Raw genomic sequence first — 57,671 nt, 5'->3', positions numbered from 1 at the left:
CGTCGCGCGATCGCCTCGGCGGGATCTAGCCAATCGACCGGCCAAGGTGCCGTCTTGCGCATGCGGTTGGCCAGAAAGGGATAGTGGGTGCAGGCAAGCACGACGATGTCGGTCCGCAGTTCATCATGTTCGACGAAGCACGGCGCGATCTCGGCACGCACCGCTTCTTCATCGACAAAGCCATCTCGCATATAAACCTCGGCCAGCCCCGCCAGATTGTCGCTGCCAACCAGGCGGACATGGCATTTTTGCGCCCATTTGCCGATCAGGTCGCGCGTATACTGGCGTTTGACCGTGCCTGGGGTCGCCAACACCGAAACCAACCCAGAGCGTGTGCGTTCCGCCGCCGGCTTGATCGCCGGCACCGTGCCGACGAAAGGGTGGCCGGGAAATCTTTCACGCAACGCATCGATGACCAGCGTCGAAGCAGTATTGCAGGCGATGACCGAGATGGCCGGCGAAAAACTGGCGAGCAGCTTGCCGAACAACTCCAGTACGTGTGCCCTCAGTGCCGGTTCCTCCCAAGCGCCATAAGGGAAAGCCGCATCGTCGGCGACATAGACGAAGCGGCGGTCGGGCATCAGCACGCGCGCTTCGCGCAGCACCGTCAGGCCGCCGATGCCGGAATCGAACATCAGGATCGGGCGGGCGCTTGCAGGATCGGTCATTGTCATTTGAGTCGCGAGGGAAGGCTGGGATTACGATAGAAGGCTGGGATTGCGAGAGAGGCTGGGGACCACGTCAGGAAGATGGTCACATTCGAAGGTCCATCATCCTAAAATGATGGACCACACCAAATAACATTCGGTTACTCGTGTTTAAGCCTGGTCTTTGTCTGTCGCCTTCGCGGCGCGTGCGGCCGCCGCCGGAAGCCGCCTTGGATCATCGCCCGGCGATCCGTCGCCGCGCGGCATGGCCGGCGAAAACCTGTCCAGCGATGATATTATGCCGCGCAGCACCTTGAGTTCCGGCTCGGCGAAGCCGGCGCGCGTCAGCACCGCGCGCAGATTGTCGACCATCTTCGGCTTCTTCGGCGCCGGGCGGAAATAGCCGCGCGCTTCGAGCGCGCCTTCCAGATACGCGAACAGGCCGTGCAATTGTTCCTTGGTCGCCGGCATCATGTCGGGGCTGGAAAAATTGGTTTTCGTCTCATCTTCCAGGCCGGACTTCATCCATTCATAGGACATCAGCAGGGCCGCTTGGGCGATATTGAGCGAGGAGAAGGCGGGATCGACCGGGAAGGTGACGATCTCGTCGGCCAGGCCAACCTCGTCGTTGTAGAGCCCGAACCGCTCGCGGCCGAACAGTATGCCGGTGCGCTGTCCGGCTTGCTGGCGCGCCCTTAGCGCCCTGCCCGCCTCGACCGGTCCGCGCACCGGCTTGAAATTATCGCGTGCGCGCGCCGTGGTGGCGAAGACGAAATTCAGGTCGGCGACCGCCGAGGCCAAATCGTCAAATACCCTAGCGGCATCTATCACATGGTCGGCCCGGCTCGCGGCAGCGCGCGCCTTTTCGCTCGGCCAGCCGTCGCGCGGATTGACGAGGCGCAGCTCGGACAGACCGAAATTCGCCATGGCGCGCGCGACCATGCCGATATTCTCGCCGAGCTGCGGCTCGACCAGGATGATCGCCGGGCCCGCGGCAGGAGGGATGTCGTTGCTGGCTTGCATAGCTGTCAATGAACTGCTGTTTGCGGCATTTCAGCGTCCCCTGCCATATCCGGCCGCGAAAATGAAGCTTTCACAAAGAGTGGCCGATGGCGATGGTGAAGCACGCCCGCGCGGATCGCCGTTTGCGCGGCCAAAAATGCTTTGATATACGGGCCCCATCCCGGCCGAAAGCCATGCGGGCAAGGCCGTTCCGATCCCAACAATGAGGCATTCTTTCCATGGCGAAGATCAAGGTGGCGAACCCGGTCGTCGAACTCGACGGCGACGAGATGACCCGCATCATCTGGCAGTTCATCAAGGACAAGCTGATCCACCCCTATCTCGATCTGAAGCTTGAATATTACGACCTCGGCGTCGAGCACCGCGACGCCACCAACGACCAGGTGACCATCGAGGCGGCCAATGCCATCAAGAAACACGGCGTCGGCGTGAAATGCGCGACGATCACGCCAGACGAGCAGCGCGTCGAAGAATTCAAGCTGAAGAAGATGTGGAAGTCGCCGAACGGCACGATCCGCAACATCCTCGGCGGCACCATCTTTCGCGAGCCGATCATCATGAAGAACGTGCCGCGGCTGGTGCCCGGCTGGACCAAGCCGATCATCGTCGGCCGTCATGCTTTCGGCGACCAGTACCGCGCCACCGACTTCCGCTTTCCCGGCAAGGGCAAGCTGACGATCAAGTTCGTCGGCGAGGACGGCAAGGTGATCGAGCATGACGTGTTCGATGCGCCGGCCGCCGGCGTCGCCATGGCAATGTACAACCTCGACGAGTCGATCCGCGAATTCGCCCGCGCCTCGCTGAATTACGGCCTGCTGCGCAACTATCCGGTCTACCTCTCGACCAAGAACACCATCCTCAAGGCCTATGACGGTCGGTTCAAGGACATTTTCCAGGAAGTCTACGAGGCTGAGTTCGAAGCCGAATTCAAGGCGAAAAAGATCTGGTACGAGCACCGGCTGATCGACGACATGGTCGCCTCCAGCCTGAAATGGTCGGGCGGCTATGTCTGGGCCTGCAAGAACTATGATGGCGACGTGCAGTCGGACACTGTGGCGCAAGGCTTCGGTTCGCTCGGCCTGATGACATCGGTGCTGATGACGCCGGATGGCAAGACGGTGGAGGCGGAGGCCGCACATGGCACCGTCACCCGTCACTATCGCCAGCATCAGAAGGGCGAGGAAACCTCGACCAATTCGATCGCGTCGATCTTCGCCTGGACACGCGGCCTCGCCCATCGCGCCAAGCTCGACGACAATGCCGAGTTGAAGCGTTTTGCCGAGACGCTGGAAAGGGTCTGCATCCAGACCGTCGAGGCCGGCTTCATGACCAAGGATCTGTCGCTGCTGATCGGTCCCGACCAGCCATGGCTTTCGACCACCGGCTTCCTCGACAAGATCGACGAGAACCTGCAGAAGGCGATGGCCTGACGCATGACCCTGAAAACCGGAATAATTTTCGGACAGGATCATGCGCAAAATCAAAGTGCTACAGCGTCCTTTGCGCGTATGAAAAGACGCGCGGCGCTGTAGTGAGCATCATGAGCAAACCGGTCGTCTACGGGGCGGACTATAGCGTCTACGTGCGCATCGTCCGCCTCGTGCTCGCGGAAAAAGGCATCGACTACGAACTTGTGCCGGTCGACATCTTTGCGGCGGACGGCATTTCGGGCTGGTATTTCGACCATCACCCGTTCGGCCGCATCCCTGCCTTCGAGCATGACGGGTTCCGCCTATACGAGACCAGCGCGAATGCCCGTTATGTCGACGAGGCCTTTGATGGCCCAGCGTTGCAACCGATCGAAGTTCGGCCTCGCGCAACCCATGAACCAGATCATCGGCCTGCTCGACGCCTATGCCTATCGGGCCATGGTCTGGGATGTCGCTGTCGAGCGGCTGGAGAAGACGGCGCCTGACGAGGCTTTGATCGCCGCCGGACTTCGGCAGGCGAGAACGACACTACGGGCGCTCTCATCGCTGAAAGCCGAGGGCCCATGGCTGTTGGGCGAGCAACTGACGCTCGCCGACCTGCATGCCGTGCCAATCATCGGCTATTTCGTCAAGGTCGCCGAAGGGCGGAAGTTGCTGGCCGAGTTTCCCGATATTCGGGCCTGGTGGGACCGCATCGCTCAGCGTCCAAGCTTTTCCGGAACTAAAAAGGCAGGGTGAGGCGAATGGCAGCTGCTCATTCGGGAAGGTAGATTTCCGCCTTCATGAAGGTCTTCGCACGACCTGCGATCAGCACGCGATCTCCAGCCAGGTCACACAGCAAATGCCCGCCGCGCTGTGAACATTGGAATGCCGACAGATGCGTCTTGCCGAGTTTTTCAGACCAGTAAGGCACCAGTGTCGCATGAGTGGAGCCAGTCACCGGATCCTCGGGAATGCCCGCTCCGGGCACGAAATAACGCGAGACGAAATCATGGGCTCGCCCAGGCGCGGTAATGACCAGGCCAAGAGGATGAAGGGTTCCGATCCTAAGCAGATCGGGAACGAATGACCGTACGGATGCCTCGTCGACAATCTCGACAAACAGGTTTTCGAAATTGCGGAAGCTCGAAACGGACCCCAGAGGAAATATCTCTTGCAGTGCCTGCATTAACTTCCCGCCGAGCGGCTGCGGCGGAAAACACGGCAGTTCGAGCTGGTAGGCACCTTCCCGTTGGGAAACCCGTAGCTCACCCACCCGCGTGGCAAAGGCCATGTCACCGGGCACATTGTGTTCCGCGGCCAACACATGGGCGGTCGCAAGAGTTGCATGGCCACAGAAGTCGGCTTCATGAACCGGCGTGAACCAGCGCAAATCCCAACTCTCGCCATTCGGCCGCGCAAACGCGGTTTCAGCAAGGTTGTTCTCGTTTGCGATAGCCTGCATCACATCGTCCGATAGCCAGTCCTCCAAAATGAGAACGGCAGCAGGGTTGCCCTGGAAAGCCCGTTCGGCAAACGCGTCGACTTGATACATCGTCAACGTGGTCACATCATCCCCGCCGCCATTTCGGCCCCGCCTTACTGGTACATGTTCACGCCGCTTCCAGCGCCGCTTTCACTGCAGCGATCGCGTTCTCGGCCTTCGAGGCATCCGGGCCGCCGGCCTGGGCCATATCGGGTCGACCGCCGCCGCCCTGCCCGCCCAATGCCGCGGATGCCACGCGGACCAGATCGACGGCGCTGAAGCGGCCGGTCAGGTCGTCGGTGACGCCGACCACGACGCTCGCCTTGTTGTCCTCGCCGGCGCCAACGAAGACGACGACGCCGGAGCCGAGCGACTTCTTGCCGGCATCGGCCAACGGCTTCAAATCCTTTGGCGCGACGCCCGATACCGCCTTGCCGAGAAAACCGACACCGGCAATGGTTTCGTTTTCCGCAGGCACGCCGGCTGGCGAGCGGTCGCCCAGCGCCAGCTTCTTGCGCGCCTCGGTCAGCTCCTTCTCAAGCTTCTTGCGCTCGTCAAGCAGCGCCTCGACGCGGGCCGGCACGTCGGCCGGCGAACTCTTCAGCGTGGCAGCGACCGCCTTCAGCCGCCTGTCCTGTTCGTCGAGATGCTTTCTGGCCGCCTCTCCGGTCAGCGCCTCGATGCGGCGTACGCCAGCGGCGACAGCGCCCTCCGACACCAGCCGGACCAGGCCGATATCGCCGGTGGCGCCGACATGGGTGCCGCCGCAGAGCTCGACCGAATAGGGCTTGCCGGCCTTGTCACCGGCAACCCCGGTGCCCATCGACACGACGCGGACCTCGTCGCCATATTTTTCGCCGAACAGCGCCATGGCGCCCTCGGCAATCGCGTCATCGACGCTCATCAGCCTCGTCGTCACCGGGCCGTTCTGCACGACGATCTCGTTGGCCATCGCCTCGACGCGTTCCAGTTCCTCGGCCGAAATCGGCTTGGGATGGGAAAAGTCGAAGCGCAGCCGTTCCGGCGCGACCAGCGAGCCCTTTTGCGCGACATGGGTGCCGAGCACCTCGCGCAGCGCCTCGTGGACAAGGTGGGTCGCCGAATGGTTTGAGCGTAGTCGCGTGCGCCTGATATGGTCGACCTTCAACTCGACCGCTTCACCCGTCCTGACGGTGCCCTTGGTGACCTTGCCGAAATGCACGAACAGGCCGTCGCCCTTCTTCTGCGTGTCGGTGACGTCGATAGCAAAACCTTCGCCCGAAATCACGCCGGTGTCGCCCATCTGGCCGCCGGACTCGCCATAGAACGGCGTCTGGTTGACGACGACGCCGACGGTTTCGCCGACGACGGCGCTCTCCACCGCGGCGCCATCCCTGACTAGCGCCTGAACGATGCCTTCTGCTTGCTCGGTGTCGTAGCCTAGAAACTCGGTCGCGCCCGCCTTCTCGCGCACCGCGAACCAGACGGTTTCAGTGGCCGCGTCGCCGGAGCCGGCCCAGCTCTTGCGCGCCTCCGCCTTCTGGCGCTCCATCGCTGCATTAAAGCCGTCGAGGTCGACCGAAACGCCGCGCGGGCGCAGGGCGTCCTGGGTGAGGTCGAGCGGGAAGCCATAGGTGTCGTAGAGCTTGAACGCGGTCTCGCCGTCCAGCCGGTCGCCGCTGCCGAGCGTCTCGGTTGCGTCGGCAAGCAGGCCGAGGCCGCGCGCCAGCGTCTTGCGGAAGCGCGTTTCCTCGAGCTTCAGCGTCTCTGATATCAGCGGCTGGCCGCGCACCAGTTCGGGATAGGCCTGGCCCATCTCACGCACCAGCGCCGGCACCAGCCGCCACATCAGCGGATCACGGGCGCCTAAAAGCTGCGCATGGCGCATGGCGCGGCGCATGATGCGACGCAGCACGTAGCCGCGGCCTTCGTTCGACGGCAGCACGCCGTCAGCGATGAGGAAGCTCGATGCGCGCAAATGATCGGCAATGACGCGGTGGCTCGCCCGGTTCTTGCCTTCCGCCTTGACGCCGGTCGCCTCTTCCGAGGCACGGATCAGCGCCTTGAACAGGTCGATGTCGTAATTGTCGTGCTCACCCTGCAGGACGGCTGCGATGCGCTCCAGCCCCATGCCGGTGTCGATCGACGGGCGCGGCAGTTCGATCCGCTCCGCCTTCGTCACCTGCTCGAATTGCATGAAGACGAGGTTCCAGATCTCGATGAAACGGTCGCCGTCCTCATCCGCGCTGCCGGGCGGGCCGCCCGGAATGTCGGCGCCATGGTCGTAGAAGATTTCCGAGCACGGGCCGCAGGGACCGGTATCGCCCATCGCCCAGAAATTGTCGCTGGTGGCGATCCGGATGATCCTGTCCTCCGGCAGCCCGGCGATCTTCTTCCAGAAGCCCGCGGCCGCGTCGTCGGTATGGTAGACGGTCACCAGAAGCCGGTCCTTGGCGATGCCGAACTCGCGGGTGATCAGGTTCCAGGCAAGCTCGATGGCGCGCTCCTTGAAATAATCGCCGAAGGAGAAATTGCCGAGCATCTCGAAGAAGGTGTGGTGACGGGCAGTGTAGCCGACATTGTCGAGATCGTTGTGCTTGCCGCCGGCGCGCACGCATTTCTGCGAGGTGGTGGCGCGCGAATAGGGACGGCTTTCCAACCCGGTGAAGACGTTCTTGAACTGCACCATGCCAGCGTTGGTGAACATCAGCGTCGGGTCGTTGCGCGGCACCAGCGGGCTCGACGCCACGACCTCGTGACCCTCTTTGCGGAAATAGTCGAGAAATGCCGACCTGATCTCGTTGACGCCACTCATGAATACTGCCTTTTCGAGAGATCCGCCGATTGCCGGCGGAAAACAGACATGGCCTTTTAGCGGTCGCACCGCACCCTGTCCAGAAACACGGAATTGCTCCAAACCGTAGCGCTTGCCGGCTGTTCACAATGACCAGAGCTATCGGCAAAAACGCAAACCGCCGGCCCAAGGCCGGCGGCATAAACACATCGATACACCAACTCAATTCGGAATATGCGAACTCAAACGGGTAACTTTGACTGGCACAGCCTGTATCTTACATCGCGCCCGCTTCGTCCTCGAAACCATCGTCTCCGCCTTCGGAACCGCCATTTTCGAGGAATTTCTCGGCGATCAGCCCGGCATTCTGCCTCAGCGCCAGCTCGATCTCGCGTGCCGTGTCGGGATTGTCGCGCAGGAACAGTTTTGCGTTCTCGCGGCCCTGGCCGAGACGCTGCGAATTATAGGAGAACCAGGCGCCCGACTTCTCGACCACGCCGGCCTTGACGCCGAGGTCGACCAACTCACCGGTCTTGGACACGCCCTCGCCATACATGATGTCGAACTCCACCACCTTGAAGGGCGGCGCCAGCTTGTTCTTGACCACCTTGACGCGGGTCTGGTTGCCGACGACCTCGTCGCGGTCCTTGACCGAGCCGATGCGGCGAATGTCGAGGCGCACCGAAGCATAGAATTTCAGCGCGTTGCCGCCGGTCGTGGTCTCGGGCGAACCGAACATCACGCCGATCTTCATGCGGATCTGGTTGATGAAGATGACCATGGTGTTGGAGCGCGAGATCGAGGCGGTCAGCTTGCGCAGCGCCTGGCTCATCAGGCGGGCCTGCAGGCCGGGCAGTGAATCGCCCATTTCGCCCTCGATTTCGGCGCGCGGCGTCAGCGCTGCGACCGAATCGACCACCAGCACGTCGATGGCGCCGGAACGCACCAGCGTGTCGCAGATCTCCAGCGCCTGTTCGCCGGTATCGGGCTGCGAGATCAGCAGGTTTTCGAGGTCGACGCCGAGCTTGCGCGCATAGACCGGGTCGAGCGCGTGCTCAGCATCGACGAAGGCGCAGATGCCGCCCTTCTTCTGGGCTTCCGCCACCGTGTGCAGCGCCAGCGTCGTCTTGCCCGAGCTTTCCGGCCCGTAGATCTCGACGATGCGGCCGCGCGGCAGGCCGCCGACGCCAAGCGCGATGTCGAGGCCAAGCGAACCAGTCGGCACCGTTTCGATCTCGACGACCTGCTCGTTTGCGCCGAGCCGCATGATCGAGCCCTTGCCGAAGGCACGCTCGATTTGCGACAGCGCCGCATCCAGAGCCTTTGATTTATCCACTGCTTTGTCCTCTACAAGCCGCAAAGAATTCTGAGCCATGATACATCACCCCTTGGTCGTCAATGAAGGCCGGACAATCCGTAATCCTTATTAATTTGTACCTTTTTTGTTCTCGTCTGGCAAGGGGAGACAAACGTTTGAAAAACAAACAATATCCGGATTTGTTCTTTTTTTGTTTCGTGTTTTCACTCCAGGATGTATCCCGCTTCACCCGCAGGATCGTGCTGGCATCTTTCGAATCGCGCCTTCGGTTGCCGGGCTCCGCCGGACACCCTAGTCTTTGCCCGGCAACAGCAAAGGTCTCCTCCCAGGCATGATGAAGTCGCCGACAATCCTGGCGGTAGGCGGTGCCTATATAGATCGGCGCGGCCAGGTTTCGGGCGCCTTTGTGCCGGCGGCGTCGAATCCCGGCACGATGCGCGAGGCTGTCGGCGGCGCCGTCTTCAATGCGCTGCGCGGCGCCGTGCGGCGCGGCGTCTCCGGCTCGCTGCTTTCGGTGCGCGGCGGCGATGTTCTGGCCGACACGGTCTCGCGCGCCATCGCTGCGGCCGGCATTGCCGATCTATCCGTGGTGTTCCTCGATCGCACGACGCCGAGCAACACGACGATAATCGACGGCGACGGCGCGCTGATCGTCGGCCTTTCCGACATGGCGCTCTACGAGCTGGCGCTTCCCAAGCAGATCCGCCGTGCCAAGGTGCGTGAGGCGATCAGCACCGCCGATGCGGTCCTGTGCGACGCCAACCTGCCGTCGACGGCGCTGGAGCGGCTGGTGGCGCTTGCCGCCGGCAAGCCGGTCTTCGCCCTCGCCGTCTCACCAGACAAGGCGGTGCGGCTCGCGCCGGTGCTTGGCAGCCTGGCGATGGTCTTCATGGACCGGCGCGAGGCGATCGCACTCGCCGATGTCGGTATCGACACGGCGGAGCGTGATATCATCGACCGCCTGAGGCGCGCCGGCCTCAAATATGGCGTGGTGAGGTCGGATGACGGTCCGGTGCTGGGTTTCGACGAGGCCGGCGCCTTCTCGATCCCGCCGCCAAGAAAAGTCACTGGCGTCGCCGCCGATGCGCTGGCGGGCGCAACGGTCGCCGCCCTGCTGCGCGGCCTGACGCTGCGCGCGGCGCTGCGTGACGGCGTTGCCGCGGCAATGCTTGCGATCGAAAGTGCCGAACTTGTGCCGGTCTTTACGCCGGCAGACTTTGCCGACGCGCTGGCCCTTGTGCCCGAGCCGCAGAAAATCGGCATGAGCTGATGACCAGTGGAGAGGCGGCCTATTTGCCGGCACGCAGCCCCGCCTCATAGGCCCGGCGCGCCCAGACCGCCATCTCGTCCGGATCGTCGAAGGCGCTGTCGGGAATGCTCCAATACGGCATGGACACGAGCTTGCCGTGCCGCGAGCCGGTGTAGGTCCATTGCCGGCAGCCGGCCGCTTCGAATTCGGGCGCGCTTTCCGAGTCGGCCTTCAGCATCAATTCGCCACGGATGACGATGGCGACGATGACGCCGTCAAAGTAGATGCCCTTGCCGCCGAACATCTTGCGAATGCTGACTGGGCCGAGGCCTTCGAAAAGTTCGGCAATGCGTTCATTGTCCATGCCGCGATCATGTCACCCGGATTTCCCCTTGTCATCGCCGCAACCAAAACCATCCTGACAAGTTGAGAGCCAAATTCTTCGGAGTCCCTCATCATGCCGCTTCTGCTCAAAGGGTCCTGCCGGTGCGATGCCGTCCGCTTCGAGGTGGAAAGCCACACGCCGGTGCCGTTCATGCTTTGCTACTGCTCGATCTGCCGCAAGCAGCAGGGCGGCGGCGGCTTTGCCATCAATCTCGGTGCCGATTTCGATACGCTGAAAATCAAGGGCAAGCGCAACCTTGGCGTCTATCAAGCCGAGATCGAGGACGACGAGCATCCACAATGCGAGATCTCGTCAGGCGAGCGGAATTTCTGCAGGAAATGCGGATCGGCACTCTGGCTCTACGATCCGACGTGGCCGGAGCTGGTCCACCCATTTGCATCGGCGATCGACACAGACCTGCCGAAACCGCCTGAAAAGGTGCACCTCATGCTGAAATACAAGGCGAACTGGGTCGAGCCCGACATCGGCGAGGACGACAGGGCCTACGATGTCTATCCGGAAGAATCGATCGCCGGATGGCACAAACGAACGGGAATGTGGGTGGACTGAGGAGCCCGATCAGGCCGAAGCGCGCGCCTCGGCCAGTGCCTTCAGATCGGCCGGTTTCAACTCGACCGATTCGCCGCAGCCGCAGGCAGAACTCTGGTTCGGGTTGCGGAAGGTGAAGCCGGTGCGCAGCGTCGTCTGCTCGAAATCCATCTCGGTGCCGAACAGGAAAAGTGCGGCCTCGGGGGCAACGTAAACATGGGCGCCGTCGCGCTCGATATGGTCATCCTTGGTGTTAGGCTCGGTCACCAGGTCGACCGTATATTCCATGCCGGCGCAGCCGCCCTTCTTGATGCCAAGGCGAATGCCGTACGCATTCTCACGGGTCGCAACGATCTCGCGAACCCGGTCGGCGGCCTTTTCGGTCATCGTGATGACGGCAAAGCGTCCCATCTTTTCTTTCTCCATTGCGCCAGGTTCAAGGCCTGCCGAATGATTCCTCACCTAAAATGGTGAAATTCTCTGCCTGGCGCAAGGGCACCAATCTTTGTCATATCCGGTGCTAGTACCAACCCACCGCGACCTGTGCCTCTTCCGACATGCGGTCGGGTGACCAGGGCGGATCGAAGGTCATGGTGACCTCGACGCCTGAAACGCCCTCCACGGCGCCGACGGCATTTTCCACCCAGCCCGGCATTTCGCCGGCCACCGGACAGCCAGGCGCGGTCAGCGTCATGTCGATCTTGACCGAGCGGTCGTCCTCGATGTCGATCTTGTAGATCAGGCCAAGCTCGTAGATGTCGGCCGGGATTTCCGGGTCGTAGACCGTCTTCAGCGCCGAGACGATGTCGTCTGTCAGCCGCGCCAGTTCGTCGGCGGGAATGGCCGAGGCGGAAACCAGACCGTTGGCAGTCGTTTCCGAAGTGGTCTCAGCGGTCCGGCCTGCATCATCCATCATCGTCACCCAAAGAATTTTCGCGCTTTTTCGAGCGCATCGGCCAAAGCGTCGACTTCGGCCCTGGTATTATACATGCCGAACGATGCCCTGCATGTGGAAGTTACGCCGAAGCGTTTCAACAGCGGCTGGGCGCAATGCGTGCCGGCGCGGACAGCAATACCCTGCCGGTCGATCACCATCGATACGTCATGCGCATGAATACCCTGCAGTTCGAAGGAGATGATGGCGCCCTTATCAGGCGCATCGCCGAAGATGCGCAGCGAATTGATGGCGCGCAGCCGCTCATGCGCATAGTCCTTCAAATCCGCCTCATGGGCGGCGATGCGCTCGCGGCCGATCTTTTCCATGTATGCCAGCGCAGCGCCCAGCCCGATCGCCTGCACGATCGGCGGCGTGCCAGCCTCGAAACGGTGCGGCGGATCGTTGTAGGTGACGATGTCTTGCGTCACCTCCTCGATCATTTCGCCGCCGCCCATGAACGGGCGCATGCGCTCCAGCATGTCCTTCTTGCCATAGAGCACGCCGATGCCCGAGGGACCGTAGACCTTGTGGCCGGTGAAGACGAAGAAATCGCAATCGAGATCCTGGACGTCGATCGGCATATGCACGGCGCTCTGGCTGCCGTCGACCAGCACCGGAATGCCGCGTGCGTGCGCAATGCGGACGATCTCCTTGATCGGCGTCACCGTGCCCAGTGCATTCGACATGTGCGTGATGGCGACCAGTTTTGTGCGATCAGTCAGCCGCTTCTCGAACTCCTCGATGTGGAAGACGCCGAGATCGTCGACCGGCACCCAGACCAGCTTGGCGCCCTGCCGCTCGCGGATGAAATGCCACGGCACGATATTGGAATGGTGCTCCATGATCGAAAGCACGATCTCGTCGCCCTCGCCGATATTCGGCATGCCGAAGCCGTAGGCGACGGTGTTGATCGCCGCGGTGGTGTTCGAGGTGAAGACGATGTTGTCGGTGCTCGGCGCGTTGAGAAACCTCTGCACTATCTTCCGCGCGTTCTCATAGGCGTCGGTCGCGGCATTCGACAGGAAATGCAGCCCGCGATGAACGTTGGCGTATTCCTGGGAATAAGCGCGCTGGATGGTGTCGAGCACGACCTGCGGCTTCTGCGCCGAGGCGCCATTGTCGAGATAGACCAGTGGCTTACCGTAAACTTGTCGAGACAGGATCGGAAAGTCGCGGCGGATCGCCTCGACGTCGTAGGGGATGTTTTCGACTTTCTGGTCCATCACAACTTCATCGCCTCATTCCGTCCAACACCCTCGTCCGTCTCGGCGCTACGCGCCGATCCACCTTCTCCCACAAGGGAGAAGGGAAGGCGCTAGCCGTGCGCCACGAACCAGCCGTCGAGCCTTGCTTCCAGCGCCTCGACAATCGCCTCGTCGTCCAGCTCCTCAATTACTTCGGCAACGAAAGCCTTGACCAGAAGGCCGCGCGCGGTCTTCTCGTCGATGCCGCGGGCCATCAAGTAGAACAGGTGGCTATGGTCGATCTCGGTGACGGTCGCGCCATGGCCGCAGACGACATCGTCGGCGAAGATTTCGAGCTCAGGCTTGGTCGAGAACTCGCCGTCATCCGACAGAAGCAGCGTGTTGCAGGCCATCTTGGCGTTGGTCTTCTGCGCATATTGGTGGACGTTGATGCGCCCCTGGAAGATGCCGCGCGCCTTGCCGGTAACCACATTGCGGATTACTTCCGTCGAAGCCGTGTGCGGCACGGCATGGTCGAGCACCATGGTCACGTCCGTATGAGTGTCACCGGCAAGCAGGTTGATGCCGCGCAGCGTGAAATCGGCGCCTTCGCCTGTCGTCTTGACCACGATCTCCTGGCGCACCAGCTTGCCGCCGGCATTCATCACGAACAGCGTCAGCTTCGCATTCTTGCCGAGATGCGCCTTGAACTGGGCAAGATGCGTGGCCGTATCCGGCTGCTCCTGCGCGATCAGCCACGTCACGTCGGCGCCCTCGTCAAGCAGAAGCTGGCTGACCGAGCTGACGAGTGCGGCGCCCTCGCCCGCCTGGCGCTCGACGATAACAGCCTTGGCGCCGGCGCCGACGCGGACGCCCAAGCGCACATGCGTCTGGCCGCCGGCCTGCAGGTTCTGCAGTTCGATCGGCTTGTCCAGTTCGGTGCCGTCGGAGATGTCGACAAAATAGCCGTCTGCAACGAAAGCGGTGTTCAGAGCGCCGATTGCATCGTCGGTGCCATACGGATCGAGCCCAGGTGCTGCGCTGCCGTCGGTCAGCTTCTCCGACAGGCGCTGCACCGCAACGCCATCAACCGTCGGCAGCTTCGTGCTCGAGACGCCGTTCAGGACTGGCAGAACGGCAGAGCCTTCAACGATCGGTGCGATCGCCTTGGCGGCAGCCGCGGGATCGAAGTCCGGCACCGAAGCCAGCAGGCGACGCAGGTCGGTGTAGTGCCAGGATTCGATGCGCCGCGTCGGCAGGCCGCTCTTGATCGCCTCGATGGCGTCGTCGCGCTTCAGCATCACCGTGCCGTCGCCGGGCAGCAGCGAGAGCCGGTCGCTGAAGGCGTCGATCAGCGCCGTTTCGGCTGGCGTTCGCTGGGGTGTCGTATGTATATTCATCAGTTTCGCCTTGCCTATCTTTGTCTCGCCTTCTGGCATCTCACGCGGCTTGGCCGATCACGCCGGCATAGCCATTGGCCTCGAGATCGAGCGCCAGCGACTTGTCGCCCGATTTGATCACCTGGCCCCTGTAGAGCACGTGCACAGTATCCGGCTCGATGTGTTGGAGCAGGCGCTGGTAGTGGGTGATGATGACGATGGCGCGGTCGGGCGAGCGCAGCGCGTTGACGCCGTCCGAGACGATCTTCAGCGCATCTATATCGAGGCCTGAATCGGTCTCGTCGAGCACGCAGAGTTTTGGCTCCAGGAGCTTCATCTGCAAGATCTCGGCGCGCTTCTTCTCGCCGCCGGAAAAGCCGACATTGAGCGGCCGCTTCAGCATCGCCATGTCCATGTTGAGCGAGGCGGCGGCGTCCTTCACGCGCTTCAGGAATTCGGGGATCTTCAGCGGCTCCTCGCCGCGCGCCTTGCGCTGCTCGTTCATCGCCACCTTCAGGAATTCCATCGTCGCCACGCCCGGTATCTCCATTGGATACTGGAAGGCGAGAAAGATGCCTGATGTGGCGCGCTCGGCCGGATCCATTTCGAGGATCGACTGGCCGTTGTAGAGGATGTCGCCTTCGGTGACCTCATAATCCTCGCGCCCGGCGAGGATGTAGGACAGCGTCGACTTTCCAGAGCCGTTCGGGCCCATGATCGCGGCGACCTCGCCGGCCTTCACCGTCAGGTTGAGGCCGCGGATAATCTCGGTGCCGTCGTCGACAATGCGGGCATGCAGGTTATTGATCTCAAGCATCATTTTCTACTTTCGTGTTCTTGTTGTTCTCGACGCTCGGTCCTTGACGGGATCTCCCTAAAAGCGCGCCCGCAAGATCGCCAGTAACGAACATCCAGCCAAAAAACCCAACCGCGCCTAGGCCCGCAATCGAACCACCAATATTCTTCACCGAACTCAAGCCAAACATTGCGCCTATCAGAGCCACCACGGCACCTCCAATAGCGAGCGTCAACGAGAGTGTCAGAACGATGACTATCAAGCTCTCGATACGCTCGAAGAATTTCCAAGAGCGCCGTTCCATCTAATCAACCCACGCTGCCTTCCAGCGAGATCCCAATCAGCTTCTGCGCCTCGACGGCGAACTCCATCGGCAGCTGCTGGATGACGTCCTTGACGAAGCCGTTGACGATCAGCGCGATCGCCTCTTCTTCCGGGATGCCGCGCTGCATGACGTAGAATTTCTGGTCTTCGGAAATTTTCGACGTCGTCGCCTCATGCTCGAACTTCGCCGTCGCGTTCTTGGCTTCCATGTAGGGCACGGTGTGCGCGCCGCACTGGTCGCCGATCAGCAGCGAGTCACAGTTGGTGAAGTTGCGGGCGTTGGTCGCCTTGCGGTGCGCCGAAACCTGTCCGCGATAGGTGTTCTGCGAAAGGCCGGCGGCGATGCCCTTGGAGATGATGCGGCTCGACGTGTTCTTGCCGAGATGAATCATCTTGGTGCCGCTATCGACCTGCTGGTACCCGTTTGACACGGCGATCGAATAGAACTCGCCGCTGGAATCGTCGCCGCGCAGGATGCAGCTCGGATATTTCCAGGTGATGGCCGAGCCGGTCTCGACCTGCGTCCACGATATCTTCGAACGATGGCCACGGCAGTCGCCGCGTTTGGTGACGAAATTGTAGATGCCGCCCTTGCCCTCGGCGTCGCCGGGGTACCAGTTCTGCACCGTCGAATATTTGATCTCGGCATCGTCGAGCGCGATCAATTCGACCACGGCGGCGTGAAGCTGGTTCTCGTCGCGCTGCGGCGCCGTGCAGCCTTCGAGATAGGAGACGTAAGCCCCCTTCTCGGCGATGATCAGCGTACGCTCGAACTGGCCGGTATTCTTCTCGTTCATGCGGAAATAGGTCGACAGTTCCATCGGGCAGCGCACGCCCTTGGGCACGAAGACGAAGGAGCCGTCTGTGAACACCGCCGAATTCAGTGTCGCGTAGAAATTGTCGGAGGTCGGCACAACCGAACCGAGATATTTCTTCACCAGTTCCGGGTGCTCGCGGATTGCTTCCGAGATCGAACAGAAAATGACGCCGGCCTGCGCCAGCTCCTTCTTGAAGGTGGTGACGACGGACACCGAATCGAACACCGCGTCGACGGCGACGCGGCCCGACTTGTAGACATTGTCGCTGGGTTCCTCGAGTTCCGCCGCGTCGGTCTTCTGCACGCCGGCGAGGATTTCCTGTTCCTTCAGCGGAATGCCGAGCTTTTCGTAGACCCTCAAGAGCTCAGGATCGACGTCGCTCAGCGATGTCGGTCCCGGCGTGCTCTTGGGCGCCGCATAGTAGTAGAGGTCCTGGAAATCGATCTTCGGATAATGGACGCGCGCCCACTTCGGCTCGTCCAGCGTCAACCAGCGCCGATAGGCTTCCAGACGCCATTCCAGCATCCAGGACGGCTCGTCCTTCTTCGCCGAAATGAAGCGGATAATGTCTTCGCTCAGGCCCTTTGGGGCCTTGTCCATCGCGATTTCGGTCTGGAATCCGTATTTATACTGGTCGACGTCGATCTTTCGGACCCGATCGATCGTGTCCTGCACAGCAGGCATATGCGTTCTCCATCCACGCCGGGGTCAAGGCCCGACAGTTTTCAAACTATGGCACCGCGAAACGAGTGCCCATGGGCAACCAAGGCGGCGTAAGTTCCATATAGTGCGTCCCTGCCGGAAATTCACCCGGCCACCATGAAACGCACGGCTCTACCAGGCCCGAAGGCCTGCATCATTCTGCCGCACTCAGGCAGCTTTTTCCCTGCCCGCCGCTTCCTTCCCAGCTTGCCGCGTGGCGATACCTGACAGTGCCTTGCCGAACAACTCGACATCCTCGGCACTCGTTGCGTGGCCGATGGACACGCGCAAAGCGCCAAGGCTATCACTGTGTCCCATGGCTTTCAGGACATGGCTCGGGCCAACCTTGCCCGACGAACAGGCGGAACCGGCCGACAGCGCCACGCCGGCGAGGTCGAAGGCGATCTGCGCCGTCTCGGCCTTGGTGCCCGCAATAGCGAAGAATGTCGTATTAGCAAGCCTCGGCGCGCCGGTTCCGAAGATTTCCGCATCCGGCACCAGCGTTTTCACGATGGCCTCGATCTCGTCGCGGCGGCGACCGACCGCATCGATGCTCTTCAATCCGATCAGGGCTTCCCGCGCCGCCGCGCCAAAACCGGCGATCGCGGCTTGGTTTTCGGTGCCGCCACGATGACCCTTTTCCTGGCCACCGCCGACGATCAAGGGTCTTGGCATCATCAGGTCCGAGGCGGCGATGATGGCGCCAACGCCCTTGGGACCGCCGATCTTGTGCGAAGACAGAATCAGGTAATCGGCGTAACCCGCTGACAAATCGAGCGGAATGCGGCCGGCTGCCTGCACGGCGTCGATGATCAGAATGCCGCCCGCCGCCTTGACGATTTCGGCGATGCGCTCGACCGGCTGGATGATGCCGGTCTCGTTGTTGGCGGCATGGATCGCTACCAACGGCAGGCCGTCTGCCTTGTCATGACGTCCAAGCGCCACCGCCAACGCGTCCAGCCTGACAATGGCGTCGGTGTCGACGCCGATGCGTGTCACCTGGGCTGCCGGAAAGCGCCCGCCATTCAGCACACAAGGGTGATCGGCTTCGCAGACATAGAGCCGGCTCATGCGGATAGTGCCGCGCCCCATCTGCCAATCCGGCGTCAGCAGCGTCGAGGCGGCTTCCGTCGCACCGGAGGTGAACACGACATGCTCGGCGCTGGCGTTGACCAGCGTCGCCACATCGCGCCTTGCATTCTCGATCAGCCGCCGTGCGGCGCGACCCTCGGCATGGACCGATGACGGGTTGGCGGCAGTATCGAGCGCGGCAATCATAGCCGTGCGCGCCGCGGCAAGCAGCGGCGCACTGGCATTGTAGTCGAGATAGGCGCGTCTTCCGGCCATTTTCGTTTCGATCGGTCCCTTCAAGAGCCATTCCGCGAGGATAGCGCGTTATTTCCTTGAAATTGCAAGGCAAGCCGTCCTATTTACGCGACTTGCGGCGCGGATGGCCAAACCATGACGTTTTGGCCACCCAGTTTTGAACAATTCTAAACTAGCTTCTAGAAAGACGCTCGCCCTGCGTCAAGGCCTGGGAAGACTGGGGGCCAGAGGAAGAGTTGTTCCGGGCGCCGCGCATTCATATGCCATGTGGAGTATTTTATGCCTGAGGTCATTTTCGCCGGTCCGGCCGGCCGCCTGGAGGGTCGCTACCAGCCTTCCAAGGAAAAGAGCGCGCCGATTGCCATCATCCTGCACCCGCACCCCCAGTTCGGCGGCACGATGAACAACAAGATCGTCTACGACCTCTTCTACATGTTCCAGAAGCGGGATTTCACCACGCTTCGCTTCAATTTCCGCGGCATCGGCCGCAGCCAGGGCGAATTCGACCACGGCACCGGCGAATTGTCGGATGCGGCCGCGGCACTTGACTGGGTGCAGTCGCTGCATCCTGATTCCAAGAGCTGCTGGGTCGCCGGCTATTCGTTCGGCTCCTGGATCGGCATGCAGCTTCTGATGCGCCGGCCGGAGATCGAAGGCTTCATCTCGATCGCGCCGCAGCCCAACACCTATGATTTCTCGTTCCTGGCGCCCTGCCCGTCGTCCGGCCTCATCATCCATGGCGACGCCGACAAGGTCGCGCCGCCAAAGGACGTGCAGGGGCTGGTCGACAAATTGCACACACAAAAGGGCATCACCATCACCCAGAAGACCTTGCCCGGGGCCAACCATTTCTTCTCCAACGACGCGGACCTCCTGCTCCAGGAATGCGCGGACTATCTCGATCGCCGGCTGGCCGGCGAGTTATCCGACCCGCGGCCGAAACGGTTGCGATAACAGCGATGTACCAGCCCCCGCATTTCCAGGAAACGCGGCAGGACGTGCTGCACGGGCTGATCCGGGCGCATCCGCTTGGCCTGCTGATTTCAAATGGAGCCGAGGGGCCGGTCGCGAACGCGATCCCGTTCCTGCTCGACGCCCCCTCCCTGCGCAACGCAGAGGCGCCACCGAACGGCAGGCTGCGCGCCCACCTGGCGAGAGCCAATCCGCAATGGCGCCTGCTGGCCGACAGCACGGCAGCGCCCGTGCTGGTCGTCTTCCAGGGTACCGATGCCTATGTGACGCCGTCCTGGTACGAGACCAAGCGCGAAACCGGGAAGGTCGTGCCGACCTGGAACTACGCCATTGTCCAGGTGCGCGGTGCAGTTAGAGTGATCGAGGACCAGGACTGGCTGGCCCAGCAGATTTCCGATCTGACGATATCACAGGAAGCCGCTCGCGAAGCACCTTGGGCGGTGACCGACGCACCAGCCAGCTTCATCCAGTCGCAGATCAAGGGCATTGTCGGGCTGGAAATCGAGATCACGGACATGCAAGGCAAGTGGAAGGTCAGCCAGAACCGGCCCATAGCCGACCGTAGCGGTGTCGCCGAGGGGCTCGAGAGCGAGGGCTCGAACTCGCCCGACATGGTCCGGCTTGTACGATCCTACGGCGGACTGGACGACAGGTAGCACCGACCTTGTGCAAGGTCGCAGCCCGGGGACTCCCAGGGATTTGCTGCGGCCAGGAAGGTATCGGTGTCGACCTTACCGGCTTGCGCCACGTCGCGCTGAGAGGCAGGTCGCTCAATCGACCTTCGTCATCGCCGCCTTGCGCTCGTTGGCGATCAGCCACAGGTTGCGGATGTAGATGAACAGGCCCAGGGCCTGGCCGGCGATGAACACCGGATCCTGCCGCTGGATGGCGTAGATCAGCAGCAGGCTGCCGCCGAACAGCGAAAAGAACCAGAAAGCGATCGGCACGACGCTGCGCTTGGCTTTTTCCGATGCGACCCACTGCACGACAAAGCGCATGCTGAAAAAGAACTGGGCGACAAAGCCGAGCAGGATCCACGTATCGAACTGCTTGACGAAGACGTCGTGAAGCCAGGTCGCCAGTTCTTGAAGCACGTTAGGCACGCCGGATTTCCTCTGTTTTTGGCATTCTGCGGCGCCGGCGGCGCAGCCACCAGACACCGGCGAGATCAAGCACCCCTTGCAGGCCGCGATCGAAAATTCCGTAATTGGACTTGCCGTGACGGCGAGAGCGGTCGACGACGTCGCAATGCACGACGCGATACCCCTCCTGGATGACGAGGGCCGGGACAAAGCGGTGCGTGCCATCGAAGAACGGCAATTTCCTGAGGATGTCGGTATGGATCGCCTTCAGGCCGCAGCCCGTGTCGCGGGTCTCGTCATGCAGGACGGCCTTTCTCAGCCAGTTGGCAAAACGGGACGCCAGTTGCTTGATCTTGCTGTCGCGACGCTTCAGGCGCTGCCCTTGCGCAACACCGAAACCGGAACCGGCCTGCCGCAGCGCATCGACCAGCACCGGAATGTATTTGGGATCGTTCTGGCCGTCGCCGTCGATCGTGGCGACGATATCGCCGCGGGCCGCCCATGCGCCCGAACGCACAGAGAAAGACTGGCCGGCGGATTTCTCATGCCGGAGGTGGCGAAGCGGAAACGGGCGAAGCACTGCCTGGGCGGCTAGCACCGAGCTGGTCTCGTCGGTCGAACCATCATTGACGACGATCACCTCGAAGTCGCGCCCGGCCATCGCCGCCCCGATCTCATCGAGCAGAAGCGGCAGGTTCGCCGCCTCGTTCCGGCAAGGAATGACGATGGATATCTCCGGCATTTCGCGTCGGGCTCTGTCACAGGGTATCGGCATTCGATTCGATGCCGTGCGGTGCCGTTCCAGCGGGTCATGTGCGGCAAGAATCCGCTGGCGCGGCGCCTCATTACGCCAGCCCAAACGATGAAGCAAGCATGCAGCCGGAAGGCGAGCTTGCGCCGTTTCACGACCCCGTGATTGCGTTCGCACCGAACCGATCATGTAAACGCGATCGGATGCAAAACCGGATTCCCCTTTTGCTGACCGCGCTTGGATGCTAAACGCCCGCGTTCACGCATACCACGCCCGATCCGCTTCGGTTGGGCCCTTCGGGAAAGAAAAAATGTCCGCCTTTAAATCCGATTTCCTGCGCATTATGAGCGAGCGCGGTTTCATCCACCAGATTTCGGATGATGCCGGCCTCGACCAGCTTTTCGCCAAGGAAACGGTGACCGCCTATGTCGGTTACGACGCCACGGCGACCAGCCTGCATATCGGCAATCTGATTTCCGCGACCATGCTCTACTGGCTGCAGGAAACCGGCCATCGGCCGATCGCGCTGATGGGCGGCGGCACCTCGATGATCGGCGACCCTTCCTTCCGCGACGACCAGCGCAAGCTTTTGACGCCTGAGGCCATCGCGACCAACATCGATGGTATCAAGCGCATCTTCGGCCGCATTCTGCGTTTCGGGGACGGTGCGGGCGACGCGATCATGGTCAACAATGCGGACTGGCTGATGAAGCTCAACTATGTCGAATTCCTGCGCGATGTCGGCCGGCATTTTTCGGTCAACCGCATGCTGACCTTCGACAGCGTCAAGCTGAGGCTCGAGCGCGAACAATCGCTGTCGTTCCTCGAATTCAACTATATGATCCTGCAGGGCTACGATTTCGTCGAGCTCAGCCGGCGATATGGCTGCCGTCTGCAGATGGGCGGATCGGACCAGTGGGGCAACATCATCAACGGCGTCGATCTCGGGCACCGCATGGGTACGCCGCAGCTTTATGCCCTGACCACACCGCTGCTGACGACGTCGTCAGGCGCCAAGATGGGCAAATCGGCCAAAGGCGCGGTCTGGCTGAACGGCGATCTCTATTCGCCCTATGATTTCTGGCAGTACTGGCGCAACACCGAGGACGCCGACGTCACGCGCTTCCTGAAAATTTTCACCCGCCTGCCGCTCACCGAGATCGCGCGGCTCGCCGCGCTTGGCGGCTCGGAGATCAACGAGGCCAAGAAGGTCCTGGCCACGGAAACCACGGCCATCGTGCACGGCCGCGAGGCAGCCGAAGAAGCCGAGGAAACCGCGCGCAAGACGTTCGAAGAAGGCGCGCTGGCCGAAACGCTGCCGACCGTGGAGGTCGGCAAGGCCGATCTGCAAAGCGGAGTCGGCATATTGTCGCTGTTCGTCACCGCCGGGCTTGCCGCGTCCAACGGCGAGGCGCGGCGACATATCCAGGGCGGCGCCGTGCGGCTGAACGACCAATCAGTGTCCGACGATCGCCGGTTGGTCACACTTCAGGATCTCGGCCCGGAACAAGTCGTAAAACTGTCGCTCGGCAAGAAAAAACACGTTCTGGTGCGGCCGGTCTGACCAGCCGGCCGCCTCACCGGTACTCGAAGATCGACCTGAATATTCCGGGCGCGATCACCGACAGCGGGTTGACGTCCAGTTTCGGCTTGTTGGCATCGCCCCTGAGCCGGTAGGTCACGCCGATCAGGCCGCGATCGCGGCCATTGCCGAGCAGCGCGCCGAAGAGCGGCAATTCGCCGAAGATGCGGTTGAGGCCATAGACCGGCATGAACGTGCCGGTCATGTCCATGTTATTGTTCTGGTCATAGAGCGTGCCCTGGAAAGTGGTGCCGATACGCGGGCCGCGCAGCACGCCATTGGCCAGCTTGAGATAACCGGCGCCCTTTTCGATCTCGGAAAAGCCGCGCTCGAACTTCACTCTCGACGTGTCGATATTGGCTTTGACAGCTTCGTTGAGGCTGCGGCTGTCGCCCGCCGGCGTCGTCGATACGAGCGAGGCGAGTTTCGGCTCGTTGACCACGAAGAAGTTGTGCGAGTCGACCTGGCCCCTCATCGGCCCATCGCTTGCCCCGGTGAGCGCCAGCGTGATCGAACCGCCCTCCATATGCTCGTAGATGTTGAGGAACCGCAGGATGGCGCCGGCATCGGCCGACGTCACGTTGAGGGCGCGCCTGCCGGCGCCGGTCGTATTGCTGATGCTTATGGCAGCACCCGAACTTGCCGTGGCGCTCACCTTGAGCCCGTTCACCCTGGAGCCGGCGGCGCTGTAGTCGAGCTTGAGGTTCGACAGTCTCTCGTTGTGGAAGCCGGTCAGGGAATTGACATCGGCACTCACCGAAATCGCGTCGGACCCCGTGGCCTTGGTGGCGGTGTCGACATCGGACGTGAATTGCTTGATCAGCGAGCGCGCGTCCAGCGCGTTGCCGCTGATGTCGACCGCGTAGCCCTTGCCCGATCGTTTCACTGACACGGCAACGTTGTCTCCCCGGTTCAACGTGACCTTGCTGAACCGCGCCGAGGACAGGGCGCCGTTGACCAGCACCACGCCGCCGTCGATTGAAAAAGTCTTTCCATCCAGGTCGAAGTCGGACAGCGTCGTGGTGTCGCCGGACTTGGCCATGGCAAATGTGACATTGGCTGGAATGCCGGGTCCCTTGCTCCAGCCTGCCCAGGGAATATCCAGCCTGGCATTGGTCAGATCCGCCGAAACAGTCTGGTTGCCCGTGCCGCTCTTGTCGATCGCAACCTTGATGGTTCCGGAAAGCAGCGGCGACAGGCCAGGCATGGCGGCTGCACGCATCTTGTCGTCGAGCACCAGCGCCACTTTCCGGCTGCGTGGCGGTCCGCCATCCCTAAGCGGCTCGATCAGGTCGAGTTCGGCTGGAATGCCGTTGAGCAGCGCCTTGGCTGATATCACGGCCTTCTCGGGTTCGACCGTGATCGAACCATCGGCGTCCGTCACCGTCTGGTCTTCGAACGGCTTGCCCAGCGACAGGTCTTTGTAATCGAGCGTCACCAGCCAATCGAGTTTCGAGCTGTCGACGCCGGACTGCAGCGGAATGTCCGCCTTGACGTGGCCGGTCACCGTGCCGGACAGTTCGTCCGGCAGCAGGCCGACATGGCGCATGGCGTTGATCGGCTCGTAGGAGGCGAGTTCGGCGATTGCCGACGCCTCCCCGGCGACGTCGATATCGAGCGCGCCGATCACCGGCGGGCGGTTCGCCGCTTTGATCTTCAACGTGCCGTTGCTTGCCGCCACCGTGCGGCCGCTGGCCATATAAACGTTGCCCGAGGACAAAGCGACGTCGACGTCATTGCCGTGGAATTCGACAACACCGACGGCATCGCGTATCGGCGGAATGTGACCGGCCGTATCGAAGCGCGATCCTTCGATCTGGAAACGGCCGAACACTTCATCTGATGAAAGCGGTATCCCGTTGCCCATGCGCCCGGGCACGACCTGGAACTGCAGGCTCGCGTCGACGACGCGGCCGCCGAACAGGTTCTTCAGCACCCAAAGGCGAGCATTTCGCGCGGAAAACCAGGGCCACAACTGCTTGACATGCGAGACCGGCATGTCGTGGACATTGAAGGCAACAGATATGCCAGGCACCTTTCCCTCGACGAACTCGACCGAAGCCGTGCCCAGCGCCTCGCTGGCGGCTCCGGACCTGATCCCGATCTGCTCGGCCACGAGCTTGCGGCTCCTGGTCTGGTAGACGCCGGCGACGCGGGCGATGAAATCGAGCGCGGGTTCGGACGATTCCGAAGGCGACAGCGTCGAGCCGTCGCTGGTCAGGTCGTAGCGGTAGGATGGCTCCTCGCCCGCTGTCCCTGTCGCAGGCTTCGGTCCGATCGAACCGGCGAAATTGAAAATCGAGCGACCGGTTTTCAACAGCAGCTTGTCGACCTGGATCTTGTTCGAACCGGCGACAAGCGTGGCATTGAGATCGATGTCTGCTGGAAGCGAGCCGCGGGAGCCAAAATCTAGCACGGAACCGGCGAACGACAACGAGGCCGCCAGCCGCGACGCATTCTCGCCGGATCCTTCCGATCCCGCCAGCTTCAAGGCAATCGCGCCCAGCGTCCCGCCTGGCGCTGCCGCAGCCCCGTTAACCTCCGCTATCTCGACGCTGGCATCCAAAGCCGTCACGCGCCGCGTCGTCGTATCGCGGGTCGCTGAGGCGGTGATGGTGAGTGCCCTGCCGTCGACCTCCGCGTCGGACGAAAACTCCATGCCGCCCGGCCCCGACTGCCCAACGGTGGCATCTGTGATCCTGACCAGTTTGACCGACCCGGCCTCGGGCAGAACGACGTCGACATTGCGGAGGTCGATCCGGCGCATCGAATCCTCGCGCACCGCATCGAGCGCGTGGCTGACGCTGGCAAAGACCGTGCCGGCCAGTCTTTCCGGGTCGATGAGGCCGTCGTCATTGCGCAGCGCCGCCGTCCAGTCGCCACCCGACGGCAGCGCCGCCATAACGATGCGCGCATCGGAAATCCTGGCGCTGGTAAGCCGCACCTCGCCCGAAAGCAGCGGTATCAGCCTTATGCCGAAGCGGACACGCCCAGCATCGGCCATCGGTTTGCCGTCGGCGGTCTTGAGGCTGACGTCGCTGACCTGCAGCGCGATGAAGCTCGATCCGTCGATCGTAAGACGGGCCGGCCCGACCGCAACATCGACATCGACGCCGGCCAATTTCTCGATGGCCGTTTCCGCTTCGGCCCGCAGCCGCTCGGCGCCGAAACCGGACATGCCGATCGCATACACAGCGGCGGTGGCCAGCAGCACAAGCACCACAAGGCCGGCAAACAGGCGCGCAAGAATACGAAGGCCGCGGCCGATCGACGCCTGGCCGAGCGGCGGTACGCGGCACGCGGACGGGAAGGCACCCAGGTCGGTGATCTCATCACGCCTGAATCTGATCTTCTCGTGCTGCGGCTGCTCCTGATCCACACAATTTTCCGTTGAACGAACTCGACCGTGGACGAATCCCGGTGCGACAATATATCGATGAGGCTTCGCGCGTAACCACAAACAAGGGCATCGATATGGCTGATCTCGACCTCGGCGACCTTGCGCCGCAGTTCGACCTTCCCCGCGACGGCGGCGGCTCGCTCAGCCTCGCGTCATTGCTGGGAAAGCCGGTCGTGCTTTACTTCTATCCGCAAGACGACACCACAGGCTGTACCAATGAGGCGATCGGCTTTTCGCAGTTGAAGCCGGAGTTCGAAAAGCTCGGCGCCGCCGTCATCGGCCTGTCGCCGGACAGCGTCCGAAAACACGACAAATTCAAATCAAAATACGACCTGACCGTCGACCTCGTCGCCGACGAGGAGCGCAAGGTGATCGAAGCCTATCATCTGTGGGTCGAGAAGAAGCTCTATGGCCGCCGCTATATGGGCGTAGAGCGCGCAACGTTCCTGATCGGCAGCGACGGACGGATTGCCAAGATATGGCGGAACGTACGAGTCAAAGGCCATGCCGAGGCGGTGCTGGAGGCCGTCCGCGCGCTCTGATAGCGACGTTGGCTGTGGGCTGAGAGCCCCATGTGAGGCATGAAGCGCCGAAGCCTGCGCCTCATGCCCTCATGCCAATCCAGCTGCAACCCATGGGCTGCAAGGAGCTGGGCGCCAGCAACCGACCGTTAACCTTAATGATGTGTAATCAGGCTTGTCGTTGGTATCGTAACGAAAGCTTGGTCCCGTGAACGTAGCCAGTCAGTCAACGGTCTTCGGCAGGCGCAAGGAGCCCCACACGGTCATTATCGCCCGGGGCAACGAGGTCAGGCATTTCACGATACGTCCATGGGTTGCCGCATTTTGCGGCTCCGCGCTGGCGGCGATGGCCATAGGCTACCTGCTGGCGACCTCCTATCTCGTGCTGCGCGACGACCTGATCGGCGCGACCACGGCACGGCAGGCGCGCATGCAGCAGGCCTATGAGGACCGCATCTCCGCACTGCGCGCCCAGGTCGACCGGATCACCAGCCGTCAGCTTCTCGACCAGCAGCTCATGGAAACCAAAGTTGGCGAACTGCTGGAACGACAGACCCAGCTCAGCCTGCGCCACGGCCGCCTCGGCCCGCTCCTCGAACGCGGCGAGAGCGAAGTCGGAACGCCACCTGCCGCAGGCACTGCTGCGTCCGCAAAGCCGGAAAAACGCGCCGACGTAACCGACGCCCAGCCGCAGTCGTATTCGGTTGCCAGCGTCGGCGCCAACCTTGGCGCCGGCGATACCAGGCCGTTCTCCCTGTGGTCGACCCGCTCCGATCCGCTGCCGAGCGATACGGCGGCCGATCGTGCCGACAGGCTGTTCGTATCGATCAGCGAGTCGCTCAAGGCCATAGAGAGCCAGCAGCTCACCCGCATCACCACGCTTGCCGACAACGCCTACAGAAACGCCGATGCAATCTCTCAGGCGCTCGAGGCGGCTGGCCTGCCGGTCGACAGCGATTTTGGCAAGAGCGATACCGGCGGTCCGCTGATACCAATTGACAGTTCGATGACGTTCGACAGCAAGGTACGGGAACTCGACGAGGCGCTGGACGCGCTCGACCGTCTGAAGACGGAAGCGCGACGGCTGCCGCTCGCCAATCCCGCCCCCGGTCGCTCGGTCACCAGCCCGTTCGGCGTGCGCACCGATCCGCTCCTCGGCACCGCCGCGCTGCATTCGGGGATGGATTTCAGGGCGCCGACCGGAATGCCTGCCAAGGTGACGGCGCCCGGCGTCGTCGTCAAGGCCGGCTGGAACGGCGGCTATGGCCGCATGGTCGAGGTCGATCATGGCAACGGCTTTGCGACGCGCTATGGGCATCTCAGCAAAATCAACGTGACCGTCGGCAAGAGACTCAATGCCGGCGACGTCGTCGGTAAGACCGGCAGCAGCGGCCGCTCGACCGGCCCGCATCTGCATTACGAGATCCGCCACAATGGCGAAGCCATCGACCCGCTGCGCTTCCTAAGGGTCGGCAAGAAGGTCGCGCAGTATCTCTGAAGCTCGCATCTTCTTCATTAAGACAGATCTGGCCGTTTTCCATCTGATAGCGGCCTCTGCTCCTGCTCCGTGTCGCTGGTGAACCCGGGACCGACGCCTGATGCGCGGAAGTCATTTATTATTTTTGAATTCCATTTGACTGAATAAATATTCGGTGCGAACCTCATGTCTCCTAGGGACGCAAGACATGGCACTGCGGGGGACCAATCAGGAATTCGGGAGGCCTTACAACAGGCGCATCGTCCTCGAATCCATCCGCCTTCACGGTCCGATCGCCCGCGGCGACATTGCCCGGCGGGTCGGGCTCACCGTGCAAACGGTATCGACCATCGTTCGCGAGCTGGAAGAACACGCCTACGTTCTGTCCCTGCGCGAAGAGCCGCGGGGGCGCGGGCTGCCTCCGGCGACCCTGCGGATCAACCCGGAGGGCGGCTATGCCGTCGGCATCCACGTCACTCCGCTGGGAATCAATGCGGCGCTGATCAATTTGAGCGGAGACGTGATCGAGAGCGCCTACCGCGAGGCCCCCAACGCAACGCCCGACCATGCCTTCGATCTGATCGGCGCGATGGTGCTTGAATTGACCCGACTGCGGCCTGGCGGTCGCGTTCTCGGCATCGGCATGGCGCTGCCCGGCCCTTTTGGGGTGGAGTCAATGAGCTTTATCGGCCCGACGACGATGACCGGCTGGAAGGACGTGGCGCTTCGGGAACGGCTGGAGGCCTCGACCGGGCTGCCCGCGTTTTTTGAGACCGACATGGCGGCCGCGGCAATGGGCGAGCGCCTGTATGGCCTCGGGACGGGGTATTCCGAATACTACTATCTCTATTTCGGAGTCGGTCTTGGCGGCGTCATGGTGCATGACGGAAGCGCGTTGCGCGGCGCCTGGGGAAATGCCGGCGAAATCGGACACATCCCTGTCGTGCCTGGTGGCGAGCCGTGCCCCTGCGGCAACCGCGGCTGCCTCGAAAGATACCTCTCGCTCGAGGCGCTGCGGCGCCGGAACATCAGCGACACCGATTGGGTTGATGAAGTCGGGCCGATCTTTCGCAACGCCATCACTATCATCGAGAACCTGTTCGATCCCGAAACCATCATCCTCGGCGGACTGGCGTCCACCGATTTACTTGAACGGCTGGCCGGTTCGGTTGCGAACCTTCCCAACTCGATCTCGGCGCGAAAGGACCGCACGGCGCCGCGTGTCACCGTCGCACGCGGCGGCCAGCATGCGGTGTTGCGCGGTGCCGCAGCGCTTGCCGTCTCAGGGGTGCTTTCGCCGCGCTTCGGCCAGATATTCACCGCCGAGCGCGAACGCGGGCGAGATATCCTGCAAGGCAAGGGGATCGCGGCATGAGTGAACCTCTGCTGGTGCTCGACAACGTCGCCAAGAACTATGGCGCGATCGAAGCGCTCAAGGGCATCAGCTTCTCGATCGGCAAGGGCGAGGTGGTGGCGCTTTTGGGTGACAATGGCGCCGGCAAATCGACACTGGTCAAGATCATCGCCGGCGGGCTGGAGCCGACCTCCGGTCGCATGCTGTTCGAGGGCAAGGAATTCCTGGCCAAATCTCCCGCCGAGGCCAAGGCGGCAGGGATCGAGACCGTCTACCAGGACCTCTCGCTTTGCACCAATGTCGACGTGGTGGCCAATTTCTTCATGGGCCGCGAGATCACCAGGAAATTTCTTGGCGTTGCCGTGCTCGACGAACCCGCCATGGAGCGGGTGGTCGAAAAGGCGCTGGCCAGCGCCGGCACGCGCATCCCTTCGCTCAGAACCAATGTCGAGCACCTCTCAGGCGGCCAGCGGCAGGCCATCGAGCTCAACCGATTCGTGCATTTTGGCGGCAAGCTCGTGCTTCTCGACGAGCCGTTCGCAGCACTCGGTGTCGAGCAGACGCGGCGCGGTCTCGACATGATCCGCCAGGTGGCGAGCCAAGGTATCGGCGTCGTCATCATCACCCATATCATGCAACAGGCCTTCCAGGTCGCCGACCGGATCGTGGTGATCCGGCAAGGCGTCGTGGCTGGCGATGTCGCGCGCAACAAAACAAGTCCCGACGCGGTGGTCAACATGATCACCGGAGAGACGCTCGCCGGTGCCGGACCGGCAGGCTGAGGGACAAACGAGGGGTCCGGCGCAAAAGGAGCGAACGACATGAAGAAAATACTTCTTGCTGTCTTCGGTATCCTGGCACTGGCCTTTGCCACGCTCACGCCGGCATTCGCCCAGTCCAAGGGCACCGTCTACTATCTGGTGCCGACATTGCTCGATGAATTCCAGACCGGCTCGGTGAGCGCTCTGGAGATGTTCCTGAAGCAGGTCGGCTACGAGATGAAGACGCTGAACGCCGATAACAAGACCGACGCTCAGCAATCGCAAATGAACGACGTCATCGCGCTCAAGCCGTCGGCGATCATTCTCGCTGCCGTCGATTTCAATGCGTTGAAGCCGTCTATCGAGGCCGCCCGCGCCGCCGGCATCGCGGTGGTCGAGTTCGATCGCCAGATCACCTCGACACCGTCCGACTTCACGTCGGTGGCGGGAACGGTCGAGATCGGCCAGATTGCCGCCGATCAGGCCGAGAAGCTCTTGAAGGCGAAGCACGGATCGGTGAAAGGCAAGATCCTCCAGGTGCTCGGCGATCCCGGCGACCCTTACACGCTCGACATCCAGAAGGGTTTCGAGGAGAAGATGAAGGCGTTCCCGGACGTCAAGATCATCTCGGTTCCGGCCATGCAATGGGCGGCGGATGCAGCCGGGACCATCGTCAACGACCAGTTGCTCGCCAACCCTGATATGGACCTGATCTTCAGCCATGCGGCGCACCTCTCGGTCGCCGCCGTCGCCTCGCTCGAGGCCGCTGGCAAGAAGCCGGGCGACGTCATGCTGATGAGCTCGAACGGTGCCCCGGTCGGCCTCGACCTCATCCGCAAAGGCTGGCTCAATGTCGAAGTCGAGCAGCCGCTCTACGCTCAGGCCGCCGCCGTCGCCATGTTCATGGACAAGGTCGTCAACAAGCAGGAGATCAAGCCGGGCGAGTACGACGTGCTCGGCCTGAAGTCCACCGTGACCATTGAAGCCTGGGGACCGAACATCAAGATCCCCGGCGCTGCGATCACCAAGGAAAACGTCGACAACCCGGCCTTCTGGGGCAATCTGAAGCCGCCCTCGGGCACCGTGAAGCCGGTTGAATAGCAAAGTCGCCTAGGGCTTCGGGCCACGCTGGCCCGAGCCCAGCCCCTGCAGCTCGGCGCGTCCGAACGGGCGCGCAAGGGACCTGCAACAAATTGAACCGCGCATGATCCTTTCCGAGAATCGATGCGCCAGCTGGATCAGCACATGAATCCCCGCACGCGCCACGCCCTCGAGTTCGCCCTCGACAACCTCGTCTGGTTCATGCTGGTCTTCGTGCTGGTGGTCTTCTCCATCTCCATTCCGAACTACTTCCAGCTGGGCATCTTCGCCAACATCATCGAGGCGTCGAGCGTGCTTGGCGTCATGTCGATCGGCCTGGCGCTGGTCATCATCACCGGACACATGGACCTGTCGGTCGAATCCGTGGCGGCACTCGGCGCCATGGCGGTCGGTATCCTGTTCTGCTCGGCGGGCATCGGCCTTGGCGTTCAATTGCAGCCGCAATGGCTGATGGTTCCGGTTTCGCTGCTGCTTGCCCTAGTTGTCGGCGGCATCATAGGCTCCATCAACGGCTATTTGGTCGTGAAGGTGAAGATGAGTGCCTTCATCATTACGCTCGCGTCCTACATCTGGGTGCGCGGCCTTGTGCTGGTCATTTCCGGCGGCCGCTCTGCGCAAGACCTTGCGCCGGCGATCCGCTGGTTCGGCATTCAGCGCCTCCTTGGCCTGCCCCTCACCGCCTGGATCGCCATTTCGTGTTTCGTAGTCTTCTCGCTAATCATGGCCAAGACACCCTTTGGAAGGCATCTCGTCATGATCGGCGGCAACGAGACTGCAACCTTCCGAGCCGGCATCCGCGTCAACCGCAACCTTGTTGTTGCCTTTGTTCTCGCTGGCGCCATCGCCGGCCTTGCCGGCTGGCTGCTGGCGATCCGCACCTCGGGCGCCACCGCCAATCTCGGCGTCGGCCTGCTGTTCAACGCATTTGCCGCCGTCGTCATCGGCGGTGTCAGCCTGAAGGGCGGCGTCGGCACCCTACCCGGCGTCTATGCCGGCGTGCTTTTGCTGTCGGCCATCAACACGGCGATCAACCTGATGGGCCTTCCGGCCAACTTCACCCAGGTGATCCACGGCCTGCTCGTGCTTGCCGCCGTGCTGCTCGACGCTTTCAAGCAAACCATTCGCCAGAGGCTGGCATGACCGGGCGTCTCAAAGACAAGGTCGCGCTGATCGTCGGCAGTGCGCGCGGCATCGGTAAGGGCATCGCACAGCGCTTTGCCGAAGAGGACGCGAAGCTGGTCCTGGCCGATACCGAGGTCGAGGCCGGGCAAGCGGCCGCGGACGAGTTCGGCGCTGTCTTCATCCGCACCGACATCTCGCAGCTGGCCGATGCGGAGGCCGCCGTTGCGCTGGCGCTCGACCATCACGGCCGTCTCGACATCATGGTCCAGAATGCCGGCATCTATCCCTGGCAGTTGCTGGAGAACACCAGTCCGGAGGACTGGGACCGCGTCATGGCGGTCAATTTGCGCGGCACCTTCAATGCCGCCCGTGCCGCACTCGTTCCGATGAAAGCGCAGCACTTTGGCCGCATGCTGTTCACCTCCTCCATCACCGGCCCGCACGTCACCAGCCCTGGTCACGGCCACTATTCGGCGACCAAGGCCGGCATCAACGGCCTGATCCGTTCGGCCGCTCTCGAATTCTCGGGCTATGGCATCACCGTCAACGGCGTCGAGCCCGGCAATATCCTCACCGAAGCAATCCAGCTGCATCGCGGCGCCGCCTATATAAAGAACATGGAGGACTCCATACCGCTCGGCCGCCTCGGCAGCCCGCGCGACGTGGCCAATGCTTTCCTGTTCCTAGCCTCCGACGACGCCAGCTACATCACCGGCACGACTATAATCGTCGACGGCGGGCAGCTGCTGCCCGAAGGCAAGGATTTCCGGCTCCTTCCGCCATGATCCTCGATTTCGGCGCCGGTTTTTTTCCTGCACCGGGCAACAGCGGCAGATCAAGCAGCACTTGCCATGGTTCGTCTCAAGAACGGCGACGAGGGCAAGGATCGTAGCCAAGCGACTTGGCTTCGCGCCGGAAGCTGCAGGCTGAGGCCTCGCCAGACGTGCCGCGGCGCCGAGGAAACAAGGCGTGAGTCGCGTTGATAAAACTCGATTCGCTACCAATACTTTAACATCGGTTTACCCGAAGTTGGTAACAGCAACGACGCTCGTTTTCATGATCAAGCAAAGGGCCTACCTTGCCGCAGCATTTCAGCTCTCCTTTCGGCCATCGGAGCGATTGCAACTGGGCGAGATCGCACCGCCACGAACACCTGACGGTCGCCGCGATGGCCGATGGGAAGCCTGGCGTCGACATGGTCCGGACACGCGGTGGACGGGACTCCGGTGGCGGGAGCCGGGCTTGAGCGTCATTCGCGCCCTGGAAGGTGCCGATCTTCCGGCAGTCGCAGGCATGTTTCAACGCGTGCTGCGCAAAGAGCGGACCGAAGCGCCGGCCTCGCTCATCGAATATATGAGACGGTTTTATCTGGAGGCGCCCGGTTGCGGAGGCGACCTCCGGTCGCTAGTCCATGTCAACGACGCCGGCCGCGTCTCCGGGTTTGTCGGCGTTCACGCATTGCCGATGCAGTTCAACGGCCGGCAATTACACGCCGCCATTTGCAGCTCGCTCATGGTCGAGGATCATGGGCGCGACCCGATGGCCGGAGCCCGCTTGTTGAAAGCTTACCTGGATGGTCCGCAGGACATCTCTTTCAGCGAGACGGCCAACGACATCTCCGCAAGGTTGTGGACACGGCTGCGTGGCGTGGTCCTGCCGCAATACAGTCTCGACTGGGTACGCGTGATGCGGCCGTCGAGCTTTGTGCTCAACCTTTCCGCCAGTCGCTTGAAGCTTGCCCGAATGCTCAATCCGTTTGCGCATGCCATCGACCGATTTTATTGCACGCGAATGAAGTCCAGCGAACGACGCTGGTCCGGTGTGGCGGCGGACGGGGCAGGCCATGGCGCCCTCCGGACGTCGGAAATCGACAGCGGCACATTTGCCAAGCTCGTCGAACCGTTGACGGCCCAGTTCGTCCTGCGCCCGGAGTGGGCGGAAGGCCAGCTCGATCATATCCTGGCCGATGCGGCACAAAAGCCGGATATGGGCGAGCTTGTCTTCGTTTCCGTGACATCGCCAGTCGGCACCAATGTCGGCGCATTCGCCTATCACGCGCGGAAAGATGAAATCGGTCGCGTGCTGCAGATTCTCGCCCTTCCCGGCCAGGCGGGTTCTGTGATCGACTGCCTGATCGATCATGCCGCCGTACGCGGCGTCAGCGGCCTGCGCGGACGGATTCAACCCGCACTTCTGGAAGCAATGCTTGGGCGACGCATAGCTTTCCTAACTGTTGCCTCGACCGTGGTGCATTCACGCGATCCAGAGCTTTTGGATGCCATGAAGAACTCGCAAGCTTTCCTGAACGGGCTTGCGGGTGAGCAGTGGAGCCGGCTGATCGGCGGCCGCTTCACCTGAAGCATTCAGTCGTGCGGGAGCGAAGTCATTGGCTGATCGTCGAAGTCCTTTGCCTTCGCTCAGTGGGAACGTCGCTAAGCGGCGAGACGTGACCCTGGTGGCGGCGCAAGGCGGTGACTGACGATCTGCCGGCCTCTGACACTGATCCGGCCCTGACTGTCAGGAGCTTCTTGACTATGCCAGGCGGTCACGAATGCCCTGCGATATGTTCGACAAGGCGAGGTGCTTCCTCGGCGATCGCCAAGATGATGCCTGACTTGCGTGTGGAGGCGAAGTCCAGCCCTGCGAAGTAAAGGCCCGGCAGGGCGGCCACGCCATCCGCGTGAACAGGCTGTCCCGCGCTGTCGAGCGCACCGGGAAGCCTCATCCAACTGAAATCGCCCTTAAAGCCCGTGCACCACACCACGCTCGTTACGCCGGAGCGGGAGAGATCGAGCGAACCGATCATCGGGTTCGGCTGACGCATCGCGACCGTCTCCGCCGGGTCGGGCTCCGCAAGGGGTGCATCGATCCCCATGCGGCTGATATAGTCGTCGACATGGCGTTTGACATTTTCGGAGGCTTCATCCGCAAAGCGGGCATTCGCTTCGAGATCGTCGGCAAACGAGAGGCTGCCGCCATCCTCGATGCCGGTGAGACGCCCAAGCAGCACGACACCCTGGGCGCTCAGCGCCTGAAGGCTTATCGTATGCGTCGACCCGAGCACGCCACGCGGCGGGATGCGTCCCGCAAGTCGAATGACTTCCTCCCGGCGCACGTCGAGAAACCCGCTTTCGAGCAGCCAGACCATGATGTCGCGACCCCGGTAGCGCCGTGGGAGCCGTCCGACACGACTGGTCGCAAGGAAGACTGCTCGGCCCGCGTCCGCCAATTCCTCCGCGATCTGAGCACCAGATTGGCCGCTTCCGACCACCAGCACCGCTCCGTCGGGCAGATCGGCAGCGCTGCGGTAGCCGGAAGCGTCGATCTGGCGGAGAGCTGGCGACAACGCGGCGGCCCAGACCGGGCGCACCGGACAATTCAGGCTGCCGCTCGCGACGATCACATTGCGCGCCCAAATCGTGCCGTGTGAGGTGGTCAGCCGATAGGCGCCATTCTCGCGCATGAGTTCGCTTACCGCAGTATCCGGTTCGATCGGCAGCGCGTTGCGCCCGGCGAAATCCTCAAGGAGAGTGACGAACTGATCGCGCGTCAGGGCACCATCCGGATCCGGACCGTCATAGCAATCGCCCGGCATGACGGTCTGCACGTTGGGAGTATTCATCCGAAATAAATCCCATCGCTGTGTGCGCCAGGTCTCTCCTATGCGGCCCCGCTCCAATACGCTGTGGCGCAGACCCCGTCGCGCCAGCCAATAGCTGACACCCAGGCCGGCCCAGCCGGCCCCGATGACGACAGCATCGAGAACATCGCCGCCATCGGTCATTTGCTGCGGTGATCTCATAATCGCCCCCGGCAACCTCGCCGCGCAGCATTAAGCCTTGTCCACGGCAACTAGTCCAGCACCGCCGATTTCCGTCCGACTGGCCGAGCGCATTCCGGTTCGCCAGCCTCTCGCCAGAGCGCAAGGCGAACCCGAGAACCTCCAACGTAGTCTCATCGAGAAACTCCTTTTGCTCCGTCCACGGAAAGCCGATCACAGATCAAGACGAACAGGGCAATGGGGGGCGGAACATCGGTCACCCTGAAGCGCTCGCCGTGGCTAGGTTTGAGAGCCAGTTCAGGTACTGATTTCCTCGACCTCATCAACGAGTTGCGGGCGCAGGTGCAGATAGCGCGTGGCTTTTCGCTTGGCGGTGATATCGGCCCAGACGCGTTCCACTTGTGAGGCGTCTAGTCCCGCCGCCTGTCCGACCACTTCGGCCGCCACGCCTTTGTTGAGGCCGAAAAGGCAAATATCCATCCGGTCATAGGGAAGCGAGAAGTAGAACTCCTCCTGCGTCTGCGCCAGCGAGTAGGTATCGGTGGTCGGCGGCCGTTTGCGGATTTCCTCTGGAACGCCGAGATAGGCCGCCAGCGCATAGACCTGCGTTTTATAGAGATGTGCGATCGGCTTGACGTCAGCCGCGCCGTCACCGTTCTTGACGAAGAAACCCTGATCGTATTCCAGCCGGTTCGGCGTTCCAAGAACGGCGAAGTTCAAGCGATCGGCATGATAATATTCGATCTGTTTGCGGGTGCGCTGTTTCATGTTGGTGGCGGCGACGACACCGAGATAGACCGGCAGCGGCATTCTTATTTTCGTCTGCTTGCCCTTGGGATCCTGCACCACCAGCGACGAAATATTGTAGCCTTCGCCCTCAAGCGCGTTCGCGATCACGATCTTCGAGGCCCAGCCTTCGCCATATTCCGGGACCAGTTCGCGGATGAAGGCGTCGCGACGCTCATAGCAGCCCATGGCACGCAGAGCCGGCCCGATATCCTCCACAATAGCCTCGACACCGAAAGTGTCGGCGACAAGGCGGCCGAGCCGCAGACTTTCCGGATCGGAATCGTTTTCCGGCATGAACAGGCACAATACATTCTGAGGCCCGACGGCTCGCGCGGCCAACGCCACCGAAACGCTTGAATCGATCCCACCCGAAAGACCGAGCGTGAGACCCCGCTTGCGAATACCACGCAACTGCTGGCGCAAAGCGGTGACGATCCTGTCCGTTTCGGCGGCGGGGTCGATCGCCAGGGCCTGCGCCAGAATGGTCTGGGCGTCGTCGCTGGGGCGAACACTCATTGCGCGGCCTCCATCATCTCTGCAGCAAGCCGGCGGCTGACCTTGCCCGTATCCGTTTTTGGTAATTCCGAGCGGAACTCGATGACCTTGGGGACCATGAAATCCTCAAGATGACGTGCGCAGTGGCGCATGACATCCTTTTCGCTTAGCTTCGGGTCCGAGCGTATCACGAGTGCGCCGATCGCATGCCCAAGCACCGGATCCGGCACGCCGACGACAACGGCCTCCGCGATGCCCGGATGGGCGTGAAGCACGGCCTCCACCTCCTTCGGGGCCACCTTCTCCCCCCGCGTCTTTATGATGTCGTCCTTGCGCCCGACGAAATAGAGAAAGCCATCCTCATCGGTCCTGAACAGATCGCCGGTATAGAGAACCTTCTCCCAAGGGTTTGGGCCAGGCCGCAGGGCCCGTTCGGTTGCTGCTTCGTTGCGCCAGTAACCCTGCATGACGTGCGGTCCGCGAATGACGAGTTCACCCGCTACGCCTGGCGGCACGCGTTGCCCGTGGTCGTCGACGACAAAGGCTTCGGTGTTCGGGATGGCTATGCCGACCGACCCCGGCCGGCGATCGAGCTCCTCGGGCGGCAGGTAGGTGCAGCGCTTGCATTCCGTCAGGCCATACATCGAATAGAGTCTGACACCGGGAAAAAGGAAACGCAGACGTTCTATGTGCGCCTGCGGCAAGGCCGCTGCCGTATTCGAAATATAGCGAAGGCTGGGCAGGAAGCCCGGCGTCAGGTCACGCATCTGCAGGATCATCGCCGCCATAGTTGGCACGAGCGGAAGACCGGTGACGCCCTCCTCGCGGATACGTTCAAAGACTGCTTGAGGAAAAGCGAAGGACTTTTCGAGCACCAGCGTGGCGCCGAGCCTGACGGCCATCAGCAACTGATAGAGGCCATAGTCGAAGGCAAGGGGAAGAACATTCAAAATGATGTCGTCTGGCGAGTTGCGCAGATAGGTGGTGATCGAGTCCGCGGCCGCGTCGCAATTGCGGTGCGTCATCATCACGCCCTTGGGCCGGCCCGTTGAGCCTGAGGTGTAGATGAGCATAGCCAGATCGACGTCGATGCCGCCGTGGTCGATCTCACTGGCTTCGAGCGTCAGGCAGTCCGCTAGGGATGCAGCCCCTGCCGGGCATTGGCCATCGCTACCAGCGGTGGAAGCCACGAAGATGCCGGTCTCGCCGCTCGATCCGCACGCCTCAGCGACCACGGGCATCAGTTTTGCCTGCGTGAGGATCGCGGCAGCGTCGCAATCGGCGATGATGTAGGCAAGCTTTTCAGCCTTGGTGGATGAGTTGATCGGACTGAACGTCGCTCCTGCCTTGAGGACGGCGAAAATCGAAACCGCGGCCTCCCAGCAATTGTCCATGAAGATCAGGACCCGGTCGTTGCGCCTGACGCCATTCACAAAAAGGGCGGCGGCCAGGCGGCTCGAAAGATCGTCCAGTTCTTCGAAGCTCAGCCTTTTGTCTTTGGTGATCAATGCCGTTTTGGCGGGATGGGCAGCGGCCTTCGCGGCCAGGAAATGTTCGATCCGCATGGACGCTCCTCGCCGCGGGCACCTACGCTGCCAGCGCCTTTGCTCTCGCACTGATGAAGGATGAGAGACGTTCAATCGAATCCAGATTGGCCGGTACGACGTCGGAATCGACCATCGCTATGCCGAAATCGTCTTCGATGAATGCCACCAATTCCAGCACGGCGGTCGAGTCGATGATGTCGTTCTCGATCAGCGAGTCTGTATCTGCAAGCTGGTATGACGTGTCGCCGAACAGGAAGTTGTCGACGATAAAAGTTCTGACCTTGTCCTTGATTGTAACCATTTTCTTTCCTTCCATTCTCAGGCTGCTCGTGCCGCACCGACCTCTTGGCCGGTGAAATTTTTCTGCCACAGCTGCGTCGACAAAATGCCGACGAAGGCCGCGTTGTCGCGAAACCCAGATACTGGCTGCGTGCGGCATTTCTCATGAAGGTTTGCCACCGCCTTGGCGTTGAATAGTCCGCCGGCAGCGATGCTCGCTTCGCTCAAGCAGTCGCGTACGTAATCCAGTTCTCCGGCTCCAACAAAGGAGCTGGCGTCCGGGGCTCGGTAAGGTTGTTTGGTGCGCCCCCGGATCGCCGTCGGAAGGAGGTGCTTGGCTGCCTTGCGAAGTATGTGCTTTTCCACCAATCCCTTCAGCTTCATCTCCGGCGGTAGTCTTGCCGCGAATGCCATCAAACGAGGATCGAGGAAAGGGAAACGTCCTTCGATTCCATGCGCCATCGCCATGCGATCGCCTTGGCTGGAGAGTATATAACCCGGCAGGAGGAAGCGGTTTTCGAGATATTGTGCCTGGTGCAGTGGATGCCACAGGGAAAATGCTTGGGGCAGCTGGCTGACAAGGTCCTCAGCCGCGTCATAGCCCTTCAACGTCGCACGCAGGTCGCCGGAAAAGAAAATCTTCGCCGCCGCCGTGGTCTTGAAGCGCGGCCGATGCGAGAACAGCGGATCGTCGAGCGCAACGTTACCGGCGCCGAAGAACGCAGCCAGGTACTCCACTGACTGCTGCTGCAGACCCGGCAGATAGGGATAAAGCCTGCGGAACAGCTGTGGCCTCATGCGCGATGCCGGCTGCCGCCCGCAGAACCGGCGAACACGCGCTTCCTTGAAGACATCGTACCCTGCGAAGACCTCGTCGGCGCCCTCGCCAGTCAGCACCACTTTCAGGCCAGCCTGGCGAACGAGGCCGGATAATTGATAGAGGGGGGCCGGGGCCGTGCGGATGATCGGCCGCTCGGCAAAGCGGATGACTTCAGGGAAGACACCGGCGATATCGCCGGCACGGCAGGCAATGGTTCGATGATGGGTGCCAAGTGCTGAAGCCATCTCGGTCTGGAAGGCGCTTTCGTCGTGCTCGGCGCTGTCGAACGTCACGGAAAATGTCTGCAGCTTGCGAGGAGTCATGCCGGCGGCAAGCGCCGAGACAAGGGACGAATCGAGCCCGCCCGAAAGATAAGAACCGACCGGCACGTCGGCGCGCATGCGAAGCCTCACCGCATCGGTCAAAAGGGCCTGCAGCTCCTCGGCCGCATCGTCCTCGTTCGTGACCGTCGACGGCGCATCCCGATGCGGATAGTCGAGGTGCCAATAGCGTTTGACCGTGACTTGCCCCTGAGTCGCGATCATCACGCTTGCCGGCTCCAGCTCATGGATATTGCGGAAAGCCGTGCGGGGAGCGATCGGCGCCCACAGCGTAAATATCTGGTCGAGTGCAATCGGATCGATTTCGGCTGAGACGCCGGGGACCTTCATGAGGGCTTTGATCTCCGATGCGAAGTAAAGCACGCCGTCCTTGTTCGTGTAGAACAGCGGCCGGACACCCATCCGGTCTCGTGCAAGCACCATACGCCGACGTCTGTTATCCCATATCGCGAAGGCGAAATCGCCGTTCAGAAGCGGCAGGCAGTCTTCGCCCATCTCGTCATACAGGTGCAGGATGACCTCTGTATCGCTCGACGTACGGAAGCGCCGGCCCTTGGCTATCAGCCCTTCGCGCAGTTCCAGGTAGTTGAAAATCTCGCCGTTGAACGCAATGGTCAAGTTGCCTGACACGTCGGACATCGGCTGCTGACCATCACCGATCCCGATTACAGATAGTCGCGCATGCCCGAGGCCAGCGTCGGGTGTTACAAATTTCCCTTGCTCATCCGGCCCGCGATGGGCGATCGCAGCTATCATGCGTGCAAGCAAAGCTTCCGCATCCCGGATCGAACCTAAATAGCCCCCGAATCCGCACATTACCTAAGACTCATATATCAGCGAGGTACGAAACATAACCTCAATAGTTTCCTCAAGCGTTAACCGGATAACCTCGACTAACACGTGGTTAACAATAATTAAAAAACAAAGGTACTTTTTTAGATTTATTATATCATCCTTATAGAGAAGTATATTTCATCGCTAAACGCAACTTTTGTTCGAGCAACGGCGACGCAGTCGCGTTGCCGCCCATGGCCGGCTCAGTGGGTCCGTCACAGATCGCTTGTTCGCTCGATGGATTTTGCAATCCCGAACCGCCCGATCTAACCCGACAAACGTGCGGAAACTAAAAAGCGCTTAGTTTGCCTCGAAGTCAGCGAGCGCATCCATCACGGAGTATACTCGACATGGCCGTTGATTTGTCGCAATCATCCCCTGTCGAGCCGCGACCAAGCGCCGGCACTTGCATAAGACAACACACATACGGGGAGGTTCGCGAAAGTGATCTCGACAGGGTCGCCGGCTGGAGCCGCATCACCAGCCGGCTCCGCGCGGGAGCGCACTCACTTCGCCGCCGCGAGTCGCCGGTCCAGCGCGTCGAGCACCCGACGCGTCAGGGCCGGATAGTCGCCATCGAAATGGTGACCTCCATTGATAGCGATCACACCGATGCCCAAGGATTTCAGCGCCGGACAGGCATCGTCCTCTTCCTCCGTGCCATAGATGCACTGCACGAGCGACGGATCGATCGCCTTGATGTCGTCGACCGGGTCGCCGGCGCTCCCCTCGCCTTCAGCGCCGAGCCAGCCGAGGACGGAAATCTTGTAGTCAGCCTGATGCGATAGCGCCATGAGCGTGACTTGGCGCACTACAGTGCGGGTCGCGGGCGGAAGCAGATTGTAGGTGCGCGGCAGGATATCGGCGCCGAAGGAATATCCGATCAGCAGCACGCTGCGGACATTCCAGCGCTTTCGATAATAGCTGATGATCCGGGCGAGATCGTCGGCGGTCGCCTGCGGCTGGCGCTCGGACCAGAAATAGCGGAGCGAATCGATCCCGACCACCGGCACACCCTGCTGCTGCAGGGCATTGCCGACCTCCCTGTCGATATCGCGCCAGCCACCATCGCCGGAATAGATCACGGCCATGGTGTCGCGTGACGGTTTCGCGTCGAGGACGGTGAGCGGCAGACCGAACGGGTTGTCTGTTTCGTCGCCCTCCTGCAGATATTCCGAGAGTGCGCCGGACAGGGCGGCATAGGCGTCGTCCTCCGTGTCCGTGGTTTCGATGTCCGGGTGCTTGTCCACCAGCGCGGCGACATGTTGACGCCCCTCGGCGGACGCCGCGGTTGAGAACGTGACGCTGACCGGGTCCGGCAAGGGGCCGTCCGTCAAGCCATATACCATACGGCCGCTCTTCGTCTCCTTCTCGGCCGGCGTGCAGAGCTGCTTGGTCAAGGCAATGCCCGCTTCGGGATCGACTGCGAGGGTCTTGCCGATCGTTGCGGCGGGAGATTGGGCGGCGATCGCCAGCGCCATAGCACCGCCGGCGCCGACCCCGGCGACGACCGGCGGCCGGTAGGCACCGCTAGCGGCGGCGCGTTGAACCTGCTGGCTCAAGGATTCGATATCCGAGACCGTGTAAATGCAATCTCCGTCGTCCTTGGCTAGCGCGGCCAGATAGGCCTTGAGATCGATGCCTACGACGATTGCATAATCGCCGGAAAGCGAGTGCGCAATAGCATCTTCCTTTTCCGTCCAGCCGTCCGCGCCGGAAAGCAGCACGACGAGCCCGGATGCGTCCTGCTTCGGCAACAATATATGTGGCGACGGGATCATGCCGGTGTCGAATCTCGCCTCTTCGGCCGCTGAGGGGAGGCTTGCCGCCGCAGCAATCAGCGTCGCCAAGGCAGCGCCTTTCCAGATCCTTGCTATGCGGGTCATTTCTTGATCACTCCCTTGATGCCGCCGCCGATCAGGAACGTCGCATCCATGAGCGCGAGGATGGGACTGAGACCGCCGCTCGCCGCCAGATAGCGGGGCTGCCAGTGCGGGTGGAACTTCGACTTGAAGGCGCGCAGACCTTTGAAGTTGTAGAAGCGCTCGCCGTGCTCGTAGAAGGTCCGGCCGGCGCGATCCCAGACCGGCGCCGTGCTGCGGGAGGACATGCCGGAAAGCGGCGCCATGCCGAGATTGAAGCGCCGGTAGCCTTGCGCCTTGAGGTATTCCATCACTTGCGCGAACAGGAAGTCCATCGACCCCTTCGGCGCCTCCGACGAAAAACGCATGAGGTCGACCGAGCCCTGCTCCCTCGTGCCCGTGAGGAGGATGTTAGCGAATGCGACGATGCGCCCCTTGCATTTAAGGATCGCAACCGGCTGCGTTACGAGATATTGCGGATCGAAGGCGCCGAGCGAAAAGCCCTTCTCCCGCGCATTGTGATGGGCAAGCCAGGCATCGGAGATGGCGGCGAGTTCCGGCAGGATGGCCGGCACGTCCGCGGGGTCCACCACCGAGAACTCCAGACCATCGCGCTGGCCGCGGCCCACCTGGTGGCGCAAGGTCGCCCATTTGCCGCCCTTCATCTCGAAGCGGGTGAGATCGACCTCTGCAAGCTCACCGAGGCGGAAGGCCCTCAAGCCTGCATCGGCGTAATGGGCAAGCCCGCGCGGAGAAACCTGGTAGAAGACTGCCCGGCAGCCATTGGATCGTGCCGTCTCGATGAACTGCCAGATGAGGTCCGGCCAGGCCTCCACCGGACCAACAGGATCGAAAAGCGCGACCCAGGAGCGCCCCCAGCGGCCGTACATGATGAAGGCGCGGCCGTCGGCAGAGAACATGATGCTCTTGTCACCCATGCGCACGAGATTGGCGTCTGACATGTCCTGCGTCTCGAGGATGGCGATCGCCCGCTCCATATCCTCATTGGAGGCCGGCGCGATAGCAGTCGCGGCTGGACGCATCAGACTCCAGATCGCCACCGCGCTCGCGCCGATCGTCACTCCGAGCAGCGCACGAAGACCCCGCGGCGCCTCCGCCGAGAATTCGAACTGCCACCAGAGCTCGTGGCTGTATTCGACATTGCGATAGACGAACAGCAGGACGACGAAGGCGCCGAGGCAGACAACGCCGAGTGCCGTCAGCCAAGGTACGGTCAGGGCCTGACCGAAGAGCGAGGCTCGATGAACGAAAAGGCGCCGGCTTGCCAGCAGGCCGACGAGGAAGAAGGCAAGCATGCCGGCCTCCATGAGCGCCACCGCCTTCAGCAGCGAAAGCATGAGTGCCGCGGCCGCGAGCACGACCGATCCCCACCAAGCCCCGTCGAGGCGCAGCGCCAGGCCACGCGCGACGATGAAGAGCGCGAGGCCCAAAATGCTCGCGAGGAAGTGCGCGCCTTCGATGATGGGGAGCGAGACGTAATTCGCGAGGAAGGCGAGATTCTCGTCCGGTGTCGGCGTCACGCTGGAAAGCACCAGCATGAGAGAGAGGACGAGCGCGAGTGTGGCGAGCAGAAGCGGCGTCATTCGACCGCCGGCACGGCGGATGCTTGAAGCCACCGGATGGCCGGCGAGCTGGCGAACCTCCATGCCGATGATCACGACGATGGCGATCAGCAGCGGCAGCACATGATAGATGACGCGATAGAGGACGAGCGCGCCCAGGATCGCGTCGACATCGGCCGCATGCCCAAGCGTCGCGACGATCACGGTCTCGAAAACACCGAGCCCGGCAGGCACGTGGCTGAGCACGCCGAGCCCGACGGCGATGGAGTAAATGGCAAGAAAAGCCGGCCAGCCGATCGTTCCGGTCGGCAGGAGCACATAGAGAACCGTGGCGGATGCCGCGAGATCGAGCGCCGTCACCAGGAACTGACGCGACGATGTCCTGGAATCCGGTAGACGCAGAGTGAAGCGACCAATGCTCACCTCATGGCCGCTGCGCCCGGCTATCTGGACCGCGAGCAGGCCGGCAAGCACGATGCCGGCTATCGTGCGCAGCCAGAACGCATCGAGGCCGGTGAGCGGCGCGACGTATTCGCCGACGGCAAGCAGGCTCAGACAGGCGACGGCCGCGAGGCCCAGCCCGAAGGCGAGTGTCACGAACGCGATAACGCGGGCAATGTCGTCAGGCGCTAGGCCGAGCCGTGAATAGGATCGATATCGGATCGCGCCGCCGCTCAACGGCCCGAAGCCCGCGGTGTTGCCGACCGCATAGGCGCAGGCGGCCGTCAGCGCGACATCCGCATAGGGGAGCTTGCGCCGAACATAGTCGAGGGCGCCGACGTCGTAGAAGGTCAGCGCCAGGAAACTCAAGCCGGTGAACAGAATGGCCGCAACCACTGAACGCCAGCTCGTATCGGCTAGTGCCGAGACGACGTCGTCATATCGGACCTCTGCCGTCAGATGGAAGATCGCGGCTCCGAAGAGCGCGATCACGACGAGCGTGCCGATGGCGGAGAGATAGTGTTGGTTGCGCCTCAGGAACAGCCACCTCCCGGTTCCAGTCAACCGAATCTGATTTGCTTCAGCCCTGCTGGTGTCGGCGCCGGTGGCGAGAAGTACCGGCACCTTGGCTGCGAGCGGCGCGATCGCTATTCCGCCGAGCATCGAGCCGAGAGCGACCATGGCGATGACAACACGGCTATACATTACATGCACTCCGTTTTCTGGGAGCGAGGCATGAGGAAATCATGCTCATTCCCTTCCATGATAAGGACCCGGTTCCATGAATTCGGAGGCTCGCGCCGAGCCCGCAAAGCTGTGGACACCGCTGCATCTCAGAAGAACTGGGTCGGCAGATCGAGGGGCTACGTGCAGCCCGCATGTTGCGGGCTGCAGATCCTGGAGTCCCTCCAATCCAAGACAACTAACGAGCCCCGGGTTCGGGCCCCGTTAGGGATGAGCCTGCGACTGGGTTACGCGTGGTCGAGAGGCAGTGCGACGAAACGGGTGGTGCCGCCCGACTGGACCCGCACCAGCGCAGCAGACTTGCCTTCCTTCCGGAGCGACATCAGGTCCTGGCGGAAATCCTTGGCATTCGACACCGCCTTGCCGCCGACGTCGAGGATGATGTCGCCGGTGGAGAGACCATGCTGTGCGGCCTCGCCATTCGGATCGACGGCGACGACGACCATGCCTTTTTGGCCGGGACCGGCCACCTTGCTTGCCGGAGCAATCAGAAGACCGAGATTCTGCTCGTTGGGCGGTACGCTGCCACTGGCGTTTGCCGCGACGACCTCAGGAGTACGATCGGCGGGCATCGTGCCGAGTGTCAGCGAGATGTCCTGCACTGCGCCATTGCGGAGCACGCTCAAAGTCGCTGAACTGCCTGGCGCCATCCTTCCGATCTTCTGCGCCAGTTCACGCGGATCGTTGATCGCGGTGCCGTCGACGGCGGTGATGACATCGCCCGGCTTGACACCGGCCTTCGCCGCCGGCCCGTTCGGCTCGGCCTCGTCGATGAGCGCGCCCTTCGCCTGTTTCAGCCCGAGGCTGTCGGCGATATCCGGGGTGATCTGCTGTTGCTGGATGCCGAGCCAGCCGCGGGTGATATAGCCCTTGTCCTTCAATTCGGCGATCACGGCTTTTGCCGTATCGGCCGGAATGTCGAAGCCGATGCCGACCGAACCTCCAGAGGGCGAGAAGATCGCCGTGTTGACACCGATCACATCGCCATTGACGTCGAAGGCAGGCCCGCCCGAATTGCCGCGATTGATCGGCGCATCGATCTGGATGAAATCGTCATAGGGACCGGCGCCGATATCGCGCCCCTCGGCGGAAACAATGCCGGCAGTGACCGTGCCGCCGAGGCCATAGGGGTTGCCGATCGCGATCACCCAGTTGCCGACACGCGGCCGCTCGTCGGCAAATTTGACATGCGGAAAATCGCTGCCGTCGACCTTGATCAGGGCAAGGTCGGTCTTCGGATCGGTGCCGACGACCTTTGCGCTGTAATTCTGCCCGTCATTGGTCGTGACCTCGACCAATTTGGCATGATCGACGACATGATTGTTGGTGACGGCATAGCCGTCCGCCGAGATGAAGAAGCCGGAGCCCTGGCCGATTATCACTCCGCTTCCGCCACCGCTATCGGGAGAACCGTCTTGACCCTCGTCTGCGGTCTGTTGCGATCCGTCGAGTTCCACCCGCACGGAAATGACCGCAGGCTTCACCCGCGCAACAATATCGGCAAAATCGCCCGGCTCAGCCGCGGCTGGTGGTGTCGCCGCCTGCGCCGCAGCATTCCAGCCCGGCGCATTAGCACGGTGTAGCGCGACGGGTTCCATCACGATCGCCCCGAGACTCAGCACGGAGACGGACGAAAGGGCTGCCAGAGCCGCCGTCAAGCGGCGAGCCCGCGAGTTCTTGGTTTTTACAGATCTGGCCATGACATGTTTCCTTCTAGTAAGTCGAAGTTGCCGTCAAAGGTGATGCACACGGTGTGCCAGATACTAAAGATTGATTTATCGTGATATTTTCCGACTGATGGGCGATTAGCAGTTGATATCAACCACTCGGATGTGGCTAATCCACCACTTGTGTGGCCTCGGCTCCGGGAAAATCGACAACGACCCGGGTGCCACGGTCGCTTGCGTGGACGGTGACAACGGCGCCGAACTTCACCGCCATCGCCTCGATGATAAGTTGTCCAAGCCCCGTGGAACCCTCTGCTGAACGTGATCGGGTACCAATTCCGTCATCCTCTACGCAAAGGCGAATGTCGCTTCCGGACGGCGCATGCAGAGCCACGCGAACGGGACCCTTCCCGGAGGGGTACGCGTGTTTCATCACGTTGATGATCAATTCGGTAACAATAACGCCCACCGCTACGGCACGGTCCGGGTCAACCGCGACCGGATCGGCCGCAATCGAGAGCCACCCGTTGCCGGCGGCAGCGGAGGCGCCAATATCTGCGACGAGCGCGTGGAGATAGCTGTCGAGTGCGACTGTGCGCACATCGTCTGACGTATAGAGGCGTTTGTGCACCTGGGCGATGGCAAGCACACGGCCATAGGCGGAGGCGAGAGCGCCCTTTACGTGCGCATCGTGGCTCATGTCGCTTTGCATCAGGAGGAAGGAAGAGACAAGTTGCAGACTGTTGCCGACCCGATGGTTCACTTCGCGAAGCAGCACGGCTCTTTCGGCCGCGAGTGCCTCAAACCGGTCACGGGTGGCGCGGACCTCCGCTTCCGCCTCCTCCTTTTCGCGCTGCAGCTTCGCCTGAGCCAGGGCGCCCTCGATTGCTACCCGCAATAGCGCGAGAAACTCGCCACCGACATCCTTGATGACGTAGTCTGCCGCGCCTGCCTTCAGCGCCGCGATCGCCACCCGCCCCTCCTCCGAGCCGGTCACATAGACCACCGGCGGCGCATCGGGATCAGCGCGGATGGAGGCGAGCGTCTGAAGCCCATCCTGGCCCGGCATGTAATGATCGAGCGCCACGACATCTATGCCGCCTGCGCGCAAGCGGCGAAGCCCCTCCTCTCCTGTCGCTGCGAGCTGAACGCTATAACCGTGCCGCTCGAACTCCTTGCTGACCAGGCGCCGAAGGGCGGGATCGTCGTCTATATAAAGGAGCCGGATCGGCGCCATCACGAATTCTCTGCCACTTGGATAACCGAGAAGAAGAGCCCCAATTGCCGGATGGAATGGGCGAAGCTTTCATATTCGACCGGCTTGGTAATGTAGACGTTGCAGCCAAGATCATAGCACCGCCTAATCTCGTCCTGATCGTCCGTCGTTGTCAAAATCACCACGGGCGAACGCTTCAGATGCTCGTCTGCTTTGATGCGTTTCAGAATGTCAACGCCCGACATATCCGGCAGGTTGAGGTCGAGCAGTATAAGCAGTGCCCGGCCGGCGTGCGTGCTGCCCGCGCCATTTCCACCGAACAGATAGGCGATCGCGCTCGTGCCGTCGCGGAACGCGACAATGTCGTTGCGTACGCCGGCCCGTCTAATATTTTTCTCGATAAGGCGCGCGTGGCCCTCATCGTCCTCGATCATCACAATCGTGACATGGGTAGTCATTGGTTTTTCTCCGGCAAATTGCCCGACGCGTGGCGCGGCAGCGTCACCGCGAAGGTGCTCCCCCGACCAGCATCGGAACGGACGGTAATGGCGCCGCCGAGGCGACGGACAAGAGTTCGTACATATGTGAGGCCAATCCCCTCCCCCGGACGGTCCTGAGGGCCCGAGCGGCGAAATATCTCGAAGATACGTTCGCGGTCCTTGGGATCGATGCCGCGTCCGTTGTCATTCATCTCGTAGACGAGCTCCGACGCCGTCGCTCGACCGGTCACACGGATCTCGCCCGGCGTGTCGTCGCGCAGGTACTTCAAGGCGTTCTCCAGGAGATTGGCGAAGATCTGCTCGAGAGCAAGGCGGTCGCCGACGCATGGCGGCAAGGGCTCGATCGTGATCGAAGCGCCGGCCTCCTGTGCCTGATAACTGAACCCATCGGCCGCTGCACGGGCGAGCTCCGTCATGTCGATTTGTTCCAGACGGAGCTCGCGGCGGCCTTCGCGGGTGAGCTTGAGAATGGCCTTGATGAGCCGGTCCATGCGCGTGATCGAGCTTTTGATAAACCCCAGCGCTTCAGCAAATTCCTGCGCAAGCCGCTCATCCGGCTCCGAATCGACTTCAAGGCGCGCCCTGAGCAAGGAAATGCGTCCGAAGAGCTCCTTGCGCAGCACTTCCAGCTCACCCGTAAAGCCCATGATGTTGACGAGCGGCGAGCGTAAGTCGTGGCTGACGATATGGGCGAAGTGCTGGATTTCCTCGTTGGCTTCCCGCAGTTCGGCGGTGCGTTTCGCAACCGTTGCCTCGAGAGACTCGTTTGCCTGTTCCAGCGCTCTCTGGGCGGTCTTCAGCCGGCTCGTCGAGTGACGCACCAGGGCAACCGAGGTCGCCGCCAGGGCAATGATTAGGGATGCTCCGAAAAGGCTCGCGACCAGGAGCAGGTGAGCGGTGCTCTGCGAAGCGCCGATCGCTTGTGAAAGCAACTGCTGTTCGTGCCGGACAAGTTGCGCAATATTTGTCCGAATATCCTCGGCTCGTGACTGCACCAGCGCATCACTTCCAAGAGAGGGGGAACGCTCGAGCTCGCCGCTTTCCCGTTTAGCAACGGCCTCTTCGAGAAGAGCGACTTCCGCCGTAACGGCCGCGTCAAGCTTTGCGACAAGCGGCAGACGGCTTTCCTCCCCCACGTTACCAGATAGTGCCGCCTTGGCTTCAGCCAGTGCAATTTTCACCGCCTCCACGTCGGCGAGAAAGGCGTCACGATAACGTTCAGCTCCGGTAAGCAGCAATCCGCGCTGATCGCTTTCGGCCCGCCAGATCTGACCCTGCAAATCAAGAAGTTTTTCCTTGGCGTTGAGGGTCCAGATCACCTGCCTGGAATCACCGCGCGACTGGGCCACCAACCATACGGATGTTCCGCTGATCATCACAAGGATCGCGAAGCCGAGCGCGAGAAGGAAGGGTTGGCGGGCGGCGAGAGAAGGAGAAGATCTCGACATCATGTTGGCACTCCCCCTTCAAATCCGCGCGATTGCAAGCTGCCATGGCTCACTGTTGATCGAGGTCGGGCATTACGCACAGCAAACATGTTCCACAACGGTTCAACGATCAGGACGACGCGACGGGGTCTCTTTCCAACCGGCTGCTATCCCCGCTCCTATTATCGTCTTGCGCTCTTCCGAATTCGACTCCTTTCGCCTCCACACCGAAGCCGGCCAGAAGCACCACAGCGACGGCGACGACGCCGACAACCATGGCAAGGGCGAAAGCATAGTCACCGTTGTAGTGCTCGGCGAGCCCAGCCTGCAGAGTTGCATTGGCGGAGGCGAGGAGGTTGCCTAGTTGATAGGTGAAGCCCGGGAACGTGCCGCGGATTTCGTCGGGTGACAGTTCGTTAAGGTGCGCGGGGATGATGCCCCATGCGCCCTGGACAGCGAACTGCATGAGGAACGCGCCGAGCGCCAGCAGCAGCGGACCGGATGAGTACACCCAAAGCGGAATAACGGGAATGGCAAGTAGGGCTGCGAGCACGATAGCGCGCCGGCGGCCGATCCTTTCCGACAAGAGGCCGAAGGTGATGCCGCCAAAGATCGCGCCGACATTGTAAACCACGGCGATCGCTCCAACGGTCGTCGTCGAGAACTTTTGCTGCACCTCGAGGAAGGTTGGATAGAGATCCTGCGTGCCGTGGCTAAAGAAGTTGAAGGCTGTCATCAGGAGAATCGTATAGATCGCCAAACCCGCGTGCCGCCGCAGTGTGCGCCACAAGGCGCTCCGATCGGGCTTTTGGCGGCGCGCCAGGAAGACGGGCGATTCGTCGATATTCGAGCGGACATAGAACACGATGAGCGCAGGCAGCGCGCCGATCATGAGCATACCCCGCCAACCGACCAGCGGAAAAAGCAGGTAGAAGGCAAGAGAGGCCAGGAGATAGCCCGCCGGGTAGCCGGCCTGTAGGAGCCCGGAAACGAGGCCGCGAGTCTTCGGCGGGATCGTCTCCATCGTCAACGACGCCCCAACGCCCCATTCACCGCCCATCGCGATGCCATAGAGCGCTCGCAGAATGATGAGCATGGTCAAGGTCGGTGCGAAGCCGGACGCGAATTCAAGTGCCGAATAGAGGAGGATGTTGACCATCAGTACCGGCCGGCGGCCAAAGCGGTCGGCAGCGTGGCCGAAGATCAGCGCTCCCAAGGGGCGCATGGCCAGCGTCAGCGTGAGAGCGATGGTGACCCGTTCAATGTCTGTCCCGAATTCCTCAGCCACATATTTCATGACAAAGACAAGGATGAAGAAGTCGAATGCGTCGAGCATCCAACCAAGAAAACTCGCGACGACGGCGTTGCGCTGCGGCGAGGTCAGTGAGCGCAGATCTGATGGTATTGGCATGTTTTCCTCCTGGTTAGGCGGTTTGCGGCGGCACTGAGTTGGTGCGGCGTCGCTGCGAACATGTGACGCAGACCCAGTGCGCCGGTTTGTCCAGGATGATGGCGCGCATCTTTTTTGCCTCATTAACACTGCCGCCGTGGACCAGGATCACCAATCAAGGAACGGGCCAACAGCCCGATTGGGGCTTTCGATCAGCTTTCCAAGGAAACCCGCACCGCCGAACCTTCACGGTCCCGCCTGCTATGGTTTTCGGATCTGGGCCACTTCAGCCACTTGGTGGTTTTCAACCACCTCTGTAGGAGGTAGCGTAAACAAACCAACAGCCAGGATCGCGCAGCCGCCGAAAGTCGAAGTGCGATGAGTGACGAGCTTCTGATCATCGAGGACGACGCCATGCTCGGCATCGACCTCAAACGATATTTCGAACGCGTGGGCTGGAGGACGCGCCTCGTCCGCAGCCTCGAGGAAGCGGGCTCTTTCGTCTTCGGGTCTGGCTATGAAGGGCTCGTCGTGCTGTCGGATCTGCACTTGCCCGACGGTAACGCGCTCGACCTCTTGGAACGTGCCCGCCGCGAGGGCGACAGCCGCGAATGGATATTCCTCACCGGCTTCGGCGAGGCACCCGATGCGGAGCGAGCCAAGCGTCTCGGCGCCTTCGATTTTCTGACCAAGCCAATGGATCGCGAGCGGCTCGAGCGCATCGTTGCCGCAGCGCGGCGCGGCGCGCGCGCCCAGAGGCGGATCGCCGACGAAGCTTCGCAGCAGCGCAATCGCTACAGCCCGGCCGCCTTCATCGGTCGCAGCAAGGATGCCGCGCGCGTACGCGATACGCTTGAAAGGCTGTGCCAAATCCCGCTCAGCAGTGTCATCATCTCGGGGGAGACCGGCACCGGCAAAGGCCTTGCGGCGCGGATCCTGCATCACAGCGGCACGCGCGCCGACGGCCCTCTCGTAGAGGTTAACTGCGCAGCCTTGCCGCGCGACCTCGTGGAGTCCGAGCTTTTCGGCCATGAGGCCGGTGCCTTTACCGGAGCGAAAGGCAGCCATCGCGGCTTCATGGAACAGGCGAGCGAAGGCACACTGTTTCTCGACGAAATCGGCGAACTCAATCTCGACCTTCAGGCAAAACTCCTCAAGGCGCTCGAGGACAAGGCGATCCGCCGCGTCGGCGGCGAGCGGATGATACCCGTCGACGTGCATGTCGTGGTGGCGAGCAACCGAAATCTGCCGGAACTCGTGGCCGAAAAAGCTTTTCGGGCGGATCTCTATCACCGCCTCAGCGTTTTCCAGCTCGATCTGCCTCCATTGCGGGCCCGCAAATCGGATATCGACGAGATCGTCGACGGTCTCATTCGCGAGTTCAACGCGATTGCCGGCAAGCGGGTTAAACGCGTTCCTCAATCCGTGCGCGCGCTCCTTGCCGCATACGACTGGCCGGGAAACGTCCGCGAACTGCGCAATGTGGTGGAGCGGTCGGTGCTTCTTTCCACCGGCGAAGAGCTGCCGGGCGAGTGGCTGCAAATCGCGCCGGCCGGTACCCTCCCGAAGACGATGGCTTCAGGCGACGTCATCTCTCTTCCGTTGGACGGCTCCATGACATTCGATGCGATGGAGAAGTTGATAGTGGAGTCGATCCTGCAGCGCGAGGGCTACAATGTCGTGGCGGCAGCGCGGAGGCTTGGCCTCACGCGCGAAACCCTACGGTACCGCATGGCTCGCCATAACCTGCAGCGGCAGAACGCGCCACGCTGAGAGCCACGCAAGCCACCGATGAGTGGTGGATATCCACCTTCCACTCTCCGGTCCCACCCCAATAGCGTAAGCCCGACAAACGCTTAGCCCACTGGCGCGGCGCTTGCTTCCATTGCTGCGGCGGGCCGCTCCGGTTGCCCGCGGGGTAGGCGTTGAATGGAGGCAAATCGGTGCCGGCCATTCCGACAGAACACTCGCCCGTATATCAGGAGGCTTCGATGCATTTGAGCCAACTTCACCATCTCCCCCTTCCTGCGCCTCTTTTTTTCGCGCTGGCGCTGTCGTTCCTTGTTCTGGTGGCGCTGATTCAGCTCGGAGTGTTGCAATATGCGTACACACGCCTCGGTATCAGCGCCCGTGCTGCGCTGCTCCTTCTCCTCGGCTCACTTCTCGGCAGCTACCTCAATCTTCCTCTGGCGGAATTGCCTGGTCAGGAAGTCCTCTCCGGCCGAGTGGTGGATTACTTCGGCATGCGTTATTTCGTGCCAGTCGTCCTCGATTGGCCTGGGACCATCATCGCGGTGAATGTCGGCGGGGCGCTGATCCCGATATTGATGTCGATCTATCTGCTTTCGAAAAACGGACTGTGGGGCCGCGGCTTGCTGGCGACTGCCGTCGTCGCCGCCGTCTGCCACTGGCTGGCTCGACCGGTGCCCGGGCTCGGCATTGCGTTGCCGGTGTTCGTTCCCGCGATCAGCACCGGTCTCGTGGCTCTGCTGCTTTCCCGACAATATGCGGCGCCGCTTGCTTACGTCGGCGGCAGCCTCGGCACACTCGCCGGCGCGGACCTGCTCAATCTCGGAAATCTGCAAGGACTTGGCGCGCCCGTCGCCTCGATCGGCGGCGCCGGAACATTCGACGGGATCTTCGTCACTGCGATCCTTGCCGTGCTCATCGCGAGCCTCTCTCGCGGCCTGCGCGGCTCGCCGTCGAGCCGGCTGTCCTCAGCCGCGACAATGCCGGAAGCGCCTCCATACGGACCCCCTGAGGCTGGTGGTCGTCACCCATAAATACAAAGGGGGCGCGGGAGTGATTGCCAACATCGGCTCACGCCGAACGTGCTACCTTTCTTATAATGCAGGAGGGCAGCATGGGCGAACTCATTTCGTGGATGATTTACATCGGCCTGAGCGTTTCCACGCTATCTGGCTCGCGTGAGCGACAGGGTTAGTCCAAATTCCCAGATCCCGGAGGATCGCCCTCTGACTGAGATGGCCTAGGCCCTTGGACGGGCCGCCATTCTTTTCGTTGCGCTTTCAATTAGGACATGGAAATCGCCGTTACAAACCCGAGGTGATCCGGCGAGGCATTTTTGTTCTCACCCAACCAGCCCACGTTTGCTATTTTGTAGCTAGTAAGCAGCATTCGAACCGAAGCCTAAAGGCCGAAAACCAGAAATTATGGTGTGTAATCAAACTGGTGGGCGATGACGGGCTCGAACCGCCGACATCTTCGGTGTAAACGAAGCGCTCTACCAACTGAGCTAATCGCCCGCTCCGGGCCGGACCTTTAAGCAGTTAGGACGGGGTTCGCAAGGCCAAATGAGCGCACGATGCCCTCACCGTTGATCGTTTTCGGCAACAAAATTCGGCTTGTCAAAAAACCTTCTCCTGTTTGCTGTTATGCTGTCGCGCTCCGCTTGACACCCGGTGGCTTACGCCTTATCCACCGCCCCAACGACGAACACGGCTGACCGTGCTCGTCTTGCGCGGGTGTAGCTCAGTTGGTTAGAGTGCCGGCCTGTCACGCCGGAGGTCGCGGGTTCGAGCCCCGTCACTCGCGCCATTTTCAATCACTTAGCTGATTGGAAATGAAAAAGACTCTGAATGCCGGACCGGCAATTCAGATGTTCGTGTCGACCTTGGCACGCAATAAATTCTAGCGTTTGGTCTGGTTTTCAGAGACCCGTTCGATTTGGCTCATCACCGCTTGAGGATCCACGTTCTGAGCTAGCTGGGGCAGTTCGTCATCTGCTGGCGTCGGTACCTTCAAACGCTCCGTCAGAGCGGACATCATTTCGATCAGTCGCGTGGTTTCGTGCTCGTTGAGCAGGCTGATTTGCAGATCCAGCTCAGCGCGGCGCTCGCTGAGCTCAGCCATTCTGTTCTGGTTGATCAGTACAAAGGTGGACAGGAAGATCGCCTCAACCGAGGCTACCATTGCCAATATCACAAAACTTGGGTCCCAGGGTGGAATAGCCGGGATCGCCCCAAGGTTCAGCACGACCCAGACGATCAGGATTGCAAGGTGCAGGTACACGAATGACATGCTCCCCGCGAAACGGGAAATGACGCCGGCAATTCGATCTTGAAACGCCCGACGCTGCTCCTGCTCTCGTCGATGGTCAACCAGAGCCTGAATGTTGTTGTGGAGGACCGACTGCATGTCGGCGGATTGTGGCGCAGCCATAAACATCAAGGCCTGACTTTAAGCGCTAGAGGCGCCCGGGTTTTCCCGACAAACTTGCCAACGAGACCAGCCATTTCCGAATTCCTTTCCCGAATTTTCGTCCAGGAACGCGCAAGACTTGCAGTGATTTATTCACCCGTTTCGTCGGCGCCTCCGTGGAAGAAGGATCGGATTTCCTCCCCGTCGACGCTGTCATCGCCGTTCTCGTCAACGGCGTTGAATATCCGCCCGATGAAATCCTGAACTTCGGTTTGAGAAAGCGCACCATCGCCGTCGGCGTCCACTATGGCGAACATCATTCGCATCCGTGCGCCATGCATCATCCCGCCTCCCATTCGGCGCCCGTCATGCGGACCTCTGCGGAAATCGCGATGCCAACGGTCGCCACCTCGTCGTTCTGCTCGGGGCCGGCGATGCTCTTGCATTCTCTCCTCCAGCATCTCGGTCATCATCTGACGCATCATATTGCGCATGGAGTCTTCGGTTGGCCCGCTCACTCCTGGCGCTGGCTCTGAGCCACGATCCTGTGCAGGTGCGGCGGGCGCAGGTGGGCTCGTCTGGGATACTGCCGGGGAAGCCAGCATAGCCAACGCCGCGGCAACTGCTGTGGTCTTGCTTGCTAATGTCATCGTATTCTCCTTGGAGAATGGGGGACCGAACGTGTCGGCATCCAAGCCAAACCCTCTGCTCCCCGCATGGTTCCTGGCGAGTTGGTAGATGATCGCTGTGTGCCGGTTCATCCTTCCAGAAAAATGCGGTCCCTACAGCGACATAGCGCAGCGATTCGCTTTAACAGCGGGCCAGAAGGCTGTTTCCGACGGGGCTGTTTGGGCCTTGTGGCGGTTACGTTCGAGCCCGAGGGGCTCTCGACCCCTGGCGAGTAACGCCTCACACCGGCGGCTTATCCACCGCCTCGACGACGAACGCGGCTGACACGTTCTCGTCTATGCGCGGGTGTAGCTCAGTGGGAGTGCCGGCCTGTCACGCAGGAGGTCGGGGGTGGTCTTGGTTCCTTAATACAAAAAGTTTCCACTTTCGGTTTCCGGAGAGTTTCAACTTTTTGTATTTGTTGCGTTCCAAGCCTGTCATATGCGTTTGAGCATTGGATTTTCCCGAACCCGGTTCCCACTTTGGTCCGATGCTCTAACGGAGAAGAAGCCTTGTACGCCCTGAAACCGCTCATCGAATCGCGCCATTTCGACCTCACGATCATGGTCCTGATCCTGATCAACGCCGTCACGCTCGGCCTCGAAACCTCGCCCGATGCGATTGCTGTTTTTGGCCCGCTTCTAACAGCCATCGACCGCGCGATCCTCGCGGTCTTCGTGCTCGAACTCGCGATCCG

The 57,671-nt window shown here is 61.7% G+C and carries 48 protein-coding genes, 2 tRNA genes and 1 pseudogene (2 of these 51 cut by a window edge); 19 read left to right on the top strand and 32 right to left on the bottom strand.

The genetic code is table 11. From position 1 onward, the window contains the following. On the bottom strand, positions 1-668 hold the 5' portion of the coding sequence (murI, locus tag ACWUKX_RS08400; RefSeq protein ID WP_456005685.1) for a glutamate racemase. Its footprint begins 145 nt before the window's first position; only the first 668 of its 813 coding nucleotides appear in the window; the start codon lies at positions 666-668; its stop codon lies off the left edge, out of view. Between the two features lie 150 nt (positions 669-818). Next, on the bottom strand, positions 819-1,670 hold the full coding sequence (locus ACWUKX_RS08395; protein WP_456005927.1) for an RNA methyltransferase: 852 nt from the start codon (positions 1,668-1,670) through the stop codon (positions 819-821). A 218-nt stretch (positions 1,671-1,888) separates the two neighbouring features. Between ACWUKX_RS08395 and ACWUKX_RS08390 the strand changes: the two genes are divergently transcribed. Both ACWUKX_RS08390 and ACWUKX_RS08385 read left to right on the top strand, forming a co-directional pair. Continuing rightward, on the top strand, positions 1,889-3,100 hold the full coding sequence (locus ACWUKX_RS08390; protein WP_029353607.1) for an NADP-dependent isocitrate dehydrogenase: 1,212 nt from the start codon (positions 1,889-1,891) through the stop codon (positions 3,098-3,100). A 110-nt stretch (positions 3,101-3,210) separates the two neighbouring features. Further along, a pseudogene (locus ACWUKX_RS08385) lies at positions 3,211-3,838 on the top strand (glutathione S-transferase family protein). Positions 3,839-3,854: 16 nt separating this feature from the next. Here ACWUKX_RS08385 and ACWUKX_RS08380 read toward each other — a convergent pair. The 3 genes from ACWUKX_RS08380 to recA all read right to left on the bottom strand — a co-directional run bounded on the left by ACWUKX_RS08380 (position 3,855) and on the right by recA (position 8,713). Then, the gene (locus tag ACWUKX_RS08380; RefSeq protein ID WP_456005682.1) at positions 3,855-4,649 is read right to left on the bottom strand and encodes a PhzF family phenazine biosynthesis protein; all 795 of its coding nucleotides are present in this window, start codon (positions 4,647-4,649) and stop codon (positions 3,855-3,857) included. A gap of 43 nt (positions 4,650-4,692) precedes the next feature. After that, the gene (alaS, locus tag ACWUKX_RS08375; RefSeq protein ID WP_456005680.1) at positions 4,693-7,359 is read right to left on the bottom strand and encodes an alanine--tRNA ligase; all 2,667 of its coding nucleotides are present in this window, start codon (positions 7,357-7,359) and stop codon (positions 4,693-4,695) included. A gap of 256 nt (positions 7,360-7,615) precedes the next feature. Continuing rightward, positions 7,616-8,713 carry a recombinase RecA gene (recA, locus tag ACWUKX_RS08370; RefSeq protein WP_008875470.1) on the bottom strand — a complete coding sequence of 366 codons (1,098 nt, stop codon included), beginning with the start codon at positions 8,711-8,713 and terminating at the stop codon, positions 7,616-7,618. A gap of 274 nt (positions 8,714-8,987) precedes the next feature. On the opposite strand from recA, the gene ACWUKX_RS08365 reads away from it, so the two are divergent. Beyond that, on the top strand, positions 8,988-9,926 hold the full coding sequence (locus tag ACWUKX_RS08365) for a carbohydrate kinase family protein (RefSeq protein ID WP_456005677.1): 939 nt from the start codon (positions 8,988-8,990) through the stop codon (positions 9,924-9,926). 19 nt (positions 9,927-9,945) lie between these two features. On the opposite strand, the gene ACWUKX_RS08360 is transcribed toward ACWUKX_RS08365, so the two are convergent. After that, positions 9,946-10,269, bottom strand: coding sequence for a TfoX/Sxy family protein (locus tag ACWUKX_RS08360; RefSeq protein WP_029353596.1), 324 nt, complete (start codon positions 10,267-10,269; stop codon positions 9,946-9,948). 93 nt (positions 10,270-10,362) lie between these two features. Here ACWUKX_RS08360 and ACWUKX_RS08355 point away from each other — a divergent pair, with 93 nt between their 5' ends. Then, positions 10,363-10,860, top strand: coding sequence for a GFA family protein (locus tag ACWUKX_RS08355; RefSeq protein WP_029353593.1), 498 nt, complete (start codon positions 10,363-10,365; stop codon positions 10,858-10,860). A 9-nt stretch (positions 10,861-10,869) separates the two neighbouring features. Here ACWUKX_RS08355 and sufA read toward each other — a convergent pair whose 3' ends face one another. The 8 genes from sufA to ACWUKX_RS08315 form a co-directional block, all read right to left on the bottom strand. Further along, a complete protein-coding gene (gene sufA / locus ACWUKX_RS08350) occupies positions 10,870-11,250 on the bottom strand; it encodes a Fe-S cluster assembly scaffold SufA (protein WP_029353590.1) in 381 nt (126 codons plus the stop codon). 109 nt (positions 11,251-11,359) lie between these two features. Continuing rightward, on the bottom strand, positions 11,360-11,752 hold the full coding sequence (locus tag ACWUKX_RS08345) for an SUF system Fe-S cluster assembly protein (protein ID WP_127212323.1): 393 nt from the start codon (positions 11,750-11,752) through the stop codon (positions 11,360-11,362). 5 nt (positions 11,753-11,757) lie between these two features. Next, on the bottom strand, positions 11,758-12,999 hold the full coding sequence (locus ACWUKX_RS08340) for a cysteine desulfurase (RefSeq protein WP_456005673.1): 1,242 nt from the start codon (positions 12,997-12,999) through the stop codon (positions 11,758-11,760). A 92-nt stretch (positions 13,000-13,091) separates the two neighbouring features. Continuing rightward, complete coding sequence (sufD, locus tag ACWUKX_RS08335; RefSeq protein ID WP_456005670.1) at positions 13,092-14,360, bottom strand: Fe-S cluster assembly protein SufD; 1,269 nt, start codon at positions 14,358-14,360, stop codon at positions 13,092-13,094. A gap of 40 nt (positions 14,361-14,400) precedes the next feature. Next, positions 14,401-15,156 (bottom strand): Fe-S cluster assembly ATPase SufC, encoded by a 756-nt coding sequence (sufC, locus tag ACWUKX_RS08330; protein WP_456005925.1) that lies wholly within the window; start codon positions 15,154-15,156, stop codon positions 14,401-14,403. After that, positions 15,149-15,439 carry a hypothetical protein gene (locus ACWUKX_RS08325; protein ID WP_456005668.1) on the bottom strand — a complete coding sequence of 97 codons (291 nt, stop codon included), beginning with the start codon at positions 15,437-15,439 and terminating at the stop codon, positions 15,149-15,151. Before ACWUKX_RS08325 ends, sufC begins: the two co-directional genes overlap by 8 nt. Positions 15,440-15,443: 4 nt before the next feature. After that, positions 15,444-16,961 (bottom strand): Fe-S cluster assembly protein SufB, encoded by a 1,518-nt coding sequence (gene sufB / locus ACWUKX_RS08320; protein ID WP_456005664.1) that lies wholly within the window; start codon positions 16,959-16,961, stop codon positions 15,444-15,446. A gap of 186 nt (positions 16,962-17,147) precedes the next feature. Then, positions 17,148-18,326, bottom strand: a complete 1,179-nt coding sequence (locus ACWUKX_RS08315; RefSeq protein WP_456005662.1) for a cysteine desulfurase family protein — start codon at positions 18,324-18,326, stop codon at positions 17,148-17,150. A 258-nt stretch (positions 18,327-18,584) separates the two neighbouring features. Between ACWUKX_RS08315 and ACWUKX_RS08310 the strand changes: the two genes are divergently transcribed. Both ACWUKX_RS08310 and ACWUKX_RS08305 read left to right on the top strand, forming a co-directional pair. Then, positions 18,585-19,259 carry an alpha/beta hydrolase gene (locus tag ACWUKX_RS08310; protein ID WP_127316263.1) on the top strand — a complete coding sequence of 225 codons (675 nt, stop codon included), beginning with the start codon at positions 18,585-18,587 and terminating at the stop codon, positions 19,257-19,259. Between the two features lie 5 nt (positions 19,260-19,264). Further along, the gene (locus ACWUKX_RS08305; protein WP_456005659.1) at positions 19,265-19,933 is read left to right on the top strand and encodes an FMN-binding negative transcriptional regulator; all 669 of its coding nucleotides are present in this window, start codon (positions 19,265-19,267) and stop codon (positions 19,931-19,933) included. 114 nt (positions 19,934-20,047) lie between these two features. Here the strand turns inward: ACWUKX_RS08305 and ACWUKX_RS08300 are convergent, their stop codons facing one another. Next, positions 20,048-20,380, bottom strand: coding sequence for a lipid-A-disaccharide synthase N-terminal domain-containing protein (locus ACWUKX_RS08300; protein ID WP_127212256.1), 333 nt, complete (start codon positions 20,378-20,380; stop codon positions 20,048-20,050). Further along, positions 20,373-21,101: a glycosyltransferase family 2 protein gene (locus ACWUKX_RS08295; protein ID WP_287088625.1), complete on the bottom strand. Its 729-nt coding sequence runs from the start codon at positions 21,099-21,101 to the stop codon at positions 20,373-20,375. Before ACWUKX_RS08295 ends, ACWUKX_RS08300 begins: the two co-directional genes overlap by 8 nt. A 319-nt stretch (positions 21,102-21,420) precedes the next feature. On the opposite strand from ACWUKX_RS08295, the gene tyrS reads away from it, so the two are divergent. Further along, positions 21,421-22,674, top strand: coding sequence for a tyrosine--tRNA ligase (gene tyrS, locus ACWUKX_RS08290; protein ID WP_127212258.1), 1,254 nt, complete (start codon positions 21,421-21,423; stop codon positions 22,672-22,674). Positions 22,675-22,687: 13 nt separating this feature from the next. Here tyrS and ACWUKX_RS08285 read toward each other — a convergent pair whose 3' ends face one another. After that, positions 22,688-26,071 (bottom strand): hypothetical protein, encoded by a 3,384-nt coding sequence (locus ACWUKX_RS08285; protein WP_456005655.1) that lies wholly within the window; start codon positions 26,069-26,071, stop codon positions 22,688-22,690. 95 nt (positions 26,072-26,166) lie between these two features. Between ACWUKX_RS08285 and ACWUKX_RS08280 the strand changes: the two genes are divergently transcribed. From ACWUKX_RS08280 to ACWUKX_RS08245, 8 genes are all read left to right on the top strand, one after another. After that, a complete protein-coding gene (locus ACWUKX_RS08280) occupies positions 26,167-26,634 on the top strand; it encodes a peroxiredoxin (RefSeq protein WP_095521882.1) in 468 nt (155 codons plus the stop codon). 187 nt (positions 26,635-26,821) lie between these two features. Continuing rightward, entirely contained in the window at positions 26,822-28,111 is a 1,290-nt protein-coding gene (locus tag ACWUKX_RS08275; RefSeq protein ID WP_456005651.1) for a M23 family metallopeptidase, read from the top strand. 187 nt (positions 28,112-28,298) lie between these two features. Further along, positions 28,299-29,465 (top strand): ROK family transcriptional regulator, encoded by a 1,167-nt coding sequence (locus ACWUKX_RS08270; protein WP_456005648.1) that lies wholly within the window; start codon positions 28,299-28,301, stop codon positions 29,463-29,465. Next, positions 29,462-30,226, top strand: a complete 765-nt coding sequence (locus tag ACWUKX_RS08265; RefSeq protein ID WP_456005646.1) for an ATP-binding cassette domain-containing protein — start codon at positions 29,462-29,464, stop codon at positions 30,224-30,226. The genes ACWUKX_RS08270 and ACWUKX_RS08265 overlap by 4 nt, the downstream gene beginning before the upstream one ends. A 39-nt stretch (positions 30,227-30,265) precedes the next feature. Next, positions 30,266-31,306 (top strand): sugar ABC transporter substrate-binding protein, encoded by a 1,041-nt coding sequence (locus tag ACWUKX_RS08260; protein WP_456005643.1) that lies wholly within the window; start codon positions 30,266-30,268, stop codon positions 31,304-31,306. 144 nt (positions 31,307-31,450) lie between these two features. Continuing rightward, a complete protein-coding gene (locus ACWUKX_RS08255) occupies positions 31,451-32,446 on the top strand; it encodes an ABC transporter permease (protein WP_456005641.1) in 996 nt (331 codons plus the stop codon). Next, a complete protein-coding gene (locus ACWUKX_RS08250) occupies positions 32,443-33,213 on the top strand; it encodes an SDR family oxidoreductase (protein ID WP_287339234.1) in 771 nt (256 codons plus the stop codon). Before ACWUKX_RS08255 ends, ACWUKX_RS08250 begins: the two co-directional genes overlap by 4 nt. A 457-nt stretch (positions 33,214-33,670) precedes the next feature. Further along, positions 33,671-34,786 (top strand): hypothetical protein, encoded by a 1,116-nt coding sequence (locus ACWUKX_RS08245; RefSeq protein WP_456005923.1) that lies wholly within the window; start codon positions 33,671-33,673, stop codon positions 34,784-34,786. A 187-nt stretch (positions 34,787-34,973) separates the two neighbouring features. Here ACWUKX_RS08245 and ACWUKX_RS08240 read toward each other — a convergent pair whose 3' ends face one another. The 12 genes from ACWUKX_RS08240 to ACWUKX_RS08185 all read right to left on the bottom strand — a co-directional run bounded on the left by ACWUKX_RS08240 (position 34,974) and on the right by ACWUKX_RS08185 (position 52,165). Continuing rightward, complete coding sequence (locus ACWUKX_RS08240; RefSeq protein WP_456005639.1) at positions 34,974-36,212, bottom strand: flavin-containing monooxygenase; 1,239 nt, start codon at positions 36,210-36,212, stop codon at positions 34,974-34,976. Positions 36,213-36,506: 294 nt separating this feature from the next. Beyond that, a complete protein-coding gene (gene nadE, locus ACWUKX_RS08235) occupies positions 36,507-37,514 on the bottom strand; it encodes an NAD(+) synthase (protein WP_455838171.1) in 1,008 nt (335 codons plus the stop codon). After that, positions 37,511-39,058: a class I adenylate-forming enzyme family protein gene (locus ACWUKX_RS08230; RefSeq protein WP_456005636.1), complete on the bottom strand. Its 1,548-nt coding sequence runs from the start codon at positions 39,056-39,058 to the stop codon at positions 37,511-37,513. Before ACWUKX_RS08230 ends, nadE begins: the two co-directional genes overlap by 4 nt. A 22-nt stretch (positions 39,059-39,080) precedes the next feature. Then, entirely contained in the window at positions 39,081-39,341 is a 261-nt protein-coding gene (locus tag ACWUKX_RS08225; protein WP_029353536.1) for an acyl carrier protein, read from the bottom strand. 17 nt (positions 39,342-39,358) lie between these two features. Further along, entirely contained in the window at positions 39,359-41,296 is a 1,938-nt protein-coding gene (gene asnB / locus ACWUKX_RS08220; protein ID WP_456005633.1) for an asparagine synthase (glutamine-hydrolyzing), read from the bottom strand. 524 nt (positions 41,297-41,820) lie between these two features. After that, positions 41,821-43,200: a virulence factor family protein gene (locus ACWUKX_RS08215; protein WP_456005630.1), complete on the bottom strand. Its 1,380-nt coding sequence runs from the start codon at positions 43,198-43,200 to the stop codon at positions 41,821-41,823. Beyond that, positions 43,197-45,905 (bottom strand): bifunctional lysylphosphatidylglycerol flippase/synthetase MprF, encoded by a 2,709-nt coding sequence (gene mprF, locus ACWUKX_RS08210; protein WP_456005628.1) that lies wholly within the window; start codon positions 45,903-45,905, stop codon positions 43,197-43,199. The genes ACWUKX_RS08215 and mprF overlap by 4 nt, the downstream gene beginning before the upstream one ends. Before the next feature lie 266 nt (positions 45,906-46,171). Beyond that, positions 46,172-47,644: a trypsin-like peptidase domain-containing protein gene (locus tag ACWUKX_RS08205; protein WP_456005626.1), complete on the bottom strand. Its 1,473-nt coding sequence runs from the start codon at positions 47,642-47,644 to the stop codon at positions 46,172-46,174. Between the two features lie 136 nt (positions 47,645-47,780). After that, complete coding sequence (locus tag ACWUKX_RS08200; protein WP_456005623.1) at positions 47,781-48,848, bottom strand: sensor histidine kinase; 1,068 nt, start codon at positions 48,846-48,848, stop codon at positions 47,781-47,783. After that, positions 48,848-49,285: a response regulator gene (locus tag ACWUKX_RS08195; protein WP_029353524.1), complete on the bottom strand. Its 438-nt coding sequence runs from the start codon at positions 49,283-49,285 to the stop codon at positions 48,848-48,850. Before ACWUKX_RS08195 ends, ACWUKX_RS08200 begins: the two co-directional genes overlap by 1 nt. Beyond that, complete coding sequence (locus ACWUKX_RS08190; RefSeq protein ID WP_456005620.1) at positions 49,282-50,778, bottom strand: sensor histidine kinase; 1,497 nt, start codon at positions 50,776-50,778, stop codon at positions 49,282-49,284. The genes ACWUKX_RS08195 and ACWUKX_RS08190 overlap by 4 nt, the downstream gene beginning before the upstream one ends. Before the next feature lie 106 nt (positions 50,779-50,884). Continuing rightward, on the bottom strand, positions 50,885-52,165 hold the full coding sequence (locus tag ACWUKX_RS08185) for an MFS transporter (protein WP_456005618.1): 1,281 nt from the start codon (positions 52,163-52,165) through the stop codon (positions 50,885-50,887). A gap of 357 nt (positions 52,166-52,522) precedes the next feature. Between ACWUKX_RS08185 and ACWUKX_RS08180 the strand changes: the two genes are divergently transcribed. Next, positions 52,523-53,917 (top strand): sigma-54-dependent transcriptional regulator, encoded by a 1,395-nt coding sequence (locus tag ACWUKX_RS08180; RefSeq protein WP_456005615.1) that lies wholly within the window; start codon positions 52,523-52,525, stop codon positions 53,915-53,917. Between the two features lie 218 nt (positions 53,918-54,135). Then, entirely contained in the window at positions 54,136-54,927 is a 792-nt protein-coding gene (locus ACWUKX_RS08175) for a DUF1614 domain-containing protein (protein ID WP_456005612.1), read from the top strand. A gap of 407 nt (positions 54,928-55,334) precedes the next feature. On the opposite strand, the gene ACWUKX_RS08170 is transcribed toward ACWUKX_RS08175, so the two are convergent. Continuing rightward, positions 55,335-55,410, bottom strand: a tRNA-Val gene (locus ACWUKX_RS08170). A 215-nt stretch (positions 55,411-55,625) separates the two neighbouring features. Between ACWUKX_RS08170 and ACWUKX_RS08165 the strand changes: the two genes are divergently transcribed. Further along, a tRNA-Asp gene (locus ACWUKX_RS08165) sits at positions 55,626-55,702 on the top strand. A gap of 93 nt (positions 55,703-55,795) precedes the next feature. On the opposite strand, the gene ACWUKX_RS08160 is transcribed toward ACWUKX_RS08165, so the two are convergent. Further along, positions 55,796-56,326, bottom strand: a complete 531-nt coding sequence (locus ACWUKX_RS08160; RefSeq protein ID WP_456005920.1) for a DUF1003 domain-containing protein — start codon at positions 56,324-56,326, stop codon at positions 55,796-55,798. A gap of 128 nt (positions 56,327-56,454) precedes the next feature. Continuing rightward, positions 56,455-56,799 carry an EF-hand domain-containing protein gene (locus tag ACWUKX_RS08155; protein ID WP_456005610.1) on the bottom strand — a complete coding sequence of 115 codons (345 nt, stop codon included), beginning with the start codon at positions 56,797-56,799 and terminating at the stop codon, positions 56,455-56,457. A 687-nt stretch (positions 56,800-57,486) separates the two neighbouring features. Between ACWUKX_RS08155 and ACWUKX_RS08150 the strand changes: the two genes are divergently transcribed. After that, on the top strand, positions 57,487-57,671 hold the 5' portion of the coding sequence (locus tag ACWUKX_RS08150) for an ion transporter (protein WP_456005607.1). The gene runs 601 nt beyond the window's last position; only the first 185 of its 786 coding nucleotides appear in the window; the start codon lies at positions 57,487-57,489; its stop codon lies off the right edge, out of view.

It is taken from the genome of Mesorhizobium sp. f-mel (assembly GCF_053850215.1).
Note: the sequence above shows the minus strand (reverse complement) of the source record. Positions and strands in the feature narration are given on the sequence as shown.

Coding starts and splice junctions, on each gene's coding strand:
- ACWUKX_RS08340 (WP_456005673.1), bottom strand. CDS start 12,999: ATGGACCAGAAAGTCGAAAACATCCCCTACGACGTCGAGGCGATCCGC.
- sufC (WP_456005925.1), bottom strand. CDS start 15,156: ATGCTTGAGATCAATAACCTGCATGCCCGCATTGTCGACGACGGCACC.
- ACWUKX_RS08250 (WP_287339234.1), top strand. CDS start 32,443: ATGACCGGGCGTCTCAAAGACAAGGTCGCGCTGATCGTCGGCAGTGCG.
- ACWUKX_RS08175 (WP_456005612.1), top strand. CDS start 54,136: ATGCATTTGAGCCAACTTCACCATCTCCCCCTTCCTGCGCCTCTTTTT.
- ACWUKX_RS08240 (WP_456005639.1), bottom strand. CDS start 36,212: ATGACCGATGGCGGCGATGTTCTCGATGCTGTCGTCATCGGGGCCGGC.
- ACWUKX_RS08390 (WP_029353607.1), top strand. CDS start 1,889: ATGGCGAAGATCAAGGTGGCGAACCCGGTCGTCGAACTCGACGGCGAC.
- ACWUKX_RS08200 (WP_456005623.1), bottom strand. CDS start 48,848: ATGGCGCCGATCCGGCTCCTTTATATAGACGACGATCCCGCCCTTCGG.
- ACWUKX_RS08310 (WP_127316263.1), top strand. CDS start 18,585: ATGCCTGAGGTCATTTTCGCCGGTCCGGCCGGCCGCCTGGAGGGTCGC.
- ACWUKX_RS08180 (WP_456005615.1), top strand. CDS start 52,523: ATGAGTGACGAGCTTCTGATCATCGAGGACGACGCCATGCTCGGCATC.
- ACWUKX_RS08395 (WP_456005927.1), bottom strand. CDS start 1,670: ATGCAAGCCAGCAACGACATCCCTCCTGCCGCGGGCCCGGCGATCATC.
- ACWUKX_RS08225 (WP_029353536.1), bottom strand. CDS start 39,341: ATGGTTACAATCAAGGACAAGGTCAGAACTTTTATCGTCGACAACTTC.
- ACWUKX_RS08230 (WP_456005636.1), bottom strand. CDS start 39,058: ATGCGGATCGAACATTTCCTGGCCGCGAAGGCCGCTGCCCATCCCGCC.
- ACWUKX_RS08365 (WP_456005677.1), top strand. CDS start 8,988: ATGATGAAGTCGCCGACAATCCTGGCGGTAGGCGGTGCCTATATAGAT.
- recA (WP_008875470.1), bottom strand. CDS start 8,713: ATGGCTCAGAATTCTTTGCGGCTTGTAGAGGACAAAGCAGTGGATAAA.
- ACWUKX_RS08355 (WP_029353593.1), top strand. CDS start 10,363: ATGCCGCTTCTGCTCAAAGGGTCCTGCCGGTGCGATGCCGTCCGCTTC.
- asnB (WP_456005633.1), bottom strand. CDS start 41,296: ATGTGCGGATTCGGGGGCTATTTAGGTTCGATCCGGGATGCGGAAGCT.
- ACWUKX_RS08190 (WP_456005620.1), bottom strand. CDS start 50,778: ATGATGTCGAGATCTTCTCCTTCTCTCGCCGCCCGCCAACCCTTCCTT.
- ACWUKX_RS08255 (WP_456005641.1), top strand. CDS start 31,451: ATGAATCCCCGCACGCGCCACGCCCTCGAGTTCGCCCTCGACAACCTC.
- alaS (WP_456005680.1), bottom strand. CDS start 7,359: ATGAGTGGCGTCAACGAGATCAGGTCGGCATTTCTCGACTATTTCCGC.
- ACWUKX_RS08260 (WP_456005643.1), top strand. CDS start 30,266: ATGAAGAAAATACTTCTTGCTGTCTTCGGTATCCTGGCACTGGCCTTT.
- ACWUKX_RS08295 (WP_287088625.1), bottom strand. CDS start 21,101: ATGCCGGAGATATCCATCGTCATTCCTTGCCGGAACGAGGCGGCGAAC.
- mprF (WP_456005628.1), bottom strand. CDS start 45,905: ATGTATAGCCGTGTTGTCATCGCCATGGTCGCTCTCGGCTCGATGCTC.
- ACWUKX_RS08265 (WP_456005646.1), top strand. CDS start 29,462: ATGAGTGAACCTCTGCTGGTGCTCGACAACGTCGCCAAGAACTATGGC.
- ACWUKX_RS08325 (WP_456005668.1), bottom strand. CDS start 15,439: ATGGAACGGCGCTCTTGGAAATTCTTCGAGCGTATCGAGAGCTTGATA.
- sufB (WP_456005664.1), bottom strand. CDS start 16,961: ATGCCTGCTGTGCAGGACACGATCGATCGGGTCCGAAAGATCGACGTC.
- ACWUKX_RS08195 (WP_029353524.1), bottom strand. CDS start 49,285: ATGACTACCCATGTCACGATTGTGATGATCGAGGACGATGAGGGCCAC.
- sufD (WP_456005670.1), bottom strand. CDS start 14,360: ATGAATATACATACGACACCCCAGCGAACGCCAGCCGAAACGGCGCTG.
- ACWUKX_RS08215 (WP_456005630.1), bottom strand. CDS start 43,200: ATGACCCGCATAGCAAGGATCTGGAAAGGCGCTGCCTTGGCGACGCTG.
- ACWUKX_RS08160 (WP_456005920.1), bottom strand. CDS start 56,326: ATGGCTGCGCCACAATCCGCCGACATGCAGTCGGTCCTCCACAACAAC.
- ACWUKX_RS08205 (WP_456005626.1), bottom strand. CDS start 47,644: ATGGCCAGATCTGTAAAAACCAAGAACTCGCGGGCTCGCCGCTTGACG.
- ACWUKX_RS08305 (WP_456005659.1), top strand. CDS start 19,265: ATGTACCAGCCCCCGCATTTCCAGGAAACGCGGCAGGACGTGCTGCAC.
- nadE (WP_455838171.1), bottom strand. CDS start 37,514: ATGAGTGTTCGCCCCAGCGACGACGCCCAGACCATTCTGGCGCAGGCC.
- ACWUKX_RS08280 (WP_095521882.1), top strand. CDS start 26,167: ATGGCTGATCTCGACCTCGGCGACCTTGCGCCGCAGTTCGACCTTCCC.
- ACWUKX_RS08155 (WP_456005610.1), bottom strand. CDS start 56,799: ATGCGCAATATGATGCGTCAGATGATGACCGAGATGCTGGAGGAGAGA.
- tyrS (WP_127212258.1), top strand. CDS start 21,421: ATGTCCGCCTTTAAATCCGATTTCCTGCGCATTATGAGCGAGCGCGGT.
- ACWUKX_RS08345 (WP_127212323.1), bottom strand. CDS start 11,752: ATGGATGATGCAGGCCGGACCGCTGAGACCACTTCGGAAACGACTGCC.
- ACWUKX_RS08360 (WP_029353596.1), bottom strand. CDS start 10,269: ATGGACAATGAACGCATTGCCGAACTTTTCGAAGGCCTCGGCCCAGTC.
- ACWUKX_RS08315 (WP_456005662.1), bottom strand. CDS start 18,326: ATGGCCGGAAGACGCGCCTATCTCGACTACAATGCCAGTGCGCCGCTG.
- ACWUKX_RS08185 (WP_456005618.1), bottom strand. CDS start 52,165: ATGCCAATACCATCAGATCTGCGCTCACTGACCTCGCCGCAGCGCAAC.
- sufA (WP_029353590.1), bottom strand. CDS start 11,250: ATGGGACGCTTTGCCGTCATCACGATGACCGAAAAGGCCGCCGACCGG.
- ACWUKX_RS08270 (WP_456005648.1), top strand. CDS start 28,299: ATGGCACTGCGGGGGACCAATCAGGAATTCGGGAGGCCTTACAACAGG.